At 71.0% G+C, this 56,457-nt stretch carries 54 protein-coding genes (1 of these 54 cut by a window edge); 43 read left to right on the plus strand and 11 right to left on the minus strand.

Features of this window, described 5'->3' with window-relative positions; all coding sequences use genetic code 11:
- The 6 genes from FHP29_RS06275 to FHP29_RS06300 form a co-directional block, all read left to right on the plus strand.
- Positions 1–1,487: 1-deoxy-D-xylulose-5-phosphate synthase N-terminal domain-containing protein (locus tag FHP29_RS06275; RefSeq protein WP_240044344.1), on the plus strand; the 1,487-nt coding region annotated here is incomplete at its 5' end.
- Entirely contained in the window at positions 1,468–2,733 is a 1,266-nt protein-coding gene (locus FHP29_RS06280; protein ID WP_139622003.1) for a hypothetical protein, read from the plus strand. The genes FHP29_RS06275 and FHP29_RS06280, both read left to right, overlap by 20 nt.
- The gene (locus FHP29_RS06285; protein ID WP_139622004.1) at positions 2,730–4,223 is read left to right on the plus strand and encodes an amino acid permease; all 1,494 of its coding nucleotides are present in this window, start codon (positions 2,730–2,732) and stop codon (positions 4,221–4,223) included. Before FHP29_RS06280 ends, FHP29_RS06285 begins: the two co-directional genes overlap by 4 nt.
- Before the next feature lie 9 nt (positions 4,224–4,232).
- On the plus strand, positions 4,233–5,183 hold the full coding sequence (locus tag FHP29_RS06290; protein WP_240044345.1) for a PAC2 family protein: 951 nt from the start codon (positions 4,233–4,235) through the stop codon (positions 5,181–5,183).
- The gene (locus FHP29_RS06295) at positions 5,180–6,043 is read left to right on the plus strand and encodes an acyl-CoA thioesterase (protein ID WP_240044346.1); all 864 of its coding nucleotides are present in this window, start codon (positions 5,180–5,182) and stop codon (positions 6,041–6,043) included. The genes FHP29_RS06290 and FHP29_RS06295 overlap by 4 nt, the downstream gene beginning before the upstream one ends.
- 54 nt (positions 6,044–6,097) lie before the next feature.
- Positions 6,098–8,194, plus strand: a complete 2,097-nt coding sequence (locus FHP29_RS06300; protein ID WP_139622005.1) for an elongation factor G-like protein EF-G2 — start codon at positions 6,098–6,100, stop codon at positions 8,192–8,194.
- An 8-nt stretch (positions 8,195–8,202) separates the two neighbouring features.
- Here FHP29_RS06300 and FHP29_RS06305 read toward each other — a convergent pair whose 3' ends face one another.
- A complete protein-coding gene (locus FHP29_RS06305) occupies positions 8,203–9,069 on the minus strand; it encodes a MaoC family dehydratase (protein WP_240044347.1) in 867 nt (288 codons plus the stop codon).
- Positions 9,070–9,071: 2 nt separating this feature from the next.
- On the minus strand, positions 9,072–10,406 hold the full coding sequence (locus FHP29_RS06310; protein ID WP_139622006.1) for a 3-oxoacyl-ACP reductase: 1,335 nt from the start codon (positions 10,404–10,406) through the stop codon (positions 9,072–9,074).
- A gap of 97 nt (positions 10,407–10,503) precedes the next feature.
- On the opposite strand from FHP29_RS06310, the gene FHP29_RS06315 reads away from it, so the two are divergent.
- Complete coding sequence (locus FHP29_RS06315; protein ID WP_139622008.1) at positions 10,504–11,784, plus strand: acetyl-CoA C-acetyltransferase; 1,281 nt, start codon at positions 10,504–10,506, stop codon at positions 11,782–11,784.
- 73 nt (positions 11,785–11,857) lie between these two features.
- On the opposite strand, the gene FHP29_RS06320 is transcribed toward FHP29_RS06315, so the two are convergent.
- Genes FHP29_RS06320 through FHP29_RS06330 form a run of 3 tightly spaced genes read right to left on the minus strand, consistent with a single transcriptional unit; the run spans position 11,858 to position 14,751 of the window.
- A complete protein-coding gene (locus FHP29_RS06320; protein ID WP_139622009.1) occupies positions 11,858–12,544 on the minus strand; it encodes a TetR/AcrR family transcriptional regulator in 687 nt (228 codons plus the stop codon).
- A gap of 57 nt (positions 12,545–12,601) precedes the next feature.
- A complete protein-coding gene (locus FHP29_RS06325; protein ID WP_139622010.1) occupies positions 12,602–14,128 on the minus strand; it encodes an ATP-dependent DNA ligase in 1,527 nt (508 codons plus the stop codon).
- A gap of 14 nt (positions 14,129–14,142) precedes the next feature.
- Positions 14,143–14,751: a TetR/AcrR family transcriptional regulator gene (locus tag FHP29_RS06330; RefSeq protein ID WP_205013919.1), complete on the minus strand. Its 609-nt coding sequence runs from the start codon at positions 14,749–14,751 to the stop codon at positions 14,143–14,145.
- A 121-nt stretch (positions 14,752–14,872) separates the two neighbouring features.
- Between FHP29_RS06330 and FHP29_RS21595 the strand changes: the two genes are divergently transcribed.
- The 15 genes from FHP29_RS21595 to FHP29_RS06400 all read left to right on the plus strand — a co-directional run bounded on the left by FHP29_RS21595 (position 14,873) and on the right by FHP29_RS06400 (position 30,883).
- Positions 14,873–15,862 carry a DNA-3-methyladenine glycosylase family protein gene (locus tag FHP29_RS21595; RefSeq protein WP_240044360.1) on the plus strand — a complete coding sequence of 330 codons (990 nt, stop codon included), beginning with the start codon at positions 14,873–14,875 and terminating at the stop codon, positions 15,860–15,862.
- Positions 15,863–15,975: 113 nt separating this feature from the next.
- Positions 15,976–16,800, plus strand: a complete 825-nt coding sequence (locus tag FHP29_RS06335) for an MlaE family ABC transporter permease (RefSeq protein WP_139622012.1) — start codon at positions 15,976–15,978, stop codon at positions 16,798–16,800.
- Positions 16,800–17,669: an MlaE family ABC transporter permease gene (locus FHP29_RS06340; RefSeq protein WP_240044348.1), complete on the plus strand. Its 870-nt coding sequence runs from the start codon at positions 16,800–16,802 to the stop codon at positions 17,667–17,669. The genes FHP29_RS06335 and FHP29_RS06340 overlap by 1 nt, the downstream gene beginning before the upstream one ends.
- A 9-nt stretch (positions 17,670–17,678) precedes the next feature.
- Positions 17,679–18,737, plus strand: a complete 1,059-nt coding sequence (locus FHP29_RS06345) for an MCE family protein (protein ID WP_139622014.1) — start codon at positions 17,679–17,681, stop codon at positions 18,735–18,737.
- On the plus strand, positions 18,734–19,750 hold the full coding sequence (locus FHP29_RS06350) for an MCE family protein (RefSeq protein WP_139622016.1): 1,017 nt from the start codon (positions 18,734–18,736) through the stop codon (positions 19,748–19,750). Before FHP29_RS06345 ends, FHP29_RS06350 begins: the two co-directional genes overlap by 4 nt.
- 5 nt (positions 19,751–19,755) lie before the next feature.
- On the plus strand, positions 19,756–20,730 hold the full coding sequence (locus FHP29_RS06355) for an MCE family protein (protein ID WP_158296496.1): 975 nt from the start codon (positions 19,756–19,758) through the stop codon (positions 20,728–20,730).
- Entirely contained in the window at positions 20,727–21,791 is a 1,065-nt protein-coding gene (locus FHP29_RS06360; protein ID WP_139622018.1) for an MCE family protein, read from the plus strand. Before FHP29_RS06355 ends, FHP29_RS06360 begins: the two co-directional genes overlap by 4 nt.
- Before the next feature lie 8 nt (positions 21,792–21,799).
- On the plus strand, positions 21,800–23,017 hold the full coding sequence (locus FHP29_RS06365; RefSeq protein WP_139622019.1) for an MCE family protein: 1,218 nt from the start codon (positions 21,800–21,802) through the stop codon (positions 23,015–23,017).
- Between the two features lies 1 nt (position 23,018).
- Positions 23,019–24,104, plus strand: a complete 1,086-nt coding sequence (locus tag FHP29_RS06370) for an MlaD family protein (RefSeq protein ID WP_139622020.1) — start codon at positions 23,019–23,021, stop codon at positions 24,102–24,104.
- A gap of 5 nt (positions 24,105–24,109) precedes the next feature.
- Positions 24,110–24,664 carry a hypothetical protein gene (locus FHP29_RS06375; protein WP_139622021.1) on the plus strand — a complete coding sequence of 185 codons (555 nt, stop codon included), beginning with the start codon at positions 24,110–24,112 and terminating at the stop codon, positions 24,662–24,664.
- Between the two features lie 31 nt (positions 24,665–24,695).
- Entirely contained in the window at positions 24,696–25,958 is a 1,263-nt protein-coding gene (locus tag FHP29_RS06380; protein WP_240044349.1) for a phospholipase D-like domain-containing protein, read from the plus strand.
- Positions 25,959–25,970: 12 nt separating this feature from the next.
- Positions 25,971–26,858, plus strand: coding sequence for an SDR family oxidoreductase (locus FHP29_RS06385; RefSeq protein ID WP_139622022.1), 888 nt, complete (start codon positions 25,971–25,973; stop codon positions 26,856–26,858).
- On the plus strand, positions 26,855–27,409 hold the full coding sequence (locus FHP29_RS06390) for a carboxymuconolactone decarboxylase family protein (protein WP_139622023.1): 555 nt from the start codon (positions 26,855–26,857) through the stop codon (positions 27,407–27,409). Before FHP29_RS06385 ends, FHP29_RS06390 begins: the two co-directional genes overlap by 4 nt.
- Before the next feature lie 34 nt (positions 27,410–27,443).
- Complete coding sequence (gene uvrB / locus FHP29_RS06395) at positions 27,444–29,582, plus strand: excinuclease ABC subunit UvrB (protein ID WP_139622024.1); 2,139 nt, start codon at positions 27,444–27,446, stop codon at positions 29,580–29,582.
- Positions 29,579–30,883 carry an MFS transporter gene (locus FHP29_RS06400; protein WP_139622025.1) on the plus strand — a complete coding sequence of 435 codons (1,305 nt, stop codon included), beginning with the start codon at positions 29,579–29,581 and terminating at the stop codon, positions 30,881–30,883. The genes uvrB and FHP29_RS06400 overlap by 4 nt, the downstream gene beginning before the upstream one ends.
- Here FHP29_RS06400 and FHP29_RS06405 read toward each other — a convergent pair.
- Entirely contained in the window at positions 30,864–31,550 is a 687-nt protein-coding gene (locus tag FHP29_RS06405; protein ID WP_240044350.1) for an ion channel, read from the minus strand. The two genes, FHP29_RS06400 and FHP29_RS06405, sit on opposite strands and share 20 nt — an antisense overlap.
- Positions 31,551–31,743: 193 nt before the next feature.
- Between FHP29_RS06405 and FHP29_RS06410 the strand changes: the two genes are divergently transcribed.
- The 15 genes from FHP29_RS06410 to FHP29_RS06480 all read left to right on the plus strand — a co-directional run bounded on the left by FHP29_RS06410 (position 31,744) and on the right by FHP29_RS06480 (position 45,573).
- On the plus strand, positions 31,744–32,517 hold the full coding sequence (locus tag FHP29_RS06410; protein ID WP_275669419.1) for an MlaE family ABC transporter permease: 774 nt from the start codon (positions 31,744–31,746) through the stop codon (positions 32,515–32,517).
- A complete protein-coding gene (locus FHP29_RS06415; RefSeq protein ID WP_139622026.1) occupies positions 32,517–33,353 on the plus strand; it encodes an MlaE family ABC transporter permease in 837 nt (278 codons plus the stop codon). The genes FHP29_RS06410 and FHP29_RS06415 overlap by 1 nt, the downstream gene beginning before the upstream one ends.
- Positions 33,354–33,355: 2 nt before the next feature.
- Positions 33,356–34,669, plus strand: coding sequence for an MCE family protein (locus FHP29_RS06420; protein WP_139622027.1), 1,314 nt, complete (start codon positions 33,356–33,358; stop codon positions 34,667–34,669).
- Entirely contained in the window at positions 34,666–35,757 is a 1,092-nt protein-coding gene (locus tag FHP29_RS06425; protein ID WP_139622028.1) for an MCE family protein, read from the plus strand. The genes FHP29_RS06420 and FHP29_RS06425 overlap by 4 nt, the downstream gene beginning before the upstream one ends.
- Positions 35,754–36,755, plus strand: a complete 1,002-nt coding sequence (locus FHP29_RS06430) for an MCE family protein (RefSeq protein ID WP_139622029.1) — start codon at positions 35,754–35,756, stop codon at positions 36,753–36,755. The genes FHP29_RS06425 and FHP29_RS06430 overlap by 4 nt, the downstream gene beginning before the upstream one ends.
- Positions 36,756–36,760: 5 nt before the next feature.
- Complete coding sequence (locus tag FHP29_RS06435; RefSeq protein ID WP_139622030.1) at positions 36,761–37,990, plus strand: MCE family protein; 1,230 nt, start codon at positions 36,761–36,763, stop codon at positions 37,988–37,990.
- Positions 37,987–39,348, plus strand: coding sequence for an MCE family protein (locus FHP29_RS06440; protein WP_240044351.1), 1,362 nt, complete (start codon positions 37,987–37,989; stop codon positions 39,346–39,348). The genes FHP29_RS06435 and FHP29_RS06440 overlap by 4 nt, the downstream gene beginning before the upstream one ends.
- 67 nt (positions 39,349–39,415) lie before the next feature.
- Complete coding sequence (locus FHP29_RS06445; RefSeq protein WP_139622031.1) at positions 39,416–40,687, plus strand: MCE family protein; 1,272 nt, start codon at positions 39,416–39,418, stop codon at positions 40,685–40,687.
- A gap of 29 nt (positions 40,688–40,716) precedes the next feature.
- Positions 40,717–41,286, plus strand: coding sequence for a hypothetical protein (locus FHP29_RS06450; RefSeq protein ID WP_139622032.1), 570 nt, complete (start codon positions 40,717–40,719; stop codon positions 41,284–41,286).
- Positions 41,287–41,308: 22 nt separating this feature from the next.
- Positions 41,309–42,178 carry a hypothetical protein gene (locus FHP29_RS06455; RefSeq protein WP_139622033.1) on the plus strand — a complete coding sequence of 290 codons (870 nt, stop codon included), beginning with the start codon at positions 41,309–41,311 and terminating at the stop codon, positions 42,176–42,178.
- Between the two features lie 19 nt (positions 42,179–42,197).
- Positions 42,198–43,196: an NAD(P)/FAD-dependent oxidoreductase gene (locus FHP29_RS06460; RefSeq protein WP_139622034.1), complete on the plus strand. Its 999-nt coding sequence runs from the start codon at positions 42,198–42,200 to the stop codon at positions 43,194–43,196.
- Position 43,197: 1 nt separating this feature from the next.
- Positions 43,198–43,665 carry a pyridoxamine 5'-phosphate oxidase family protein gene (locus FHP29_RS06465; protein WP_139622035.1) on the plus strand — a complete coding sequence of 156 codons (468 nt, stop codon included), beginning with the start codon at positions 43,198–43,200 and terminating at the stop codon, positions 43,663–43,665.
- Positions 43,666–43,679: 14 nt separating this feature from the next.
- Entirely contained in the window at positions 43,680–43,880 is a 201-nt protein-coding gene (locus tag FHP29_RS06470) for a ferredoxin (protein WP_139622036.1), read from the plus strand.
- Positions 43,877–44,818 carry a 3-oxoacyl-ACP reductase gene (locus FHP29_RS06475; RefSeq protein ID WP_139622037.1) on the plus strand — a complete coding sequence of 314 codons (942 nt, stop codon included), beginning with the start codon at positions 43,877–43,879 and terminating at the stop codon, positions 44,816–44,818. Before FHP29_RS06470 ends, FHP29_RS06475 begins: the two co-directional genes overlap by 4 nt.
- Positions 44,818–45,573: a glucose 1-dehydrogenase gene (locus FHP29_RS06480; protein WP_139622038.1), complete on the plus strand. Its 756-nt coding sequence runs from the start codon at positions 44,818–44,820 to the stop codon at positions 45,571–45,573. The genes FHP29_RS06475 and FHP29_RS06480 overlap by 1 nt, the downstream gene beginning before the upstream one ends.
- 92 nt (positions 45,574–45,665) lie before the next feature.
- On the opposite strand, the gene FHP29_RS06485 is transcribed toward FHP29_RS06480, so the two are convergent.
- Positions 45,666–46,277 (minus strand): TetR family transcriptional regulator, encoded by a 612-nt coding sequence (locus tag FHP29_RS06485; RefSeq protein ID WP_139622039.1) that lies wholly within the window; start codon positions 46,275–46,277, stop codon positions 45,666–45,668.
- A gap of 150 nt (positions 46,278–46,427) precedes the next feature.
- Here FHP29_RS06485 and FHP29_RS06490 point away from each other — a divergent pair, with 150 nt between their 5' ends.
- The 3 genes from FHP29_RS06490 to FHP29_RS06500 are packed head-to-tail and all read left to right on the plus strand — an operon-like array spanning position 46,428 to position 49,670.
- Positions 46,428–47,765, plus strand: coding sequence for a glycosyltransferase family 4 protein (locus FHP29_RS06490; protein ID WP_139622040.1), 1,338 nt, complete (start codon positions 46,428–46,430; stop codon positions 47,763–47,765).
- 4 nt (positions 47,766–47,769) lie between these two features.
- Positions 47,770–48,519 (plus strand): class I SAM-dependent methyltransferase, encoded by a 750-nt coding sequence (locus FHP29_RS06495; protein ID WP_139622041.1) that lies wholly within the window; start codon positions 47,770–47,772, stop codon positions 48,517–48,519.
- Entirely contained in the window at positions 48,516–49,670 is a 1,155-nt protein-coding gene (locus tag FHP29_RS06500) for a prenyltransferase (protein WP_139622042.1), read from the plus strand. Before FHP29_RS06495 ends, FHP29_RS06500 begins: the two co-directional genes overlap by 4 nt.
- On the opposite strand, the gene FHP29_RS06505 is transcribed toward FHP29_RS06500, so the two are convergent.
- Positions 49,641–50,318 carry a class I SAM-dependent methyltransferase gene (locus FHP29_RS06505; protein WP_240044352.1) on the minus strand — a complete coding sequence of 226 codons (678 nt, stop codon included), beginning with the start codon at positions 50,316–50,318 and terminating at the stop codon, positions 49,641–49,643. The two genes, FHP29_RS06500 and FHP29_RS06505, sit on opposite strands and share 30 nt — an antisense overlap.
- Positions 50,319–50,367: 49 nt before the next feature.
- Here FHP29_RS06505 and FHP29_RS06510 point away from each other — a divergent pair, with 49 nt between their 5' ends.
- Positions 50,368–52,374, plus strand: a complete 2,007-nt coding sequence (locus FHP29_RS06510; RefSeq protein ID WP_139622043.1) for an acyl-CoA dehydrogenase family protein — start codon at positions 50,368–50,370, stop codon at positions 52,372–52,374.
- Between the two features lie 6 nt (positions 52,375–52,380).
- On the opposite strand, the gene FHP29_RS23100 is transcribed toward FHP29_RS06510, so the two are convergent.
- Both FHP29_RS23100 and FHP29_RS06515 read right to left on the minus strand, forming a co-directional pair.
- Positions 52,381–52,506, minus strand: a complete 126-nt coding sequence (locus FHP29_RS23100; RefSeq protein WP_275669421.1) for a hypothetical protein — start codon at positions 52,504–52,506, stop codon at positions 52,381–52,383.
- Positions 52,507–52,511: 5 nt separating this feature from the next.
- On the minus strand, positions 52,512–53,795 hold the full coding sequence (locus FHP29_RS06515) for an alpha/beta hydrolase (protein WP_139622044.1): 1,284 nt from the start codon (positions 53,793–53,795) through the stop codon (positions 52,512–52,514).
- Between the two features lie 62 nt (positions 53,796–53,857).
- Here FHP29_RS06515 and FHP29_RS06520 point away from each other — a divergent pair, with 62 nt between their 5' ends.
- Positions 53,858–55,282 (plus strand): WS/DGAT/MGAT family O-acyltransferase, encoded by a 1,425-nt coding sequence (locus tag FHP29_RS06520; RefSeq protein WP_139622045.1) that lies wholly within the window; start codon positions 53,858–53,860, stop codon positions 55,280–55,282.
- Here FHP29_RS06520 and FHP29_RS06525 read toward each other — a convergent pair.
- On the minus strand, positions 55,239–56,159 hold the full coding sequence (locus FHP29_RS06525; RefSeq protein WP_139622046.1) for an alpha/beta fold hydrolase: 921 nt from the start codon (positions 56,157–56,159) through the stop codon (positions 55,239–55,241). The genes FHP29_RS06520 and FHP29_RS06525 overlap by 44 nt on opposite strands.
- A 33-nt stretch (positions 56,160–56,192) precedes the next feature.
- On the opposite strand from FHP29_RS06525, the gene FHP29_RS06530 reads away from it, so the two are divergent.
- On the plus strand, positions 56,193–56,457 hold the 5' portion of the coding sequence (locus FHP29_RS06530; RefSeq protein ID WP_139622047.1) for an acyl-CoA dehydrogenase family protein. Its footprint extends 1,916 nt past the window's final position; 265 of the gene's 2,181 nt are visible here — the first part of the coding sequence; its start codon is at positions 56,193–56,195; its stop codon lies off the right edge, out of view.

Consider the following 56,457-nt stretch of genomic DNA (forward strand, 5'->3'; position numbering starts at 1 on the left):
GGGAGGCGCTCAACAACATCGCGATCCAGCACGACTCCAAGCTCGTGATCGTGGTCAACGACAACGGCCGCTCCTACACGCCCACGATCGGCGGTCTCGCGACGGCGCTCACCACTCTGCGCACCAACCCGCGCTACGAGCACGTCCTCGACATCGTGAAGCGGCGCCTGACCGCCGTCCCCGGAGTCGGCGCGGCGGCCTACGACGCGCTGCACGCGATGAAGAAGGGCATCAAGGACGCGCTGGCCCCGCAGGGCCTGTTCGAGGACCTCGGGCTCAAGTACGTCGGCCCGGTGGACGGCCACGACCGGTCGGCCATGGAGCACGCGCTCGCGCAGGCCAAGCGGTTCGGTGGGCCCGTCATCGTGCACGCGATCACCCGCAAGGGCTTCGGCTACGACCCGGCCGAGCGGCACGAGGCCGACCAGTTCCACGCTCCGGGACCCTTCGACGTGCAGACCGGGGCGGAGAAGCCCAAGGGCAAGATCTGGACCGACCACTTCGCCGACCACGTCGTCGAGATCGGCGAGCGTCGCCCCGACGTCGTGGCGATCACGGCCGCGATGATGCACCCGGTCGGGCTCGACAAGTTCCAGGCCAGGTTCCCCGAGCGGACCTTCGACGTCGGCATCGCCGAGCAGCACGCCGCGACCTCCGCGGCCGGCCTCGCGATGGGGGGCATGCACCCCGTGTTCGCCGTCTACGCCACCTTCCTCAACCGCGCCTTCGACCAGGTGCTGATGGACGTCGCGCTCCACAAGTGCGGCGTCACCTTCGTGCTCGACCGCTCCGGCGTCACCGGCGACGACGGCGCCAGCCACAACGGCATGTGGGACATGTCCCTCCTGCAGGTCGTCCCCGGGCTGCGCCTCGCCGCGCCCCGCGACGTCACCCGGATGCGCGAGCTGCTCGACGAGGCGGTCGAGGTCGCCGACGCGCCGACCGTCGTCCGGTTCCCGAAGGGACCGCCGCCGGAGGACGTTCCGGCGATCGACACGGTCGGCGGCTGCGACGTCCTCGTGCGCAACGGCGCCCGCGACGTCCTCGTCGTGTCCGTCGGCTCGATGGCGACCGTCGCGGTCGACGTCGCCCAGCGCCTGATCGACCAGGGCATCGGCGTCACCGTCGTCGACCCCCGCTGGGTCAAGCCGGTCGACCCCGCGCTGGTCGAGCTCGCCCGCACCCACCGCCGCGTCGTCACGATCGAGGACAACGGCGTCGTCGGAGGCGTCGGTGCGGTGCTGCTGCAGACCCTCGCCGCCGCGGACGTCCGCACGCCGGTCCGGGTCCACGGGATCCCGCAGGAGTTCCTCGACCACGCCAAGCGAGCCGCGATCCTCGAGCGGATCGGGCTCACCCCTTCGGCCATCGCCCTCGAGGTGCTCGACGACATCGCCCGGGACAGTGCTGGGGACAGTGCTGGGGATGGTGCGGCCGAGCCCGCTCCGGAAGGACGGACGCTCCTCGATGTCGACGGCTCGCGCTAGGGCCGTTCTCCCGGCCCTGGCCCTGCTCCTGCTGCCGCTCACCGCCTGCTCCGACGACCCGCCGCCGCCGACCTACTCCGGCACCGGGTACGACGACGTCGCGACCCTGATGCAGAGGACGCTCCACAAGCGGGCCCGCGGCCTGCGCACCCACGACGTCGCCCGCTTCCGCCGCGCGCTCGACCGCTCCGACGCGGGCCTGGCCGAGGAGCAGCAGACCTACTTCGACAACCTGGCGCAGCTCCCCGTCGGCGAGCTCAGCTACGAGGTCGCCGCCGACACGATCACGCCGGTCGAGGGCGGCCAGGACTACTGGGCGGAGGTGGTGCTCAGCCTCGGACTCGACGGGTACGACGCCGCGCCGGCCCGCACCCGCGACCGGTTCCTGTTCACGCCCTCGCCCGACGGCCGCCGGCTCGTCATCACCTCGACCACCGACCACGCCTGGGAGAGCACCCACCCGGGCAACGTCCAGCCCTGGGACCTGGGCCCGGTCCACGTCGAGCAGGCCTTCGGCGTGCTCGGCATCTTCGACGACACCACCGTCGCGCGGGCCGACGCGGTCCTCGACGCCGCCGGCAGCGGCCGGTCCGACGTGCGCAGCGTGATCGGGGCGGCCGCGGACGGCTCCTCCCGGGGAGTCGTCGTCTACTCGCTGCGCGATCCGGCCTTCCTGCGCGGCCTCGCCGACCAGACGGTGGGCGACCCGGACCGCGCGGACGGGCTCACCATCGCCGTGCCCGTCGACGCGACGGACGCCGAGCAGGGCGTCGCGTCGTACCGGGTCTTCCTCAGCCCGCGGGTGCTCGACCAGCCTGCCGGCGTCCTGGGTCGCCTGGTGCGCCACGAGCTGACCCACGCCACCCTCGGCGCGCGCGGGCAGGGTGCGCCGCTGTGGCTGAGCGAGGGCTTCGCCGAGTACGTGTCGGTCCAGGCCATGGCGCCGACCCGGCGTCGGCTTCCGGCCCGTGCGCTCGATCTCGCCGCGAGCGTGACCCGGCTGCCCGGTCCGGCCGAGTTCGCCGGTCCCGACGCGGAGGCGTGGTACGCCGTCTCGTGGTGGGTGTGCGAGTACGTCGCGAACGTCTACGGCACCCCGATGCTCCTGCTGCTGCTCGACCGGCTCGCCGCGGGCGCGGACCAGCAGCAGGTTCTCCCCGATGTCCTCGGTGTCACTCCCGCACAGTTGGCGCAACGGGGTGTAGGACTGATGCAACGCACCTACTCGGGCCAGGAGACCTCATGAGCCTCTTCCGCACGAAGTCCGTCGAGCAGTCGATCGCCGACACGGACGAGCCGGACCACCGGTTGCGCAAGGACCTATCCGCCTTGGACCTCACGGTCTTCGGCGTCGGTGTCATCATCGGCGCCGGCATCTTCGTGCTGACCGGCACGGTCGCGGCCAGCAACGCGGGTCCCGCCCTCGCGCTCAGCTTCATCATCGCGGCGGTCGCCTGTGGGCTCGCGGCGCTCTGCTACGCGGAGCTCGCCTCGACGGTCCCGGTCGCCGGCAGTGCCTACACGTTCAGCTACGCGACCCTCGGCGAGCTGGTGGCGTGGATCATCGGCTGGGACCTGGTGCTCGAGTTCACGGTCGGCGCGGCCGCGCTCTCCACCGGGTTCTCCGCCTACCTGCAGGAGGTCCTCGACATCGGCGGCGTCACGCTGCCCGCGCAGATCAGCTCCGCCGCGACCGGCGTGGTCGACCTCCCGGCTGTGGTGATCGCCCTTCTCGTCACCTTCCTGCTCATCCGAGGCACGAAGTTCTCCAGCCGCTTCAACCAGTTCGTCGTCGCCCTCAAGCTGGTCGTGGTCGCCGCGGTCATCGTGGTCGGCATCGGCCACATCGACGTCAGCAACTGGACGCCGTTCATCCCCGACGCCCAGCCCGCGCCGGAGGCCAGCGGCGGCTTCGCCGACGTTCCGCTGATCACCAGCCTGCTCGGCCTCGAGCCCGCCGTGTTCGGCCTCGCCGGCGTCATCTCGGGCGCCGCGATCGTCTTCTTCGCCTTCATCGGCTTCGACATCGTCGCCACCACCGCCGAGGAGACCAAGAACCCGCAGCGCGACGTGCCGATCGGCATCCTCGGCTCGCTGGCCATCGTCACGGTCCTGTACGCCGCGGTCAGCCTGATCGTCACCGGCCTGCGCAGCTACAAGGACATCGACCCCGACAGCGCCGCGCCGCTGGCCGACGCGTTCGAGGCCTCCGGCGTCGACTGGATGCCGAACCTCATTTCGATCGGCGCCTGCATCGGCCTCGTCGTGGTGGCCATGATCCTCATGCTCGGGCAGTCCCGCGTGGGCTTCGCCATGGCCCGTGACGGGCTGCTGCCGCGCGGGCTGGCGAAGGTGCACCCGACCTGGGGGACGCCGTACCGGATCACCATCCTGACCGGCATCGCCGTCGCCACCATGGCCGGGCTCGTCGACCTCAGCACGCTCGCGCACCTGGTCAACATCGGCACGCTGTTCGCCTTCATGCTCGTGAGCGTCGGTGTCGTCGTGCTGCGGCGGAGCCGGCCCGACCTGCCGCGCGGCTTCCGCACGCCGCTCGCCCCGGTCGTCGCGGCCGTGTCGACGCTGATGTGCTTCTACCTCATGCTCAACCTGACCGGCGACACCTGGATCCGGTTCGGGGTGTGGATGGCGATCGGGTTCGTCGTCTACTTCGTCTACGGGCGCAGTCACAGCCGCCTGCAGCCCGCGCCCGTCAGGACGACGACGGGGGAATAGGCTCTGCGCGTGACCCCATCGCCCCGGCTCGTCCACATCGTCGACGAGGTTCCCGAGCTGGAGGAGGTCGACGGTCTCGCGATGGTGCTCGCGCTCGACGGCTTCCTCGACGCCGGCAACGCGGGCGCGCTCGCCTGCCGGCACCTGGTCCGCACCGGCGCGTTCTCGACGGACGGCGGGGGAGTCGTGGTGGCGACCTTCGATGTCGACCAGCTCCACGACTACCGCGCACGGCGGCCCCCGATGACCTTCGCCCGCGACCACTACGAGGGCTACGAGCCGCCGCGGCTCGTCGTGCGGCTGCTGCGCGACGCCGGCGGCACGCCGTACCTCCTGCTGCACGGGAGCGAGCCCGACATCCGGTGGGAGGCGTTCAGCCGCGGCGTCCGGGAGGTCGTCGAGCGCTTCGGCGTCGCCCTGGTCGTGTCGATGGGCTCGGTGCCGATGGCGGTGCCGCACACCCGGCCGATCGCGATCACCCACCACGCCAACAACCCCGAGCTGCTGACCGGCTCCAGCCCGTGGCGCGGCGAGCTCCGGGTGCCCAGCAGCGCGCAGGCGCTGCTCGAGGTGCGCCTGGGCGACTGGGGCCACGACGCGCAGGGGTTCGTCGCCCATGTGCCGCACTACCTCGCGCAGCTCGACTACCCGCGCGCCTCGGTCTCCCTGCTCGAGCACGTCGAGCTGGCCGCGCGGCTCACGATCGACCTCACCGACCTCCGCTCCGAGGCCGACGAGCGCGAGGAGGAGATCGACCGCTACCTCTCCGCCAACGACGAGGTCCGTGATGTCGTGACCGCGCTCGAGCAGCAGTACGACACCTTCGCCCGGGCCGAGCAGGAGGGCAGCAGCCTGCTCGCCGAGGACGAGCCCCTCCCGACCGGCGAGGAGATCGGCCGTCAGTTCGAGCAGTTCCTGGCCGGCCTCGAGGGCCCCGACGAGACCGGAGGACCGGCATGAGCGACCGGGTGATGGGCGAGGCGACCCGCCGGCTCGTCGCCCTGCTGGACCTCGAGCGGCTCGACACCGACCTGTTCCGCGGCCAGCAGCCCGAGACCGTCCGCCAGCGCGTGTACGGCGGCCAGGTGGCCGCGCAGGCGCTGATCGCCGCGTCGCGCACCGTCGAGGAGGGGATGCACGTGCACTCCCTGCACTCGTACTTCCTGCTGCCCGGCGACTACCAGGTGCCGATCATCTACGACGTCGAGCGGATCCGCGACGGCCGCTCCTTCGCCACGCGCCGGGTGCTCGCCCGCCAGCACGGCCGGCCGATCTACTACCAGTCCCTCAGCTTCCAGCGCGCCGAGGAGGGTCTCGAGCACCAGGACGTGATGCCCGAGGTCCGGCCGCCCGAGCAGGGGGTGGACCTGATGACGCGGATGGCCGAGCGCGGCACCGACGACGGGCTGAGCAAGGAGTGGGCCGCGCTCGACGTGCGCTGGCTCGGCAACTCGTCCCACGGCCTGGAGCCGGACCCGATGCACCCCGCCCAGACCCAGGTGTGGATCCGGGTCGACGGCCGGCTCAGCGACGACCCGATCGAGCACCTCGCGACCTTCACCTACGCCAGTGACGTCTCGCTGCTCGGCGCGACCCTCGCCGCGCATCCCGACACCAGCCCGCGCAACATCCAGATGGCCTCGCTCGACCACACGATCTGGTTCCACCGGCCCTTCCGCGCCGACGAGTGGTGGCTCTACGACCAGTGGTCCCCGTCGGCCAGCGGCGGACGCGGCCTCGCCCTGGGCCGGATCTTCACCCAGGACGGCACCCTCGTCGCGACCGTCGCGCAGGAGGGCCTGATCCGTCCGTCCCGCTGACCTCTCCCGCACTCGGGGCTTGTCTCCGGCGTCCAGCAGGAGTTACGTGAACCCATGGCGGACAAGCGCGCGGAGAGGCGGGGCGAGCACGACCTCGCGGTAGCCGGGCCCGAACAGGTGCGCAACGTGGCCCTGGTCGGGCCCTCCCACTCGGGCAAGACCTCCCTCGTGGAGGCCCTGCTCCTGCACGCCGGGGCGATCAACCGGGCAGGCAGCACAGCCGAGGGCACCACGGTGTGCGACACCGAGGACGCGGAGCGCAGCCACGGACGCTCCATCTCGCTCGCCGTCGCGCCGCTGATGCACCGGCGCGCGAAGGTGAACCTGATCGACACCCCCGGGTACGCCGACTTCGTCGGTGACGTGCGCGCGGGCCTCCGGGCCGCCGACTGCGCCCTCTTCGTGGTCGCGGCCAACGAGGAGGTCGACGAGAGCACCCGGCAACTGTGGCGCGAGTGCGACCAGGTCGCGATGCCCCGCGCGGTCGTGGTCACCAAGCTCGACCACCCCCGCGCGGACGTCGACGCCATCGTCGCCCAGGCCCGGGAGGCGTTCGGCGGCAAGGTGCTGCCGGTCTACCTCGCCGCCGACGACGGGCGCGGGCTGACCGGGCTGTTGAGCGGGGGCGGCGACATCGACGACCCGCGCCGCGGCGAGCTGATCGAGGCGATCATCGAGGAGTCCGAGGACGAGGACCTGATGGACCGCTACGTCGGCGGCGAGGAGGTCGGCCTCGACGTGCTGGTCGCGGATCTGGAGACCGCGGTCGCCCGGGCCAGCCTCCACCCGGTCGTTCCGGTCTGCGCCACCACGGGGGTCGGGCTCGGCGAGCTGTTGGACCTGTGCGTCGACGGCTTCCCGTCCCCGCTGGAGCACACGTCGCCGGAGGTCTTCACCCCCGCCGGCGCGGCCGTCGGCCGGGTGTCCTGCGACTCCACGGGTCCGCTGGTCGCCGAGGTGGTGAGGACCGCGAGCGACCCCTACGTCGGCCGGATCAGCCTGGTCCGGGTGTTCTCCGGGACCCTCGAGCCGGACACCGCGGTCCACGTGTCGGGCCACTTCTCCTCCTTCTTCACCGCCGCCGCCGGCCACGAGGACCACGACGAGGACGAGCGGATCGGCGCGGTCGGACACCCGTTCGGCGCCGCGCAGGTGCCGGCCGCCCGGGTGCTGGCGGGCGACCTCGGCACCGTGGCGCGGCTCTCCCGCGCGGAGACCGGCGACACCCTGTCGGCGGTCGACCAGCCCCTCGTCCTGCGCCCTTGGTCGATGCCCGACCCGCTGCTGCCCGTCGCGATCGAGGCGGCCACCCGCTCCGACGAGGACAAGCTCTCCCAGGCGCTGGCCCGGCTGGCCGCCGAGGACCCGAGCCTGCGCGTCGAGCACAACGCCGAGACCGGCCAGCTCGTGCTGTGGGCGATGGGGGAGTCCCACGCCGACGTCCTGCTCGAGCGTCTCGCCGACCGGCACGGGGTCGCCGTCGAGCAGCGGGAGCTGCTGGTGCCCCTGCGTGAGTGCGTCACCGCGCCGGCGAAGGGGCACGGCCGGCACGTCAAGCAGTCCGGCGGGCACGGCCAGTACGCCATCTGCGACATCGAGATCGAGCCACTCCCCGAGGGCAGCGGCTTCGAGTTCGTCGACAAGGTGGTCGGAGGCTCCGTGCCGCGCAACTACATCCCCAGTGTCGAGAAGGGCGTGCGCGCGCAGATGGAGCGCGGGTTGCGGGCCGGCTACCCGGTCGTCGACCTGCGGGTCACCCTGACCGACGGCAAGGCGCACAGCGTGGACTCGTCCGACATGGCCTTCCAGAGCGCCGGCGCGCTGGCGCTGCGCGACGCGGCCGAGGCGGCGGGCGTCTCGATGCTGGAGCCGTACGACGAGGTCGGCGTCCTGGTGCCCGACGACCTGGTCGGCCCGGTGATGAGCGACCTGAGCGCGCGACGGGCCCGGCTGCTCGGCAACGAGAACGTCGACGGCGGCCGGACCCTGGTGCGGGCGCACGTCCCGCAGCGCGAGCTGGTCCGCTACGCCGTCGACCTCCGGGCGGCGACGCGAGGCGCGGGCACCTTCACCCGCGCCTTCGCGCACTACGAGCCGATGCCGGAGGAGCAGGCGCGGCAGGTCGTGCCGCGCCTGCACCACCAGGGCTGACCAGGTGGCTAGAGGGCGGTGGTGCGACCCAGCAGGTGGGGCGCGCCGCTCTTCGGGTTCACGAGCGTGAAGTCGTAGCCGGCCGCGTTGGCCTGGGCGCCGAACTGCGCCCTGCCCGGCAGGAAGATCGGCTTCTTGAACGCGACCTCGACCCTGACGGCGTCGGGCAGCCGGTTCTCCAGGGCCGCGATGCAGCGCGCCTTGCTCCACATGCCGTGGGCGATGTGGCGCGGGAAGCCCAGCGCCTTCGCGGTCAGCGGGTAGAGGTGGATCGGGTTCCGGTCGCCCGACACGGCGCCGTACCTGCGCCCGATGTTCTCCGGGACGCTCCAGACCGGGCCCTTGGCGTCGATCGGGGTGAGCGACATGCCGGGGTCGCCCTGCTCCTTGTCGCCCTTCCCGACCCGCAGGTAGGTCGACACCGACTCCCACACGACCTCGTCCGGGCCGCCCGATGTCCCGGCGACGGTTGCCTGGACTCGCATGTCCCAGGCGCGGCCCTTGGTGCTGGCCCGGAGGTTGTCGGCCTTCAGCGACAGCGACACGGTCTCGCCGATCGCGACCGGCCGATGCTGGACGATCGTGTTCTCCAGATGGACCGAGCCGATGGCCGGGAAGGGGAACTTCGCATCGGTCATCAGCTGCATGTGCAGCGGGAACGCCAGCATGTGCAGATAGGGCACCGGCGCGACGTCGCGGTTCGGGAAGCCGCAGACCTCGGCGTACCGCTCCACGGCCGATCGCTCCACCACCACGTCGTTGCGCGACAGGGTGAGGTCCGGCAGCGCGCCACCGGTCTTCTTGATGCCGGGGAGCTGGTTCACGCCGGGGACCGCGGGCAGCGCGGCCTTGAGCATCACCGGGAGGCCGGCCACGGTCAGGCCCCCAGCATCATCTGGCCGCAGACCCGAACGACGTTGCCGTTGACGGCGGTCGATGCGGGGGAGGCGTACCAGGCGATGGTCTCGGCGACGTCGACCGGAAGCCCGCCCTGGGACATCGCGTTGAGGCGCTGGCCGACCTCGCGGGTCGCGAACGGCACGGCCGCGGTCATCTGGGTGATGATGAAGCCCGGCGCGACGGCGTTGACGGTGATGCCGTCCTTCAGCTTGTCGGCGAGCGAGTCGACGAAGCCGATCACGCCGGCCTTCGACGCGGCGTAGCTGGTCTGGCCGAGGTTGCCGGCGATGCCCGCGATCGAGGCGACGCCGATGATCCGGCCGTTGGCGTTGATCACGCCCTGCTCGAGGAGCTCGGCGGTGATCCGCTCGGGGGCCTCGAGGTTGATCTGAAGCACCTTGCCGAAGCGCTCGGGGGTCTGGTTGGCCAGCTTCTTGTCCATGGTGACGCCGGCGTTGTGCACGACGATGTCGACGCCGCCGTGCTTCTCCTTGAGGTGGTGCGCGATCCGCTGCGGCGCGTCGGGTGCGGTGATGTCGAGGGTGAGCCAGTCGCCGTCGAGCTCGTTCATGACCTTGACCAGCTCGTCGGCGGCCTGCGGCACGTCGAGGCCGACGACCTTCGCGCCGTCGCGGTGCAGCACCCGGGCGATCTCCTCGCCGATGCCGCGGCTGGCGCCGGTGACGAAGGCGATCTTGCCGGCCAGCGGCGCCGTCCAGTCGGCGAGCGCCGAGCCGTGGGTCTCGTCGTGGGCGCCGATCCGGACGACCTGGCCCGAGACGTACGCCGACTTGGGGCTGAGCAGGAAGCCGAGCGTGGAGAGCACGGAGTCCTCGTAGCCGTCCGCGACGTAGACCAGCTGGACGGTGCCGCCCTTGCCGATCTCCTTGCCGAGGCTGCGGGTGAAGCCCTCGAGCGCGCGCTGGGCGATCTGCTCGCTGCCCTCGACCAGGCCCGGCGGGGTGCCCAGGACCACGACGCGCGCGCAGCTCTCGAGGCTGCGCATCAGGGGGGTGAAGAACCCCTGCAGCTCCACGAGCTGCTCGACGGTGGTGATGCCGGTGGCGTCGAAGACCAGGCCCTTGTACTTCTCGCCCTCGGCCTGCTCGCCCACCGACGCGATGCCGAGGACGTCGAGCAGACCGGGCAGGGACTCGGCCAGCCGGCCGCGGCCACCGACCAGGACGGTGCCCTGCACCAGCGGGTCGCCGGCGGTGTAGCGGTCCAGCTTGGTGGGGTTGGGCAGTCCGAGGTTCTTGACGAGGAGCTTGCCGATCGGGGAGCTCACGAAGCCCTGGTACTTGTCAGTCATGTGCACCATGTAACTAGATGTGTAACTCTGAGTCCACATTTCGTGATCTCGCCCTCAAACGGTTCTCCGGAGGGCACCGCTGCGTGAGGATGGAACCATGACCGAGACTGTTCGCCGGGCCGCCGTACTGGGCGGTAACCGCATTCCGTTCGCCCGCTCCAACGGCGCCTACGCCACCGCCTCCAACCAGGAGATGCTGACCGCCGCGCTCGACGGCCTCGTGGCTCGCTTCGGCCTGGAGGGCGAGCGCCTGGGCGAGGTCGCCGGAGGTGCGGTCCTCAAGCACAGCCGCGACTTCAACCTGGTCCGGGAGTCGGTGCTCAGCACCCGGCTCGCCCCCGAGACCCCGGCCGTCGACCTGCAGCAGGCCTGCGGCACCGGCCTCCAGGCGATCAACTACATCGCCAACAAGATCAAGCTCGGCCAGATCGACTCCGGCATCGGCGGCGGCGTGGACACCACCTCCGACGCGCCCATCGCGATCTCCGAGAAGCTGCGCAAGAAGCTGATCCAGCTCAACAACGCGCGCTCCGCCAAGGACCGCCTCGCGATCCTCGCGACCATCCGCCCCGGCGACATCGGTCTCGCCGTCCCGTCCAACGGCGAGCCGCGCACCAAGCTCTCCATGGGCGAGCACCAGGCGCTGACGGCACTGGAGTGGCAGATCACCCGCGAGGCCCAGGACGAGCTGGCCGTCACCTCGCACCACAACCTCGCGGCGTCGTACGACGAGGGCTGGCAGGACGACCTGATCACGCCGTTCCGCGGCCTCGAGCGCGACAACAACCTGCGCGCCGACTCCTCGCTGGAGAAGCTCGCCACGCTCAAGCCGGTCTTCGGCAAGGGCGAGGCGGCCACGATGACCGCCGCCAACTCGACCCCGCTGACCGACGGCGCGTCCGCCGTCCTGCTCGGCTCCGACGAGTGGGCCGCCGCCCACGGCCTCGAGGTCCTCGCCTACTTCGTGGACTCCGAGGTCGCCGCCGTCGACTTCGTCAACGGTGCCGAGGGCCTGCTGATGGCGCCGGCGTACGCCGTGCCGCGGATGCTCGAGCGCAACGGCCTGAGCCTGCAGGACTTCGACTTCTACGAGATCCACGAGGCCTTCGCCTCGCAGGTCCTCTCGACGCTGGCCGCGTGGGAGAGCCCGGTGTTCTGCAAGGAGCGCCTCGGCCTGGACGCGCCGCTCGGCTCGATCGACCGGGCCAAGCTCAACGTCAAGGGCTCCTCGCTCGCCGCCGGCCACCCGTTCTCGGCGACCGGCGGGCGGATCGTCGCCAACACGGCCAAGCTGCTCAAGGCCAACGGCGGCGGCCGGGCGCTGATCTCGGTCTGTGCGGCGGGCGGCCAGGGCGTCGTCGCGATCATGGAGCGCTGACCGTCCCCGAGACGCAGCGAACGGCCCGTCCCCCTCGGCTGATTCCAGGGGACGGGCCGTTCGTCGTACCAGGTCAGACGGTGACCAGCGCGAGCGCGGAGCGCACCAGGTAGGAGCGCACCTGCTGCGCGGAGATCTGCCCCACCGTCGGGATGCCGGGCGCGGCCTCGCTGACGAGGATGCCGAGCCGGGCCAGCTGCAGAGCGCCCAGGCCGCTGGCGTAGAGCGCGTTCGCGAGCAGGACGGGGTCGTCGCTGAGTGTGAAGGCGCCCTCGTCGACCCCCTGGGCGAGGGTGTCCGACAGCACGGTCAGGCAGGAGGTGATGCCGCGGCCGAGGCGGAACAGCGGGCCCTCCGCGATCTCGTCGAGCAGCTCCTCGCCGGGGCGCACCATGAGCGCCTGGGCACAGTCGACGAACGCCGGATGCGCGACGCCGTAGTCGACGAAGGCGCCGACGATCCGCTCCAGCCGGTCAGCCGGACTGCTCCCACTCGCGGCCGCGTCCGCCATGGCGTCGTGCAACTCGTCGAGGTAGCCGACGAGGGTGAGCGCGAAGAGCTCCTCCTTGCCGGTGAAGTGCCGGTAGACGATGGCCCGGTTGATCCCGACCGCGCTCGCGATCTCCTCGATCTGGACGTCGCGGACGCCCCGGGAGTCGAAGATCTCGCGGGTCGCCGCGATGATCGCCGCCTGGCGTGCCCTCCGGCGGGCAGCCGCGGCCTTGCGGCGGCCGTCGGTGGCCGGTGCGTTGGTCGCCATGAGGCGAGTGTACGAGACGTGCAACTCGGTGTTGCAACATCTCCGACCGAGTGCTGGTCAGCCGTCGGCGAGCGCGCGGACGGTCTCGATGGTGTCCGCCTCCTCGGCGCTCTTGTCGTCGCGGTAGCGCACGACGCGGGCGAACCTCAGCGCCAGGCCGCCGGGGTAGCGGGTGGAGCGCTGGAGACCGTCGAAGGCGATCTCGACGACCTGCTCGGGACGCACGGTCACGACCCACCCGTCGTCTGCGACCTCCAGTTCGCGGAACCGTTCGGTCTGCCAGGCCAGCATCGCGTCGGTCATCCCCTTGAACGTCTTGCCCAGCATCACGAAGCCGGTGGGCGAGGAGGGGTCCCGAGCGCCCAGATGGATGTTGGAGAGCCAGCCACGGCGGCGTCCGGAGCCGTGCTCGACGGCGAGGACGACGAGGTCGAGGGTGTGGACGGGCTTGACCTTGACCCACGCCGAGCCGCGGCGTCCGGCGTCGTACGGCGCGTCGACGGACTTCACGACGACTCCCTCGTGACCGGAGGCGAGCACGTCCTCGGCGAAGGAGGTGGCCTCGGCGACGTCGGTGCCGACCCAGCGGCGCACCCGGTGCGCGGCGGGGACGAGGTCCTCCAGGACCTGCCAGCGCTCGCGGGCCGGGCGGTCGATCAGGTCGGTGCCGTCGAGGTGGAGCACGTCGAAGAAGTACGGCGACACGACCGCCTCGCTCGCGGCCGGGCCGGCGGTGCGCGAGGCGGTCTCCTGGAAGGGCCGGGGTCGCCCGTCCGCGGCGAGCCACAGGGCCTCGCCGTCCAGGACCACGTCGGTCGCGGGCAGGGCGCGGACGATCGCGACCACCTCGGGGAGGCGGTGGGTGATGTCGTCGAGGCTGCGGGTCGCGACCACGACCTCCTCGCCCGAGCGGTGCACCTGGATCCGGATGCCGTCCAGCTTGGCGTCCACGCCGACCTCGGGAAGCGCGCGGCCGCCGGCGGCCTTGGCCACGGCGGCGGCGACGTCCGGGGCTGAGGAGGCCAGCATCGGCAGGATCGGGCGTCCGACACTCAGGCCGACCCCGCCGAGCGCCTCGACGCCGGCGAACGCCTCGTCGACGACGTACGTCGCACCGCCGGCCAGCATCGCCGCCCGGCGCACCGCGGCCAGCGGCACCTGTGCCGCGGCAGCGAGGGCCTCCGTGACGACTGCCTCGAGCGCGCCCTGGCGCACCTCGCCGACCGCGACCGCTCGCAGCCACGCCTGCTCGGGCGCGGTGGCCCGGCCGAACAGGTCGACGACCGCCGCGGATCGCAGCGCCGCGGAGCCGGATCCGGCCAGTCGCGACATGGCCTCGAACGAGGCGTCGACCTCGGCGACGTCGAGGGTGGGGGCGGGCGCTGGGGGAGGGAGGGCCTGGAGGCTGCGCCAGCCCAGGCCCGTGCGCCGCTGACGGAGCCGGCCGCCGAGGTAGTGGGCGACGAGCGCTCGCTCACCCGGCGCGGCCGCGAGCAGGAGGCCGCTGATCAGCCGGGTCTTCTCCTTGCGCGAGCGGGTCGCCGCCACCCGGCCGGAGACGTCGACGAGGTCGCGCAGCAGCATGGTGGGCCCGGCGATCAGCGGGTGGCTTCCACGGACGCGGCGGTCACCGCGCCGTCGATGACCTGCTCGTAGACCCGGTCGAGGTCGAGCACCTCCGCGCTGGTGCCGGACAGGTCGCCGAAGTAGCCGGCGACCTCCAAGGACACGAACCCGTGCAGCGAGGCGAAGAGCGCCATCGCGCTCTGCAGGAGGCGGTCGTCGGGCAGGCCCGCGGAGCGGACCATCACGGCCAGCGCCTCGATCGCGTCGAGCGCCGCGGCGTAGAAGGCCTCTCGGTCGATCGGCGGTCGGGTCAGGGCGGCGTAGCGCTGGGGATGACTGCGGGCGAAGGCGCGCAGGGCGTGGCTGAGGGCGCGCAGCCCGGCGGTGCCGGCGTGCCCCATGGCGGCGCTGCGGACGTGCTCGCCGAGCAGTCGCATCGCCCGCACCTGGATGAGGGCACGAAGGTCCTCGAGGTTCGCGACGTGGTTGTAGAGGGAGGACACCCGGGCCTCGAGCTCGGCGGCGAGCGAGGTCATGGTGAGGGCGTCGTACCCGTCGCGGTCGACGAGCGCCTCCGCCGCCCGGAGCACCGCCTCCTGGTCGAGACGGGCCCGGCGGGTGCGGGTCGTGTCGATGCTCAACTGCCCTCCGGAGCCTGAGGAAGATCAGGGACCAACGAAAGATGTTCGTGGTTGTGTGACAGAGCCTAGTGTCTTCGGAGTCCTCATGCGGAGAGCGGTCTCGCCGTAGGGTGCTGGCGTGATGTCACCGGACGGCTCCCTCGCGGGCGGCTCCGACGCGGGCGGCTCCGACGCGGGCGACGCCCCGCAGGTCCGCTCCTGGTCGCCCGGACGCCCCGTCCCGGTCGGGGCGCTGCTGGGTCAGCAGCGCCACGGTGGCGGTGACCCGACCCACCGCCTGGCCGTGGCCGGGCGGCACTGGCGTGCCTGCCGCACGCCGGACGGCGTCGCGACGCTGGCCGTCTCCGAGCAGGACGCCGACGGCGCTGTCACCGCCCACGCCTGGGGTCCCGGCGCCGCGTGGGCGCTGGCCCAGCTGCCGGCCCTGCTCGGCGAGCTCGACGACTGGACCGGCTTCGAGCCCCGCCATCCGGTGCTCGTCGAGGCGCGACGGCAGCATCCCCACCTGCGCCGCGGGCGCACCGGCCTGGTCCTCGAGGCCCTGGTGCCCGCGATCATCGAGCAGAAGGTCACCGGCCAGGAGGCGTTCGCCGGCTTCCGCGCGCTCGTCCGCCGCTACGGCAGGCCCGCGCCCGGGCCGGGGGCGGCCCTGGGCCTGATGGTCCCGCCCGACCCGGACACCCTGCGCGGGATCCCGTCGTGGGAGTGGCTGCGGCTGCACATCGACCCGGCTCGCAGCCGGGCCGTCGTCACCGCCGCGCGCCACGCGGAGTCCCTCGAGCGGGCCGCCGAGCTGCCGGGCGAGGAGGCCGAGCGACGCCTCCGCGCGCTGCCGGGGGTCGGGGTGTGGACCGCCGCCGAGGTGCGCCAGCGTGCGCTCGGCGACCCGGACGCGGTGTCCTTCGGTGACTACCACGTCGCCAAGGACGTCGGGTGGGCGTTGGAGGGACGGCTGTTCGACGACGCCGAGCTGGCCCGCTACCTGCGCCCCTGGCAGGGGCACCGGGGCCGGGTGCCGCTCCTCCTCGGCGCGGCGGGGCTGCGGCGTCCGCGCCGCGGACCCAGGATGGCGCCCCGGGGGCATCTCGGCACTCGGGCCCGAAATGCGTGACCTCTGCGCGTGATTACTGTTACACCTCGCAACAGGCAGTCCCGGGGGTCTGTCCGAGCCCGGTTCACCGGTGAAGAAGGCAGGGGTGGAATGGACGAGAGGCGGGTGCCCGGATGAGCGCCGTGGTCGCTGGCGGACGCTCCGTCCTCGACAGCTTGACGGGCCGGTTCAAGGCCGGTGTCGTCACCACCGGTGAGCTGGTGAAGCTGGCGGTGGAGTCCATCCAGTGGGGCTTCTCCGACATCGTCGCTCGCAGGTTCTCGTGGTCGGAGTTCCTGCTGCAGTGCTGGTTCATGACCCGGGTCTCGCTGCTGCCGACGATCCTGGTCGCCATCCCGTTCGGCGTCATCACCTCGGTCCAGATCGGCGCGGCGGCCAACCAGATCGGCGCCCAGTCGTTCATCGGCGCGGTCAACGGCATCGGCGTCCTCCGCCAGGGTGCGCCGCTCGTGACCTCGCTGATGATCGCGGGCGCCGTGGGGTCGGCCGTCTGCGCCGACCTGGGCGCGCGCACCGTGCGCGAGGAGATCGACGCGCTCAAGGTCATGGGCATCTCGCCCATCCAGCGCCTGGTCGCACCGCGCATCCTCGCCGCGCTCCTGGTCTCGGTCCTGCTGACGATCATCGTCGCGATGACCGCCATGACCACCGCCTTCGTCATCGTGGTCGGCGGCGGCCAGATCTCCTCGGGCACCTATCTCGACTCGTTCGTCGGCCTCGCCCAGCCCGGCGACCTCGCGCTCGCGGAGTTCAAGGGCCTGCTGTTCGGGTTCGTGGCGATCATCGTGTGCGCCCACAAGGGCCTCAGCGCCCACGGCGGCCCCAAGGCCGTCGCGGACGCCGTCAACCAGGCCGTCGTCCTGAGCGTCATCCTGCTCGCCGTGATCAACGTCGGCCTGACCCAGGCCTACGTGATGCTCTTCCCCGGAGGTGCCTGATGTCCGAGGTCCAACTCGGTCGCGGAGTCGGCGCCCGGTTCTCCGACGCCCTCGTCGGCGTCGCCGACTCGCTGATGAGCACGCTTGCGCTGCTCGGCTCCTTCGTCAGCTTCTCGGGCAAGGTCTTCCGCGAGGTCCCGGCCACGGTGGCCCTCTACCCCAAGGAGGTGCTGCGCCAGATCAAGGACATCGCCTGGGGCAGCGGCGCCCTCCTCGTGGGCGGCGGCACCGTCGGCGTCATGGTGCTGCTGTCCGTCGCCGCGGGTACGTCGATCGGCATCGAGGGCTTCAACGGGCTCGAGATCGTCGGCCTGGCCCCCCTGACCGGCTTCATCTCCGCGAGCGTCAACACCCGTGAGCTCGCTCCGCTGATCGCCGCGCTCGCCCTCGGCGCCCAGGTCGGCTGCCGGTTCACCGCGCAGATCGGCTCGATGAAGATCCACGAGGAGATCGACGCGCTCGAGGTGATGGCGGTCAGCGCCGTGCGCTACGTCTGCACCACCCGCGTCATCGCCTGCATGGTCGCGATCCTGCCGCTCTACCTCATCGGCCTGATCGGCAGCTACATCGCCTCGCAGGCCTCGGTCGTCATCCTGTTCGGCCAGTCACCGGGCCAGTACGACCACTACTTCTCGACCTTCATCCAAGGCAGGGACATCGTCTTCTCGATCGTCAAGATCCTGATCTTCGCGCTGACCGTGGCCCTGATCCACTGCTGGTACGGCATGCGGGTCGGGGGCGGCCCGCAGGCGGTGGGCGAGGCGACCGGAACCGGCATCCGGGCCAGCATCGTGTCCATCGTCCTTCTCGACATGGTCCTCACCCTCGTGTTCTGGGGCGGCGACCCGGGCTTCCGGATCTCGGGGTGAGGTGAGGACATGGCACGCGAGATCTCCCGCAACCAGTTGGCCCGGCGAGGCCTGATCGCGCTCGTCGCGCTCGCCGTCATCGGCACCTTCATCACCCTGCGCAGCAACGGCACCTTCGGCTCGAAGCCGCACGTGACCGCCGAGGTCGCCAACGCCGGCGGCGCGCTGCGCGCCGGCTCCGACGTCAAGATGAACGGCGTCATCGTCGGCAAGGTCTCCGAGATCAGCCGCGCCGCCTCGGGCGGCGTCACGGTCGACATGGAGATGTCCCGCAAGGACATGGACGTCGTCCCCGGCAACGTCGTGGCCCGGATCCTGCCGGCCACCGTGTTCGGCACGACGTTCGTCGACCTGGTGGTCCACGGCGCTCCGTCCGGCGAGCTCAAGGCCGGCGCCAAGGTCCCGGCCGACAGCAGCCAGGAGACGCTCGAGCTCCAGCAGGCGCTCGACGACATCGACCGGCTCGTGAAGGCGCTCGGCCCGGCCGAGCTGGCCTCGGCCATCGGCTCGGCGGCCGAGGCGCTCGACGGGCGAGGCGGCCAGATCGGTGCCACGGTCCGCACCCTGAACAGCTACCTCGACCGGATCAACCCGCGGATGCCGCAGGTGCGCGCCGATCTTAAGGCGCTCGCCTCGACGACCCAGCTCGTCAACGAGATCGCCCCCGACCTGCTCGACGCGACCGACGACGTCCTCGTCACACTGCACACGATCGTCACCCAGGAGGCCGCGATCACCGCGCTGATCAGCGGCGGCACCAACCTGGCCAGGACGTCGCGTGCGTTCCTGAGGAAGAACGAGAAGAACCTGGTGGACTTCATCAACGGCTCGACCGTGCTCCTCGACGCGGTCTACGACAACCGCAAGGCGGGCATCACCGACGCGTTCGCCGTCAACATCCTGCTCGGCGCCAACCTGCCGGCGGCCGTCCGGGGCGGATTCGTGAAGACCGACGGCACACTGCGGCTCTCGCCGCCGCCCTACTACAGCAGCGGCCAGCAGCCGGTGTACCGCACGGGCAGCGTCGACCCCGCCGGCTCCGGACGCCTGTGGGGGGACGGCCGATGACCGGGCTGCGCTCCATCGCGATCAAGTTCGCCGCGTTCGCCGCGGTGAGCGGCCTGATGCTGCTCCTGCTGGTCAACACCATGCAGAACGGCGTCAGCGGCGGCACGCACGAGTTCAAGGCGCAGTTCGCCGACGTCAGCGGCCTGCGCGTCGGCGACGACGTGAAGGCGGCCGGTGTCCGGGTCGGCCAGGTCAAGGACATCAAGGCGACCGCCGACGGTGCCGAGATCCAGGTGGAACTGGTCAAGGACCAGCCGCTGCTCGACACCACGAGGCTCGTCATGCGCTACCAGAACCTGCTCGGGCAGCGCTACATCTCGCTGGTCCAGGGCGCGCAGCGCGGGCCGGCCCTCAAGGACGGCGCCACCGTCCCCGTCACCCGCACCGACCCCGGCTTCGACCTCACCGGGCTGCTGAACGGGTTCCGCCCGCTGTTCAAGGTCCTCCAGCCCGGTGACGTCAACAAGCTGGCCACCTCGCTGGTCAAGGTCCTGCAGGGCGAGGGCGGGACGGTCGAGCAGCTGCTCGCCCAGACCGGTCAGCTCAGCAACTTCCTCGCCGACCGCGACGCCGTGATCGGCGAGGTGATGACCAACCTCAAGCCGGTGCTCGACAACATGGCCGGCCAGGGCGACGAGCTCTCCCAGACGGTCGTCGAGCTGCGCAAGCTGATGACCGGGCTGGCCGAGGACCGCAAGTCGATCGGCGCGTCCATCGACGGCGTCAGCCGGCTCGTCGGAGCGACCAGCTCGCTGCTCAAGGAGGTCAAGGTGCCCCTGACGAAGACCACGGACCGACTGGTCACCGTCGCGGACATGTTCGAGAGGTCCCGGTCGAGCCTGGTGGAGGCGATCCCCGCCTTCACGACCGTGTTCGAGTCACTCGGCCGCGCGACGTCGTACGAGAACGCGCTCAACGTGTACGTCTGCTCGCTGTCGATCGCTCTGACGCCCAACGGCGCCGGCATCAACCCGGTCGGCAACAACGGTCCCTGGTCGGCGGCATGCCGATGAAGCCCATGAACGAGCGCAACCCGCTGCGCGTCGGCATCGTGACCCTGGTGATCCTCGGCCTGATCGGGGCGGGCGTCGTGTACCTGTCCGTCGCCAACTTCGGCACGAAGAACTACACCGCGCTGCTCGAGCACACCGGTGGCCTGCGCAACGGAGAGGACGTCCAGGTCCACGGCGTCATCTCCGGCAAGGTCACCGGCATCGAGATCCAGGACGACCACGTGCAGGTGTCCTTCGCCCTCGACTCCGACATCTCCCTGGGCGACCGCTCCTCGGCGACCGTGAAGGTGGCCACGCTGCTGGGCACCCACTACCTCGAGGTCGACCCGCACGGCACGGGCAGCCTGGCCAGCGGCCAGATCCCGCTCGAGCGGACGTCGGTGCCCTACAACCTGCAGGACGTCATCGAGAAGGGCTCGGAGGCCCTCGACGAGCTCGACCCCGAGCTGCTCGCCAAGGCGCTGACCGCGATGGCCGGCACCCTCGGCGCGAGCCAGGACGAGATCGGGCCGGCGCTCGAGGGCGTCGCCCGCCTCTCCGAGGTCGTCTCGAAGCGCTCGGACCAGGTCGGCGGCCTGCTCGAGTCCACCCGCAAGGTCACCGACCAGCTCTCCGCCAGCAGCCAGGACATCGTCGGGCTGATGAAGCAGACCAACCTGGTCGTCAGCGAGATCACCGCCCGACGCGAGGCGATCCACCGGCTCCTGGTCGAGACCACCGACCTGTCCAAGGCGCTCACCGCGATCGTGAAGTCCACCGACGGCAAGCTCAAGCCCGCGCTCAAGGACGTCAAGGCCGTGCTCGACACCCTCAACCGCCAGGACAAGCAGCTGACCAGGCTCCTGGAGAACATGGCGCCCGCGGTCCGCTACGTCGCCAACGCGACCGGCAGCGGGCCCTACCTCCCGCTCTACCTCAAGCCGCCGGCGATCCCGGCCGACGACACCACCTGCAAGCTCGAAGGGACGTGCCAGCGATGAGCGCGGCATCCACGAAGCGGACCACCGGCGCCCGGTACGCCGTCCGCGCCGCCGCGGCGGTCGTCGCCACCCTCGCCGTCCTGACCACCTCGGGGTGCGGCCTGGTCGGCGGGGGATCGGACCCGATCACCGTGAAGGCCTACTTCGCCGACTCCGCCGGCCTGTTCGTCGGCAACGACGTCGGCGTCCTGGGCGTGACGGTCGGGGAGATCACCGCGATCGAGCCGGCCGGGGACAAGGTGCTCGTGACCATGGAGATCGACTCCGACCAGCCCGTCCCGGCCGACGCCGGCGCGGTGGTCGTGGCCCGGTCGGTCGCCACCGACCGGTACGTCGAGCTCACGCCCGTCTTCCACGAGGGGGACGAGAAGATCGCCGACAACGCCACGATCGCGCTCGACAGGACGCAGACGCCGGTGGACTTCGACCAGGTGCTCGAGTCCCTCAACGACTTCGCCACCGGCATCGGCGGCAACGCGGAGACCACCAAGGCGGTCCAGCGGTTCATCGACGCCGGCACCCAGGCCCTGCAGGGTCGCGGGCCGCTGCTCAACCAGACCATCCACTCGCTGGCGGACGGCGTCGACGGGATCGCCGCGCATCGCGAGGACATCGCGGCGACGCTGAAGTCCCTCGACGTGCTGCTCACGACCATAGCGGCCAACGAGGACACCGCGCGCACCTTCATCCAGCAGGTCTCCAGCGCCTCCCAGCTGCTCGCCGACGAGCGCGGCAACTTCCAGCAGGCGCTCCGCTCGCTCGACGAGGCGGTGACGACGGTCGCGAAGTTCGCCGTCGACAACCGGCAGTCGATCGTCGACAGCCTCGACGGGTCGACCACCCTGATGAAGACCCTGCTGAGCAAGCAGGACCAGCTCGCCGAGATCCTGCGCGTGATGCCGCTGGCCCTGCAGAACCTGCAGCTGATCCAGGGCGACCGCCTCCCGGTCCGGATCGACCCGCTGATCCTCGACCCGCTCGGCGGTCTCCTGCAGCAGCTGTGCCAGGGCCTGCTCGGACCGCTGTGCAACACCATCAACGGCGTGCAGCCGGGATCGTGAGGGAAGCGATGACACTGACCCCTGCGAAAAGGACAGGCACGACCGCCGTACGCGCTGCGCTGGTCGCGCTGCTGGCCATCGTCCTCGGCGTGCTCTCGGCCTGCAGCACCACGATGCGCGACCTCCCCATCCCGGGCACGGGCGTCTCCGGCGACACCATCGAGATCAAGGCGGAGTTCGACGACGCGCTCAACCTGGCCGTCGGCGCGCCCGTCAAGGTCAACGGCGTCGACATGGGCAAGGTCAAGTCGATCGAGGCCGACGACTTCACCGCCCGGGCCACCTTGACGGTGAAGAAGGACGCCGCGGTCCGCGAGGGAGCCCAGGCACGACTGCGCTACACCACGCCCCTCGGTGAGCTGTTCGTCGACGTGACCAACCCGGCCGCGGGCTCCGTGCTCGCCGACAAGGCGGTCCTGACCCGCGAGAGCACCCGCACGGCCCCGTCCGTCGAGGACGCCCTGTCGCAGGCGTCGCTGCTGATCAACGGCGGCGGGCTCGACCAGCTGCAGACGGTCACCGAGGAGCTCAACACGGCCCTCAACGGCAACGAGTCCGACTACCGGGCACTGCTCGACAAGGCCTCGGTCTTCCTGACCCAGGCCAACTCGACCACCCAGGCGATCGACGGGGTGCTCACCTCGCTGAGCTCGCTGTCGACCACGCTCAACGGACGCAAGAAGACCATCAACCGGGCGCTGAGGGAGATCCGTCCCGCAGCGAAGGTGCTGCGGGAGAAGACGCCCGCCTTCACCGAGCTGCTCGCCGAGGTCGAGAAGTTCACGGGCGCGGCCAACGACACGGTCACCAAGACCCGCTCCCAGCTCCTCACCATGCTCAGCGAGCTCGAGCCCGTCCTCGCGGAGTTCGCGGCCAACAACGGGGTCTTCGAGAAGTCCCTGCAGGCCGTGATCAAGGCGGCCGGCGCCGCCGACGAGGTGATCGGCACCGACTACCTCAACATCGCCCTCGAGCTGCACCTCGACAACCTCAACGTCGCGGGCGCCCTCACCGGCGGCGTCACCGGGCTGGTCACCGACCTGCTCGACCTGATCGGGCTGGACAAGCTGATCCCGGGCGTCCCGCTCCTCGGCGGCGGCAAGACCGGCGCCAAGGCGGGCGCGAAGAGCGGGCCCGCGCCGGTGCCCGGCACCACGACCGGGACCACGTCGGACCCGCTGGGACTCAACGGCCTCCTGGGGGCCCTGTTCGGACGGGGGGCCTGAGATGAAGCTCCTGGGCAATCGGCTCTACCTGAGCCTGGCCGGCATCATCGTCGTGCTCATCGTGACGACCGCCTACATCTTCGCCGCCGTCCTCGACCAGCCCCTGACCTCGCGTCCGGTGGAGGTCAAGGTGGAGCTCGCGCAGACCGGTGGCCTGTTCGAGGGCTCCGTGGTCACCTACCGCGGCATCAAGGTCGGCAAGGTCCGCTCGATCGTCCCCACCGCCGAGGGCGTCGAGGCGACCATCAGGATCACCTCCGGGACCGAGGTCCCGAAGGACTCGGTCGCGCGGGTGCGCAGCCTCTCGCCCGTCGGTGAGCAGTACCTCGACTTCCAGCCCAAGCAGACCAAGGGGCCCTTCCTGGCCACCGGCGACGTCGTGCCCGCCGAGTCCACCGACCTGCCCAAGAGCCTGAGCTCGACGGTCGTGGCGGTCAACAACGTGCTGCGCCAGATCGACGACAAGAAGCTGCGGATCGTCCTGAGCGAGCTGAGCACCGGACTCAAGGGCACCGGTGACGACCTCGGTCAGATCCTGGACCAGGGCACCGCGATCCTGCAGACCCTGGACGAGGTGTGGCCCGAGACCGACCGGATCATCAGCAACTCCGGCAGCGTGCTGTCCATCGCCACCGACAACGCCGACTCCCTGCGCCGGCTCGCCCGGTCCGCCAAGCAGTTCGCGGCCTTCCTGCGCGACTACGACCCCGAGCTGCGCGATCTCCTCAAGCGGGGCCCGGGGCAGCTCGACGAGCTCGTCAAGCTGATCGAGGACGCCAACCAGGTGCTGCCCGGCTTCTTGTCGACCGGGGTCAGCTTCACCGACGTGTTCCGCTCCTACGAGCCGCACCTGCGCGCCCTGCTGCAGAACTACTCGCCCGGTCTGCGGTCGCTGCTCTCGAAGGTCGTCGGCGGTGAGCTGCGCATCGAGCTCATCCCCGACATGGACCCGCGGTGCAGCTACGGCACGACCCGCCTCGACCCGAAGCGCACCGAGCGACGCGCGCTCCAGAAGGACGGACGCTGCGCCGCGTCGTTCGCCACGCTCCAGCGCGGGGCCGCCCACGCGCCCGGGCCGGTACGGTGAACCGGGTGACACCACTCCTGCGCTCGCGCGGGCCCTGGGCGCTGCTGTGTGCCCTGCTGCTCGCGGTCGGTCTGCTCGCCACGGGCTGCGGCTCGGCCTCCGACGACAAGGCACTCGAGGACGCGCTCGCGAAGGTCGACGAGCTGTCCGCGCGCGACGACGCCGAGAAGGCGGCGGTCGCGGCCGCGAAGGAGGTGCTCGTCCAGGTCACGTCGTACTCGTGGAAGGACGGCGAGCACGACTTCGCCTGGCTCGACCGGCTGTCCAACGCGGAGCTCAAGGAGAAGCTGGCAGCCAACGTCGCCAAGCTCCAGGAGGCCATCGTCGACGGCAAGGTCACCGCGAAGGGACAGGTCGTGGACGCGGCGGGCCGCGTCGTCGACGAGACCCAGGTCGAGGTGCTGGCCTTCGTCGACCAGGTCATCACCGACGACCACAACCCCGACGTCAAGGTCGACCAGCAGCGGGTCAGCATGACCATGAAGCTCGTCAAGGGCGAGTGGCTCGTCGATCGCCTCGACGTGCTGACCGGGGACAACAGCACCGAGGGCACGCAGTAGCGGACTCTGCGCAACCATTACTGTGACGCGCGTGGGACTCGACGACGGCGACGCTCTGGACGGCCTGCGGACCGTGCTGAGGCGTGTCCTGCTGGCCCTGGTCGGCATCCCGTTCGTGGTCGCCATCGCGATGTCCCTCGTCGACTCCTACCGGCGCCGCGGCAAGCGGCCCAAGCCCTTCCCGACGACGCCGCCCAGCACGGTGTCCGTCGGCGACGGTGCCGTGACGACGTACACCTACGGCCGTGACCTGTACGACGACATGCTGGCGGCGATCGAGGGCGCGCAGCGGCAGATCCTCTTCGAGACCTACATCTGGAAGGGCGACGCCACGGGGGAGCGGTTCAAGAGCGCGCTCATCGCCGCCGCCGAGCGCGGTGTCGACGTCTACTGCATCTACGACGGGTTCGCGAACCTCGTGGTCTCGCCGGCCTTCCAGCACTTCCCGACGAGCGTCAAGGTGCTGCGCTATCCCGTCTACTCCGCCGGGTGGAGGTTCTTCGACCTGCGACGCTACGGGCGCGACCACCGCAAGATCCTCGTCGTCGACGACAACGTCGGGTTCGTGGGCGGCTACAACATCGGCTCCGCCTACGAGTCGGAGTGGCGCGACACCCATGTCCGCATCACCGGCCCCGCGGTGTGGGACCTCAAGCGGGCCTTCGCCGACTTCTGGAACCTCAACCGGCGCCGGCGGCTGCGCCACTCCGAGCGGCCCCTGCTGCTGGAGACGGCCTCCACCTGGGAGCCGCGTGTGCGGGTGCAGCGCAACGTGCCGCGGCAGTGGATGTTCCCGATCCGCGCGATGTACATCGAGGCCATCAACCGCGCCAGCCGCAACGTCTGGATGACCCAGGCCTACTTCCTGCCCGACGAGGACTTCATCGACGCGATGAAGGCCGCGGCACGCCGCGGCGTCGACGTACGTCTCCTGCTCCCGCTGAAGTCCAACCACATCGTCGCCGACTGGATCTCCCGGGGCTACTTCGCCCAGCTGCTCGACGCGGGGGTGCGGATCCTGCGCTACCGCGACGCGATGGTCCACGCGAAGACCGCGACCGTCGACGGCACCTGGGCGACCGTGGGGACGGCCAACATCGACCGGCTGAGCCTGTCGGGCAACTTCGAGATCAACGTGGAGATCATCGACGAGGGGTTCGCCCGCGAGCTCGAGGAGATCTTCGAGGTCGACCAGTCCAACTGCCTGGAGCTGACCAGCGGCGAGTGGGAGGCGCGCGACGTGCACCGCAAGTTCACCGAGGCGGTCCTGGCCCCGTTGCGTCCGCTGCTGTGAGGAGAGCACCCGATGTGGCTGAGCGCTCCGGTCCGTGACCTCGCCGGGAGGAACGTCCTCGTCACCGGTGCCGCCAGCGGCATCGGCCGCGCGGTGGCAGAGCAGGCGGCCCAGCAGGGAGCCGTCCTGCACCTGACCGACGTGCGGGCCGACGCCCTGGCAGCGGTCGCCGACGGGATCCGCGCTCGTGGTGGGCGGGTCGGGACGGCTCGGGCTGCTGACGTCGCCGACCACGACCAGGTACGCCGCCTCGCCGCGCACGTCACCGAGCAGGCCGGGGCGATGGACGTCGTGCTCAACGTCGCCGGGATCGCGATCTGGGGCACGGTCCGCAGCCTCGAGCCCGAGCACTGGCAGCGTCTGGTCGACGTCAACCTGATGGGCCCGATCCACGTGATCGAGGAGTTCCTGCCGCCGATGATCGACGCGGGGCGTGGAGGCCAGCTGGTCAACGTCTCCTCGGCGGCCGGCATCATCGCGATGCCCTGGCACGCGGCCTACAGCGCCAGCAAGTTCGGGCTGCGCGGCGTCTCCGAGGTGCTGCGCTACGACCTGCGCAAGCACCGGATCGGGGTCAGCCTGGTCTGCCCCGGCGGCGTCGACACCGGCCTGGTGGAGACGATCCGGATCGCGGGGATCGACCAGCAGAGCAGGGCCTTCGTCCGTGCGCGACGGCACTTCCAGAAGCGCGCGGTCTCGCCCGAGCAGGCCGCCGAGGCCATCTGGCGGGGCGCGCTGCGCAACCGGTACTGGGTCTACACCTCGCCCGACATCCGTCTCGCGCACTGGCTGCAGCGCTACTTCCCGCCCGGGTACGCCCTTGCGATGCGCGCGTTCAACTACGGCGCCAACCGCGTGCTGCCGGCCGTCGAGCAGGCCCGACGCCCGGACCTCGGATGAGCCGGCCGGCGGGACAGCCGCGGATCGCGCCCGGCGGCTGGCGCGAGGTCGGACCCCTCGTCGCCGTCTTCGCGAGAGCCGCAGGCCGGGTGCAGGGCACCGAGCCCCCGGCGGTGTTCCTCACCCTGGGCCGGCATCGCCGACTGTTCTGGGGATGGCTGCACTTCGCCGGCCGGCTGATGCCCGGCGGCCGACTGTCCCGCCGGGAGTCGGAACTGGTCATCCTGCGCGTCGCGAGCCGTCGCCGGTCGGCGTACGAGCTCGCCCAGCACCGCCGCCTGGCCCGCCGTGCGGGCCTGACCGGCGAGGAGATCGACGGCATCGAGACCGGGGGCGTCACGGGGGAGTCGCTCACCGCGCGGGAGCGGCTGCTCCTGCGCGCCGCCGACGAGCTCCTCGGGACCCACGACCTCTCCGATCCGCTGTGGGCCGAGCTGGGAGAGCGGTTCGACGACCGCGAGCGGATCGAGATCGTGATGCTCGTCGAGCACTACGCGATGCTCGCCACGACGCTGCAGGTGCTGCGGGTCCAGCCCGACAAGCCGCGATAGCCGGGCTGTCGGCGCCCCCTCGTACGCTGGAGCCATGCGTCCGGTCACCGATCTCGAGCGTCGTGTCGCGCCGTTCCACGTGCAGTCCGACTACCAGCCCTCCGGTGACCAGCCGGCGGCGATCGCGGAGATCACCCGGCGCCTGAACGACGGTGTCCAGGACGTCGTCCTGCTCGGCGCGACCGGCACCGGCAAGACCGCGACGGTGGCCTGGGTGGCCGAGCAGGTGCAGCGCCCGCTGCTGGTGCTGCAGCCCAACAAGACGCTGGCGGCCCAGTTCGCCAACGAGCTGCGCCAGCTGTTCCCCGACAACGCGATCGAGTACTTCGTCTCCTACTACGACTACTACCAGCCCGAGGCCTACGTCCCCCAGACCGACACCTACATCGAGAAGGACTCCTCGATCAACGAGGAGGTGGAGCGGCTGCGCCACTCGGCCACCAACAGCCTGCTCACGCGGCGCGACGTGATCGTGGTCTCGACGGTGTCGTGCATCTACGGCCTCGGCACCCCGCAGGAGTACGTCGACCGCATGGTCCGGCTGCGCGTGGGCGAGGAGCACGACCGCGACTCCGTCCTGCGCCGTCTCGTCGAGATCCAGTACACCCGCAACGACCTCGCCTTCACCCGCGGCACCTTCCGGGTCCGGGGAGACACCCTCGAGATCTTCCCGGTCTACGAGGAGATGGCGGTCCGCATCGAGTTCTTCGGCGACGAGATCGAGCGGTTGATGACCCTGCACCCGGTCACCGGGGAGGTCCTCACCGAGGACCAGGAGCTCTACGTCTTCCCCGCGAGCCACTACATCGCCGGCCCGGAGCGGATGGAGCGCGCGATCCGGGGGATCGAGGCCGAGCTCGCCGAGCAGCTCACGACCTTCGAGCGGCAGGGCAAGATGCTCGAGGCCCAGCGGCTGCGGATGCGCACCACCTACGACATCGAGATGATGCGGCAGGTCGGCTCCTGCTCGGGCATCGAGAACTACTCGATGCACATGGACGGCCGCAGCCGCGGCAGCGCCCCCAACACGCTGCTCGACTACTTCCCCGAGGACTTCGTGCTCGTCGTCGACGAGTCGCACGTCGCGGTCCCGCAGATCGGTGGCATGTACGAGGGCGACATGTCCCGCAAGCGCAACCTGGTCGAGCACGGCTTCCGCCTGCCGAGCGCCATGGACAACCGACCGCTGCGCTGGGAGGAGTTCCTCGAGCGGATCGGGCAGACCGTCTACCTCTCGGCGACGCCGGGCGACTACGAGCTCGACAAGGTGCAGGGCGACGTCGTCGAGCAGATCATCCGCCCGACCGGCCTGGTCGACCCCGAGGTCGTGGTGAAGCCGACGAAGGGCCAGATCGACGACCTGATCCACGAGATCCGCCTCCGCACGGAGAAGGAGGAGCGGGTCCTGGTCACGACGCTGACCAAGAAGATGTCCGAGGACCTCACCGACTACCTCCTCGACGCCGGCATCCGCACCCGCTACCTCCACTCGGAGGTCGACACCCTCAAGCGGATCGAGCTGCTGCGCGACCTGCGCCTGGGCCTCTACGACGTGCTCGTCGGCATCAACCTGCTCCGCGAGGGGCTCGACCTGCCCGAGGTGTCGCTGGTCGCGATCCTCGACGCCGACAAGGAGGGCTTCCTGCGCTCCGACAAGTCGCTCATCCAGACCATCGGCCGCGCCGCCCGCAACGTGTCGGGCGAGGTGCACATGTACGCCGACCGGATCACCCCGTCGATGGCGTCGGCCATCGACGAGACCAACCGGCGCCGGGCCAAGCAGGTCGCCTACAACGAGGCGCACGGGATCGACCCGCAGCCGCTGCGCAAGAAGATCGCCGACATCACCGAGATGCTGGCCCGCGAGGACGAGACCACCCAGGAGCTGCTCCAGACCTGGGCCGACGTCGGCCAGAAGGGCCGTGCCGGCGGCGTGAAGCCTGCGCGGTCGGGGAAGTCGCCGACGCCGCACCTGCGCAGCACCGACATCGGCGGGCACGCGGCCGAGCTGGCCGGCATGCCCAGCTCCGACCTGGCCCAGCTGATCCAGGACCTCACCGACCAGATGAAGGCGGCCGCCGCGGAGCTGCAGTTCGAGCTCGCGGCCCGCCTGCGCGACGAGATCGGCGAGCTGAAGAAGGAGTTGCGCCAGATGCTCGAAGCGACCAAGTGAGCGTCTCGCGTCGCTACGTCGTCTGGACCGTCGGCCTCCTCGTCTACGCGCTCGCGGTCTTCCACCGCAGCAGCCTCGCCGTCGCGGGCCTGGCCGCGACGGAGCGCTTCGACATCTCGGCGAGCCAGCTGGCGTCGTTCACGGTCCTGCAGCTGCTGGTCTACGCCTCGATGCAGATCCCGGTCGGCCTGATGGTCGACCGGTTCGGCTCCCGGACGGTGCTGACGGTCGCCGTGATGGTGGTCAGCATCGGGCAGGCCGCCTTCGCGTTCGCCGACAGCTACGCCCTGGCCCTCGGCGCCCGGGTGCTCGTCGGCGCCGGGGACGCGATGACCTTCATCTGCGTGCTGCGCCTGGTCACCTCGTGGTTCCCGCGCGGGCAGGTGCCGCTGATCAGCCAGCTCACCGGCAACCTCGGCCAGATCGGTGCGCTCGCGGCCGCCGCACCCATGACCTGGGCGCTGGGCCAGGTCGGCTGGACCCGGGCCTACCTCGCCGGTGCCGTCGCGGGCCTCGGCGCTCTGGTCGTGCTCCGCCTCCCGCTCCACGACTCGCCGGAGCACCCCCACCTGCGCGGCGTCCCGATGAGCGCCCGCGACCTCGTCGCCAGCCTCGGCGCCTCCTGGGCCCAACCCGGCACCCGGCTCGGGCTGTGGGTCCACTTCTCGACGCCGTTCGCCACCACGATGATGTCCCTGCTGTGGGGCTATCCGTTCCTGGTCACCGCCGAGCACCTCTCGCCGGGCGCGGCGAGCGCGCTGCTGTCACTGCTCGTCGCGACCTCCGTCGCCTACGGCCCGCTGCTCGGCTGGCTGGTGGGCCGGCACCCGTGGCACCGGTCCACCACGGCGCTGGTGATCGTGGCTGCGCTCGCGACGGTGTGGGGGCTGGTGCTGCTCTGGCCGGGCGACGCTCCGATGCCGCTGCTGGTCCTGCTGATCGTGGTGGTCGGCGCCGGCGGCCCGGGGTCGATGATCGGCTTCGACGTGGCCCGCACGAGCAACCCGGACCATCGGACGGCGAGCGCGAGCGGGATCATCAACGTCGGCGGGTTCACCTCGGCCCTCCTGGCGGTCCTCGCCGTCGGTGCCGTGCTCGACCTGCTGACACCGGGGGAGGGCGGCTACACCGCCGAGGCCTTCCGGTGGGCGATGGCGACCCAGTACGTGCTCTGGGCGCTCGGCGTGATCCAGATCGTGCGCTACCGGCGCCGGATCCGCTCCCTGACGACCCGGGAGCAGGTGGCCTCGGGCTCGTCGATGATCGAGGGCGACGGCCTGCTCACCCGCGGCGTGCGCTGAGACCGATGAGGCGGGCGACGACCAGCGCGACGTAGAAGACGCCCGCGACCTGCTCCACCATCACGAACGAGCGCGCCTGGTCGACGACCGGGTAGACGTCGGAGAGACCGACGCTGGTCAGCGTGGTGAAGGAGAGGAAGAGCAGCTCGAACCAGCTCAGCGGAGTCTCGCCCTGAGGGCTGTTGAAGCCGACGAACGAGCCGGGCCACAGGAACTGGGTGGCGGCGTACAGGTAGGCGAACGCCCAGGCCACGACGGTGAACGCCGCTCCGGTCGCGTACAGCTCGTCCAGGGTGACCTTGTCGTCGTGGAAGAGGTACCTGATCATCGAGTACGACACGAACAGGTAGAACGGCACGTGGAAGGCCGCCGACGCCAGCACGACGGCCGCTACGTCGGGCTCGACCGCCTCGAGCACGGCCAGGACGACGGCCGGGCCGCCCAGCAGAAGTCCCACCCAGGTCAGTGTCGGCGTGCGCCGTACCGCCCATACCGCGCTCAACACGACCGCCACCTGGAACACGCCGACCACCGCACGCCCGGCGGCCGTCCCGCCGAGTGCGGGGTAGGCGAGGACGACGACGAGCTGTGCGGCCAGGAGCACGGCCGAGGGGTGGCGCGCCACGGTCACCAGGAACCGGGGCAGCCGGGCGGCGTTGGTCTGCACCCGGCCGATCCTAGGGAAGACCGGGCCGCGAGCCCGGACGTGACCCCGCGCCCGGTGCTGCCGTTAGGGAGCAGGGGGGCCAACTCGGCCACGTGACGGTCATGTTGTGTCGCTCACAACGAGAACGTGTTCTAATATCGCGGTGCCCGCAGTGCGGGCCGACGGGACAGACGGGCGCGAGAGGAGTCGGGGCGTGGCCTTCAATGCCATGGCGGTCGTACGCGGCCCCGGCGAGATCGCCCTGATGGTCGTCGAGGTGACCAAGCGCATCCTCACCCGGCCCTTCCAGACGAGGGAGTTCCTCGAGCAGGCCTGGTTCGTCACGAGCGTCACGCTCATGCCGACCATCATGGTCTCGATCCCGTTCGGCGCGGTGATCTCGCTGCAGGTCGGCAACCTGACCGGTCAGCTCGGCGCCCAGTCGTTCGCCGGCGGCGCGGCGGTCCTCGCGACCGTGCGCGAGGCCGCGCCGATGGCGGCCGCGATGATCATCGCCGGCGCCGCCGGGTCCGCGATCTGCTCGGACCTGGGCGCGCGCAAGATCCGCGAGGAGATCGACGCGATGGAGGTGCTCGGCATCGACCCGCTCGAGCGTCTCGTCGCGCCCCGCGTGGTGGCCACCATGTTCGTGGCCTTCATGATCAACGGCATCGTGATCGGCACCGGGATCGGCGGCGGCTACTTCTTCACCGTCATCGTGCAGGGCGGCTCCGCCGGCGCCTTCCTGTCGTCCTTCACCGCCCTCGCGTCCCTGCCCGACCTCTACATCGCCATGATCAAGGCGATCATCTTCGGCTGGCTCGCGGCCATCATCGGCGCCTACAAGGGTCTCAACGCGGGCGGCGGCCCGAGCGGCGTGGGCCGGGCGGTCAACGAGTCGGTGATCATCGCCTTCATGGCGCTGTTCTTCCTCAACGCCGTGATCACCGCCATCTACTTCCAGATCGCTCCTCCGGTGGGGTTGTGATGGCGGGCGTGAAGATGGTCCAGGACACGGTGCAGTCCGGCCGCTCCGGACTCGAGGCGTACGGCGACCAGCTGCTCTTCTACGTCAAGGCGCTCGTCTGGGTGCCCCGTGCGATCAAGCGCTACCCCCGCGAGATCACCAAGACCCTGGCCGAGGTGGCGTTCGGAGCAGGCGGCCTCAGTGTGATCGCCGGCTCGGTCGGCGTGATCGCGTTCATGGCGTTCTTCGCCGGCACCGAGGTCGGGATCCAGGGCTACGCCCAGCTGAGCCAGCTCGGCGTCGCGAAGTTCAGCGCCTTCATCTCGGCGTACTTCAACACCCGCGAGGTCGCGCCGCTCGTCTCGTCGATCGCCCTCGCCGCGACGGTGGGCTGCGGATACACCGCCCGGCTCGGCGCCATGCGCATCTCGGAGGAGATCGACGCACTCGAGGTGATGGGCATCCCGTCGCTGCCGTTCCTCGTCACGACCCGGATGGTCGCCGCCTTCATCGCGGTCATCCCGCTCTACATCGTGGCCCTGTGCGCGTCCTTCCTCTCCCCGCGCCTGATCGTGGTCTACATCTACGGGCAGTCGCCGGGAACCTACGACCACGCCTTCTTCCAGTTCCTGCCCCCCATCGACATCCTGTGGTCGTTCGCCAAGCTGCTCTTCCTGGCGGTCGCGGTCATCCTCATCCACTGCTACTACGGCTACACCGCCTCGGGCGGGCCCGCCGGCGTCGGCCGGGCCGTCGGCAAGGCGATCCGGACCAGCATCGTGACGATCGTGGCGGCGGACTTCTTCCTGAGCTTCGCGATCTGGGGCTCGACGACCACCGTGCGGATCACGGGGTAGCCATGCTGGTCAACATCCACCACGACAGCGCCCGCGAGCACAACCGGCTCCTCGTCGCCGGCGTCGCCTTCCTGAGCGTGATCGCGCTGCTGGTCTGGCTCTCGATCGCGATCTACGACAAGACCTTCGACAACTCCACGATCGTCACGGTGAAGGCCGACCGGGCCGGCCTCCAGCTGGCCAAGTTCGGCGACGTGCGGATGCACGGCGCCCTCGTGGGCCGCGTCGACAGGATCGATCAGGACGGCGAGCAGGCCGAGATCACCCTCGCGCTCGAGCCGGACGCCGCCAAGCGGATCCCCGCCAACGTGAGCGTCCGGATCCTGCCGACGACCCTCTTCGGCCAGAAGTTCGTCGCGCTGGTCCGTCCCGAGAGCGCCAGCGGCCACCTGAGCGACGGCGACGTGATCCCCTCGGATCGGGTCGAGACCAACGTCGAGCTCAGCCAGGTGCTCGCCGACCTCTTCCCGCTGCTGCGCGCCGTGCGGCCCGCGGACCTCAACGCGACCCTGCACGCCCTCGCCACCGCGCTCGAGGGCCGCGGTGAGCAGCTCGGCGCGACCATGGACCAGCTCGGCGACTACATCGGCGCCATCGACGACCACCTGCCGACCCTGCGCAAGGACCTCGTCGCCCTCGCCGACGTCGCCGACGCCTACGACGTCGCCGCCCCCGACCTGCTCGACGTCCTCGACAACGTCACCGTCACCAGCAAGACGGTCACCGAGAAGGCCGCCGAGCTCGACGTCTTCTTCTCCGATCTCACCGGGCTCGCCGACACCGCGACCCGCTTCCTCGCCGACAACGAGCAGAACCTCATCCGGATGGGCGAGGTCACCGCGCCGATCCTCGACCTCCTCGCGGAGTACTCCCCGGAGTTCCCCTGCCTGATCCGGGGCGCCGCCAACTACGCGCCGATCCTGTCCAAGACCTTCGAAGGCAACGTGGTCAAGCAGTACATCGAGTTCTTCCAGCCGCAGTTCCGCCCCTACGACGAGCGCGACACCCCCACCTACGGCGAGGTCGGCCACGGACCGTGGTGTCTCGGCCTGCCCGACTTCACGGTGCCGGCGCCGGCCCACCCGCTGGACCAGGGCTCCGACATCGACGAGTTGGGCGGCTTCTCGCCACTGCCCCTCCAGGGCCTGCTGGGCCGGCCGGCCGCCATCGACAGCGGGTACGCCGGCAGCACGGCCGAGCAGAAGGTCGTCAACGCGATGCTCGCCGGTGAGAGCGGGCGCGACCCCTCGTCGTACGGCTCCCTCGGGTCGCTGCTCTACGGGCCGGTGGTCCGCGAGGGGAGGGCGGCCGGATGAGCCCCGGGGGCAACCAGCGCAACGCCGTGACCAGGGCGGCCGCGATCAAGCTCGGCGTGTTCACGATCGTGTCGGTGTTCGTGACCGGCCTGCTGGCCGTGATCATGGGCAATGTCGGCTTCGGCGACCGCCACGAGTACCACGCGATCTTCACCAACGCCACGATGCTGGAGAAGGGCGACGACGTCCGGGTCGCCGGCGTCAACGTCGGCGAGGTCAAGAAGGTCGAGCACCACAAGCGCTCGATGGCCGAGGTGACCTTCAAGGTCGACGCCGGCGTCAGGCTGACCACGGCGTCGAGGGCCAACATCCGCTTCCTCAACCTCGTCGGCGACCGCTACATGAGTCTGCAGCAGGGCACCGGCGCCGCCGATGCCGCGCCGCTCGCCGACGGAGCCACCATCCCGGTGCGCAACACCGAGCCGGCGCTCGACCTGACCGTGCTCTTCGACGGGTTCAAGCCGCTGTTCGCCGCGCTCACGCCCGACCAGGTCAACGAGCTCAGCCTGAACCTGGTCCAGGTGCTCCAGGGGGAGGGCGGCACCGTCAAGAGCCTGTTGGACCACACCGCGTCGCTGACCTCGGCTCTCGCCGACCGCGACCAGCTCATCGGCGACGTGATCACCAACCTCACCCAGACGCTGAACACCGTCGACGAGCGCCACCAGCAGCTCAGCTCGCTCATCGTCGAGCTCAAGGACTGGATGAGCGATCTCGCCAAGGACCGCGACACGATCGGCTCCTCGCTCGACAACATCTCCGAGCTGACCGTGGCCGTCGCCGACCTCCTGCGCCGCGGCCGTCCGCTGCTCAAGGAGGACATCGCCGCGTTGCGCTCGCTGTCCAAGCTGCTCAACAAGAAGGAGAACCGGGACAACCTGGCCAGCCTCCTCGACCGGATGCCGGAGATGATGACCGACCAGACCCGGACCGGGACCTACGGGTCCTGGTACCAGTACTACGTCTGCGGCTTCTCCGGCCGGATCCGGCTCCCGGTCATCAAGGACCTGCCGATCCTCAAGGAGATCCAGGACTACCTGACCAATTTCTCCTTCAAGTCCAAGGCGCCGAGGTGTCAGGACCGATGAGACAGCCCGTCAACAAGCATCAGCGCGCCCGGGACGCGCGCGTCCTGCGCCTGGGCGTCATCACCCTCGTGGTCATGGCCGTGGTGTCCGCCGCGACCTTCAACCTCGGCAAGTTCCCCGGCTTCCGGGGCACGACCTACTACGCCGAGTTCAGCGACGCCAGCGGCATCCACAAGGGCAACATCGTCCAGGTCGGCGGCATCCGCGTCGGCCGGGTCAGCGCCGTCACGCTCGACCGCGACCGGGTCAAGGTGAAGTTCGAGATCGACGGCGACGTCGAGTTCGGCAGGACCAGCAGCGCCTCCATCGAGGTGCTCAACCTGCTGGGCGAGAAGTTCCTCGACGTCCAGCCCGGCGGGAACGGCCAGCTCGCCGAGGGCGGCACGATCCCGATGGAGCGCACCCAGGCGGCCTACGACATCGTCGGTGTCTTCGGCGACCTGACCACCACGACGGAGGAGATCGACACCGACCAGCTGGCCCAGGCGCTGGAGACCGTGGCCGACACCCTGGACCAGTCGGCGCCCGAGATCCAGGCGTCCTTCGACGGCATCTCCCGGCTGTCGCAGACCATCGCCTCGCGCGACGCCGAGATCAAGTCGCTCTTCGACTCCTCCCAGCAGGTCACCAAGGTCCTCGCCGACCGCAGCGACGACATCGTGGAGCTGATGAAGAACAGCGACCTGGTGTTCCAGGAGCTGACCAAGCGCAAGGACGCGGTGCACGCGCTGCTCGTCAACGCCCGCACCCTCGCCCGCGAGCTGCGCGGCGTGGTGAAGGACAACGAGAAGCAGATCGGTCCCGCTCTGAAGGAGGTCGACGGGCTGGTGTCCTTCCTGGTCTCGAAGAAGGACAAGCTCAAGGCGACCCTCGCCGCCCTCGGGCCCTATGTGTCCATCCTCAGCAACATCATCGGGACCGGCCCGTGGTTCGACGCCTACGCCGCCAACATGCTCGCCATCCCCACCGGCGAGTTCGTCCCGGGAACGGGGCTCTGAGCGCCATGGTGTCCACCGTCCTCAAGCGCATCGACCGGCGCGTCATCGCCGTCGTCGCGGTCGCGCTGCTGCTGGCCGTGACGATCAACCTGGTCCGCTCACCCGCCGAGACGAAGACCGTCACCGCCCACTTCCCCCGCGCCGTCAGTGTCTACGAGGGAACCGACGTCCGGATCCTCGGCGTCAACGTCGGCAACGTGACCGCCGTGATCCCCGAGGGCAACTCGGTGCGGGTCGAGATGGAGTACGACGCGTCGTACAAGATCCCGGCGAAGGCCCAGGCGGTCATCGTCACTCCCACGCTCGTCGCTGACCGCTTCGTCCAGCTGACCCCCGTCTTCCAGGGCGGCGACGTGATGGCCGACGGCGCGGACATCGCCCTGCCCGAGACGGCGGTGCCCGTCGAGCTCGACCGCATCTACGGCAGCCTCCAGGCGCTGACCCGGGCGCTGGGGCCCAACGGCGTCAATGCCGACGGCACCCTCGACCACCTGCTCCAGGCCGGAACCAAGGCGTTCGGGGGCCAGGGTGCCCAGGGCAACCAGATGATCCAGGACCTCGCCGACGCCGCGCAGACCTTCGGCGACGGGGCCGGACCGCTCTTCGAGACGGTCACCCAGCTCGCGAAGTTCACCACCACGCTCGCCCAGAACGACACGCTCGTCCGAGCCTTCATGCAGGACCTCACCGGTGTCTCCTCGATGCTCGCCGAGGAGAGTGACGAGCTGCAGAAGGCCGTGGCGGCCGTCGCGAAGGCGGTCGGCAGTGTCAAGGGCTTCGTGAAGGACAACCGGGACGCCTTCGTCGCCGACATCCGCAAGCTCACCGAGGTGATGACGACCATCGCCTCCGAGCGCGACAACATCAAGACCGCCATCGAGGTGGCGCCGGTCGCGATGGGCAATCTCGCCATGGGCTTCGACCACGTCAGCGACAGCCAGAACTCCCGCTTCGCGATCGGCGGCAACGTCTGGGACGTCGACGGACTGATCTGCTCGTTCATCCAGCAGCACCCCTCGATGCCGCCGGCGCTCAAGGACACCGCGTGCGAGCTCGTCGAGAAGCTGATCGAGCCGATCGCGACGAAGCTGCCGTGGCTGCCGCCCGAGTACAAGTCCTCCCTGCCGAAGCAGACGGCCTCGAAGAACGACGTCATCGTGCCCCGGGTCTCCGAGGTGTCCTACTCGACCGGCGACGACACCTCCGTCCAGACCCTGCTGGGAGGTGCGTCGTGAGCCGAGGCCTCCGCCACCTCTCCGGCCGCTGGCGCGCTCTGGTCGCGCTGCTGCTCGGAACCGCCCTGCTCACCGGCTGCAGCAGCTTCGACGGCGCCTACGACCTGCCCCTGCCCGGACATCCGGTCGACGCGGACGAGGCCTACGAGGTCACGGCGTACTTCCGCGACGTCCTCAACGTCGTGCCGCGCTCGCCCGTGATGGTCGACGACGTCGTCGTGGGGGAGGTCGTCGACGTCGAGCGCGCCGGCTGGAACGCCAAGGTCACCCTGCGGCTGCGCGACGAGGTCGAGCTGCCCGACAACTCGATCGCCGACATCCGGCAGGTCTCCCTGCTCGGCGAGAAGTACGTCTCGCTCCAGGCCCCCGAGCGGGAGGCGCCCACCGGACGCCTGGGCCAGGGCGACGAGATCGAGCTCGCCAGCACCGGCCGCAATCCCGAGGTGGAGGAGGTCCTCGGCGCGCTCTCGTTCCTGCTCAGCGGGGGCGGCGTCGCCCAGCTGGGGACCATCACCCGGGAGGCGAACCTCGTCATGTCCGGGCGCGAGGACCGGCTGCGCGGCCTGCTGTCCTCGCTGGACTCGGTGGTGGGGACCATCGACCAGCAGAAGCTCGACATCATCCAGGCCCTCGAGTCCCTCAACAACCTCACCTCGACGCTCAACGCCGAGAAGAAGACGATCGGCGACGCGCTCGACGCCGTCGGCCCGGCCGTCGAGGTCCTGTCGGCCCAGCACGACGAGCTGATCGCGATGCTCGGCTCGCTCGACAGGCTCGGCAAGGTCGGCACCCGGGTGATCAACGCCAGCAAGGAGGACGTCCTCAAGATCCTCGAGGACCTCAGCCCGATCCTGCGTCGCCTGACCGAGGCCGACGAGCAGTTGGCCCCCGGCCTCAACCTGCTGGTGAGCTTCCCGTTCCCGCAGGCGGCCGCCAACATCATCCAGGGCGACTACGCCGACACGATCATCCGGGCCGACCTCAACATCGAGAACCTCTACAAGACCCTCGGCCTGCCCGAGATCGACCTGCCCGACCTGGGCCAGGTGCTGGATTCGGTGACCAAGTGCCTCAAGAGCGGCAGCCTCACCAGCGTGTCCTGCCTGAAGGTGCTCAGCGACGTCAACCTGCTCCAGGACCTGCAGACCAAGTGCAAGGACCCCAAGATCAGCACGAGCCCGGTCTGCAAGCTGCTCACGTCCCTGCCCGACCTCGACCTCGGCGGACTGCTCGGCGGCGCCAACGGGCTGCTCGGCCCGGGCGGCGCGCTCGGGGGGCTGCTCAACGGCCTCACCGGGGCGAGTCCGTCGTCGTACCGAACCTCCACCGAGGGCCTCCTGGGCGGTGGTGTCGCATGAATCACCGCACGAGGTTCTTCGCTTCCCCCGCTTCGCTCCTCCGACTGACAACCTCGCGGGGACCCCGATGACCCGGGGCGTGCGGATCCGACTGATGGCCTTCGTCGTGCTCAGCGCCGTCGGCATCACCTACATCGCGGCGAGCTATCTCGGCATCGTCGACCGGGTCACCGGCCGGGGGATCACCGTCACCGCCAGCCTGCCCGGCTCCGGCGGCCTCTACGAGGGCAGCGAGGTGACCTATCGCGGGGTGAAGATCGGCCGGGTCTCGCGGATGGAGACGACCGAGGAGGGCGTCGACCTGACCCTCGACCTCGAGGAGGACACCCGCCTCCCGATCGAGTCGCGGCTGTTCGTGCACAACCTCTCGGCCGTGGGCGAGCAGTACCTCGACTTCCAGCCGGACGACGAGTCGGGCCCGTACGCCGAGGACGGCTCGAGGTTCACCGGTGACGAGAAGTCCCTGCCGGTCGACGAGGGCGACCTCCTCGTCGACCTCAACCGCTTCGTGGGCTCGGTCGACAAGGACAGCCTCGCGAAGGTGGTCGAGGAGCTCGGCACGATGTTCACCGACACCGGCGACGACCTCCAGAGGCTGCTCGACGGCGGCTCGGCCTTCATCGCCGAGGCCAGCGCCCACACCGACGAGACGATCCAGCTGCTCGACAGCGGCCTCGCGGTGCTCAAGACCCAGCAGGGCCAGAAGGAGAACATCCGGCGCTTCGCCGCGGACCTCGACACCCTCACCTCCGCGCTGCGGGCCAGCGACGGCGACCTGCGCACCGTGTTGAGCGCCACCCCCGGCGCCGCGAGGGCACTCACCCGCCTCCTCAAGGAGCTCGAGCCCACGATCCCGGTGCTCCTCGGCGACCTGGTGACCGTCGGCCAGGTGCTCGTCACCGAGCTCGACGGCCTCGAGCAGCTCCTCGTCACCTACCCGGTGCTGATCTCCGGCGGACCGACCGGCAGCACGGCCGACGGCTGGGGCCACGTCAACCTGCAGTTCGACTACAGCATCCCGCCCTGCACGCAGGGCTACGTGCCCCCCTCGCAGTGGCGCTCGACGCAGGACCTGACCGACAAGAAGCCGGCCCAGGTCAGCTGCACGGCGGGGCCGCCGTACAACATGCGGGGCAGCAGGTACGCGCCGTCGAACCGCAAGAACCGCGCCTCGCCCGGTCGCGTCTACAGTGGCACCTACGACCCGTCCACCGGCCAGGTGCCCGGACTGGTCGATTCCGAGGGGAACCCGGTCGAGCTGCGGCAGCCGGAGGACCTTTCCGTCCTGGGAGGGGATGCGTGGAAGTGGCTGTTGGTCGGCCCGGTGGCGAGCAAGTGACGGGGGAGTCGGATCAGGACTCGACCCGCGTGCGCCTCAACATCGCGCTGTACGCCGCGACGGTGATCTGTGGCTGTGTGGCACTCCTGCTGCTCTACCTGCACGTCAGCACCTCGGACAACGAGGTCAACGGCACCGACCTCGTTCCGGGCGCGGGCCAGGACGTCGGTCGCGGCCTCGTCGAGGCGGTCCCGCTGGCCGACGAGACCGAGCAGAAGCGCACCGCCGAGCAGCTGGAGGCGGCGTCGAAGATGGTCACCGCGTTCGTGAACTTCGACTACGAAGACCCCGCGCGCACGATCGAGGCGGTCAAGTCGATGGCGACCGGGACCTTCCTCTCGCAGTACAGCAAGGGTGCGAAGGACCTGGAGAAGCTGGCGACCGAGGCGCAGTCGAGCATGGTCGCCGAGGTCGTCTGGGCCGGCCTGGTCGCCGGGGACGAGGACTCGGCGACGGCCATCGTCGCCACCAGCGGCACGGTCAAGAACAAGACGACGCAGTTCCAGCCGGAGGCCCGCAACTACCGCATCCAGCTCGAGCTCGTGCGGGAGGACGGTCGCTGGCTGACCAAGGACCTCCAGTACGTCGCGCTGGGCTGATGCAACGCAGGACGAGGAAGACATGACCCGCCCCACCCCCCGCAAGCCCGCCAGCTCCCGCGGCCAGACCCCGCGCCCCCGCCGGCTCGCCGGTCAGAGCTCCGCGGCGCGGAGCACGACCGACGAGACCCCGAGCCACGAGACCCCGACCGGGCCGGACGACGACACCGTGCTCGCGTCGCTGCCCGAGGAGCGGGAGGTCGACCGCGCGGGCGGGCCCGGCCTCCTGGCCCGTCCACGCACGACCCGGATCCTGATCGCCGTGCTCGCCCTGGTCACCCTCGCCCTCGTCGCCGAGTTCGGCCTGCTCGCCGCCGACCGCTTCGGCGACGAGGACGACGGCCCGGTCCGCGCCAGCGACGACAACGGCAGCCTGAGCGTCCCGAGGGGGCGCCCGGTCGTGGCCTCGGCGCTGCAGTGGCGCGACGGGGTCGAGGCCGCGGCCAAGGCGGCCCAGGAGCTGGTGTCGGTCGACTACAGCAAGTACGACGACGAGGTGGCCGCCGCGGTCGAGCTGACCACGGCGCGCTACGAGAAGGAATACCTCGAGGTCATCGGCGACGTGAAGGAGCAGGGGATCGCCCTGCAGCTCAAGGTGCAGGCCTCGGTCGTCGCCCAGGGCGTGGTGCGCGCCAACCGCACCCGGCTCGAGGCGCTGGTCTTCCTCAACCAGGTCGTCGAGCGGGTCCGCGAGGGCAAGAAGGAGACCGTGGTCACGCCCTACCGCGCGCTGCTGACGATGGTCCACACCGACCACGGCTGGCTGGTGGACCGCCTCGACACCGACAACCCGGCGACGGGGGCCTCGACGGACTCGCCGAGCGACTCGCCGAGCGACTTGGCGAGCGATACGCCGACGGACGACGGCCCGACGCAAGACAAAGCCAACTAGAACACGTTACAGTTCTGTCGTGGCCACCGAAGAGCGTGTCGTCGAGTGCGACCTGGCCGTGGTCGGCGCCGGACCGAGCGGCCTGTTCGCCACCTACTACGCGGGCTTCCGCGGGCTGAGCGTCGCGCTCGTCGACTCGCTGCCCGAGCTGGGCGGTCAGGTCACGGCCATGTATCCGGAGAAGGCGATCCTCGACGTCGCGGGCTTCCCCGACGTCAAGGGCCGCGACCTGGTCGAGGGCCTGGTCGCCCAGGCCCTGAGCGCGAAGCCCGAGCTGCTCCTCGGCCGGACCGCCGCCGGCCTGGAGTGCGACGACGACGGACTCACGCTCACGCTCGACGACGGGACCGCCGTGCGCGCGAAGGCGATGGTGATCACCGCCGGGATCGGCAAGTTCAGCCCCCGCCCGCTTCCCGCCGCCGACGGCTGGATCGGGCGCGGCGTCGAGTTCTTCGTGCCCGCGTTCGAGCCCTACCGCGACCAGGACGTCGTCATCGTCGGTGGCGGTGACAGCGCCTTCGACTGGGCGATCCACCTCGAGCCGATCGCCCGCTCGGTCACCCTGGTCCACCGCCGCGACGCCTTCCGCGCCCACCAGCGCACCGTCGAGGAGGTCCTGGCCTCCTCGGTCCAGGTCGTCACCAGGGCCGAGGTCGCCGCGCTCCGCGATGCCGACGGGGGGACGACCGGCCCGCTCGCCGAGCTCGAGCTGGTCGTCGACGGCGAGCCCCGGGTGGTGCCGGCCCAGGCGGTCGTGGCGGCGCTCGGATTCGTCGCCGACCTCGGCCCGCTCCAGCAGTGGGGCCTCGAGACGCACCGGCGCCACGTGGTCGTCGACTCCTCGATGCGCACCTCGCTGCCCCGCGTCTTCGCGGCCGGGGACATCACCGAGTACCCCGGCAAGGTCCGGCTGATCGCGGTCGGCTTCGGCGAGGCCGCGACCGCCGTCAACAACGCCGCGGTCGTGATCGACCCGACCGCGCACGTGTTCCCCGGCCACTCCTCGGAAGGGAGCTGAGATGAGCTCGGGGCGCGACCAGGTCAAGCTGAGCGACGAGGAGGTCCAGACGCTGCTGGGGGAGAACCTCAAGGTGCAGGTCGCGGCCAACGGCCGCGACGGCTTCCCGCACCTCACCACGCTGTTCTACGTCGTGCGCGACCAGCGGATCGCGTTCTGGACGTACGGCCGCAGCCAGAAGATCCTCAACCTCGACCGCGACCCGCGGGTGACCGCGCTCGTCGAGGACGGCACCGACTACTTCGAGCTGCGCGGCGTCTCGATCGAGGGACGCGCCGAGATCGTCCGGGACCCCGACACGATCTTCGAGATCGGCTCGGCCGTCGCGACCCGCATGGTCGGCGCCGACTCGTTCGAGTCGCTCGGGGAGATCGGCATGCAGGCGGTGCGGAAGCAGGCGACCAAGCGGGTGGGCGTGATCGTCCACCCCGAGCGGGTCGCGTCCTGGGACCACCGGAAGATGACCTGACGAGAGGGCAACCGATGAAGATCAAGGTCGACTTCGACCTGTGCGAGTCCAACGGCCTGTGCGAGGCGATGGCTCCCGAGGTGTTCGAGCTGGACGACGACGACTTCCTCCAGCTGCACACCGAGCACACCACCGACGAGAGCATCGACAACGTCAAGCGCGCCGTCGCGGCCTGCCCGCGCGCCGCCATCACCCTCGTGGAGGACGACGCGTGACCAGCAGCACCACCAGCAGCACCACCAGCAGCACCACCGGTAGCACCAGCCTCGACGGCAAGGTGGCCGTCGTCACCGGCGCCGGCGCCGGTCTCGGCCGGGCCGAGGCGATCGCCCTGGCCCGGGCCGGTGCCCGGGTCGTCGTCAACGACCTGCCGGGAGCCGGCGACGAGGCCGCGGAGGAGATCCGCGGGTTCGGTGGCGAGGCGGTCGTCGTACCCGGTGACGTGAGCCGGCGCGAGACGGCCGACGCCATGGTCGCCGCCGCGGTCGAGCAGCTCGGTGGCCTCGACATCGTCGTCAACAACGCGGGGATGACGCGCGACAAGATGCTCTTCAACCTCGGCGACGACGAGTGGGACGCGGTCATCGCGGTCCACCTGCGCGGCCACTTCCTGCTCTCGCGCAACGCCGCGGCGTACTGGCGCGGCAAGGCCAAGGAGAGCGAGTCCGGGACGGTCTACGGCAGCATCGTCAACACGGCCTCCGAGGCCTTCCTCGGCGGCTCGCCGGGCCAGGCCAACTACGCCGCCGCCAAGGCCGGCATCGCGGCCCTGACCCTCTCGACCGCCCGCGGGCTCTCGCGCATCGGGGTGCGCGCCAACGCGATCTGCCCGCGCGCCCGCACCGCGATGACGGCGGCCGTCTTCGGCGAGGACGAGTCCGGGAAGGCCGTCGACCCCTACTCGCCGGAGCACGTCGCGCCGGTCGTGGCCTATCTCGCCTCGCCGGCCGCCGAGCGGATCACCGGCCAGGTCATGGTCGTCTACGGCGGCATGGTGGCCGTCGTCGCCGCGCCGGTCGTCGAGGAGCGCTTCGACGCCTCCGGCGACCTGTGGACCGCCGAGGACCTCGACAAGCAGCTCGGCGGCTTCTTCGCCGACCGCGACCCCCACGTCGGCTTCGCCGCCGACTCGATCATGAGGCTGAGTGTGTGATGGGACGTCTGGACGACAAGGTCGCGATCGTGACCGGCGCCGCGATGGGCCAGGGCGCCGAGATCGCGCGCGCCTACGTCGCCGAGGGGGCGAGCGTCGTCATCGCCGACGTCGCCAAGGAGCAGGGCCAGGCGCTGGCCGACGAGCTCGGTGCGGCCGCTCACTTCGTGCACCACGACGTCAGCGACGCCGGGTCCTGGGCCAGCCTCGTCGAGGACGCCAACGGCCGCTTCGGCACGGTGAGCGTGCTCGCCAACAACGCCGGCATCCTGCGCTTCGGCGACATCGAGCGGATGCCCGCGGACGAGGTCGAGCTGCTCTGGCGGGTCAACCAGCTCGGCTGCTTCCTCGGCATGCAGGCGGTGACCCGCACGATGCGCAAGGCAGGCGGCGGCTCGATCATCAACGCCTCGTCGGTCGAGGGCCTGGCCGGCATGGCGTCGTGCACGGCGTACGCCGCCACCAAGTGGGCGATCCGCGGCATGACCAAGTGCGCGGCGATGGAGCTCGGGCCCAAGGGCATCCGGGTCAACTCCGTGCACCCCGGCATGATCGACACCCCGATGACGCGCGTCCACGGCGGCGACGCCGCGATGGAGTACGGCGCGAGCAAGGTGCCGCTGCGGCGCGTCGGCACGCCCGCGGACATCGCGCCGGTCTACGTGTTCCTGGCCAGCGACGAGTCGTCGTACGTCAACGGCGCCGAGATCGCCGTCGACGGTGGTGTCACCTCGACCCACGCGTTCGGGGCGTGACCAGCGCGAAGAGGCCGGCGGCGTCCGCGGCAAGGGCGGTCCGAGCGCAGCGAGCGACCGTCCGCAGCCGTCGATGGAACGACGCGCTCGGCCTAGTCACGCAGAATGAGGTGCACGGCCTTCTCCATGTGGGCCGCCGTCTCCTCGGCGGTGGAGCGGCCGGTCACCCACGCCACCAGGGCGGAGAGCCACACGTCGCCGATGACGCGCGCGATGGCGACGTCGTCCTCGGTGATCGCGCCCTCGTCGGGCGTGCCCCCGTGCATCGCGTGGGTCACGATCGTGGTCATCGCCATCCCCACCACGTGGATCTCGTTGCTCACGCTGCTGTCGGCGAACATGAAGGCGCGGGTGAGCGCCTCGGTGAGCTTGGGGTCGCCCTGCATGCCGCGGGCCATCCGCTTGAGGACGTAGAGCACGCGCTCGGCCTGCGTGTCGCCGGGGATCTCGCGCTCGTTCAGGCGCGCCGAGGCGTCCTCGAACTGGCGGCCCAGCGCGGAGACGAGCAGGTGGATCTTCGAGGGGAAGTAGCGGTAGAGCGTGCCGAGGGCCACGTCGGCACGCTCGGCGACCGCACGCATCTGGACGGCGTCGAACCCGCCGGACGTGGCCAGGTCGTAGGTCGCGTCGAGGATCCTCTTGCGACGCTCGCGCTGGGCGGCCGATCCGAGGTCCTCGGACGTGGACGGGTTCGCGATGCTCACGAAGGGTCCCCCTGGAGTGGTGTGACGAGGCGGGTCGTTATGGACCCAGTCGATAGGCTACCGGGAAGTAGCGCATAATTTGGAACACGTTCCACTACGTTCTCGTTTCGGCCTTGCTCCCCGGGAGCTCGACAAGGGGAGAAGCACCTGATGCGAATCGCGATGCTGTCCTACCGCAGCAAGCCGCACGTCGGCGGGCAGGGGATCTACATCCGGCGGCTCACGCGCGAGCTCGCCGCACTCGGCCACACCGTCGAGGTGTTCTCCGGGCAGCCCTACCCGGACCTCGACGAGGGAGTGACCCTCACGAAGGTGCCGAGTCTCGACCTCTACCGGCCCGGCGACGAGTTCCGCAACCCGAGCCCGGGGGAGTTCCGCGACCTCGTGGACGTCGAGGAGTGGCTGACCATGCGCAGCGGCGCCTTCCCCGAGCCCGTCACCTTCAGCAAGCGCGTGGTGAGGCTGCTGCGCGAGCGCCGTGACGACTTCGACGTCGTCTTCGACAACCAGACCCTGGCGACGCCGCTGCTCGCGATCGAGGATCCCGCGACGGTCGGTCTCCCGCTCGCGACGACGATCCACCACCCGATCACGATGGACCGCCGCATCGAGCTCGCCTCCGCTGCCTGGGCCAAGCTCAAGGACGGGTCCCGGTGGCGCCTCGAGCTGCCCAAGATCGGCGTGTGGCGCTGGTACTCCTTCCTGAGCCAGCAGAAGCGCACCGCTCCCCGCCTGCGCCGCGTCATCGTGCCGTCAGAGTCGTCCAAGCGCGACGTCGTCCGCGAGTTCAAGGTCGACCCGGCGCGGATCGAGACGATCCTGCTCGGTGTCGACGACCGGTTCACCCCGCCCGCCGCGCCCCGCGTGCCCGGGCGGATCCTCGCGATGGCCAGCGCCGACGCGCCCCTCAAGGGCATCTCCGTCCTCCTCGAGGCCTTCGCCAAGCTGGTCGTCGAGCGCGACCTCGAGCTGGTGCTCGTCACCAAGCCCAAGGAGGGCGGGGTGACCGAGAAGCTGATCGACAAGCTCGGCATCGCCGAGCGCGTGTCCTTCGCCAACGGTCTCACCGACGACGAGCTGGTCGCCCTCATGGGCTCGGCCGAGCTGGCCTGCGTGCCCTCGCTCTACGAGGGCTTCTCGCTCCCGACCGCGGAGCTGATGGCGTGCGAGACCCCGCTCGTCGTCTCGCGGGCCGGAGCCATCCCGGAGGTCGTCGGTCCCGACGGCCTGTGCGCCGACGTCGTGGAGCCCGGTGACGTCGGTGCGCTCACCACGGCGCTGGCCGCCCTGCTCGACGACCCCGCCCGCCGTGCCGAGATGGGTGCTGCGGGCCGGCGCCGGGTCAAGGAGCTGTTCAGCTGGACCGCGGTCGCGGCGAGCACCGCGGCCGTGCTGGAGGACGTGATCGCGGAGTACCGGGCCGAGAACGCCGAGCAGAAGGTTTCGAGGCTCGCTGGCGCTCGCACCTCAACCACCGAGAAGGACTGACGACATGCTGACCGTTGACTTCGACCGCCTCGGCCTGCGCGCCGGCGACCGCGTCCTCGACATGGGCGCCGGAGCCGGCCGGCACAGCTTCGAGATGTACCGCCGCGGCGCCGACGTGATCGCCTTCGACCTCGACGCCGAGGAGCTCGAGAACGTCCGCAACCTGTTCGTGGCGATGAAGGAGGCCGGCGAGGTGCCCGAGGGCGCCGAGGCCGACGTCAAGCAGGGCGACGCCCTCGCGCTGCCCTTCGCCGACGGCGAGTTCGACCGGATCGTCTGCTCGGAGGTCCTCGAGCACATCCACGACGACGTCGCCGCGATCCGCGAGCTGATCCGCGTGCTGCGGCCGGGCGGGACCCTCGCCGTCACCGTGCCCCGCTGGCTGCCCGAGGTGATCAACTGGCGCCTCTCCGCCGACTACCACAACGCGGAGGGCGGTCACATCCGGATCTACACCGACCACGAGCTCGTCGACAAGGTCACCAAGGGTGGCCGCCTCAACGACGGCACCCCCGGCGAGGCCATGGTGTTCGAGGGCAAGAGCTACACCCACGGCCTGCACGCGCCGTACTGGTGGATCAAGTGCGCGGTCGGCGTCGACAACGACACCCACCCGCTCGCCAAGGCGTACCACAAGCTGCTGGTCTGGGAGATCATGAAGCAGCCCACGGCGCTCCGGCTCGCCGGCAAGGTGCTCGACCCGGTGATCGGCAAGAGCATGGTGCTGTACTTCCGGAAGCCGGAGGCGGCGTGAGCGGGGCCGCCACGCCCGAGGTGCCGCTGAGCCGCCTGCCGTACGTCGACGGCGTGCTGTCCGCGCAGGAGGTGGCCGACACCGCGGCGGCCATCGCCGCCATGCAGGAGCCGTGCGGGGCGGTGCCGTGGACCACGGGCGAGCACGTCGACATCTGGAACCACGTCGAGGCCGCCATGGCGATGCTGGTCGGCGGGCAGGTCGACGCGGCGGAGCGCGCCTATGCCTGGATCCCCACCCTGCAGCGCGCCGACGGCTCCTGGCCGATGAAGATCGTCGGCGGGGCGGCCGAGGACGAGCGGGGCGAGGTCAACATGTCGGCGTACTTCGCCGTCGGCCTGTGGCACCACTGGCTGGTGCGTCGCGACATCCGCTTCGTCGAGCGCTACTGGCCCTCCGTGCGCGCCGGGCTCGACTTCGTCGTGTCCCTGCAGGAGCCCTTCGGCGGCATCCGCTGGACGCCGGTCGACGACTTCTGCCTGCTCACGGGCAACTCCAGCATCTACCACTCCCTGCGTGCCGGCGTGGCGCTTGCCGACCTGATGGACGACCCCCAGCCCGAGTGGGAGCTCGCCGGCGGCCGCCTCGGACACGCGGTGCGCAGCCACGCCGACCGGTTCGCGGACAAGTCGACCTACTCGATGGACTGGTACTACCCGGTCCTCGGAGGGCCGGTCCGCGGCGACGCGGCCCGCGACCTGATCGCGCGCCGGTGGGACGACTTCGTCGTCCCGGGCCTCGGGATCCACTGCGTCGACACCAATCCCTGGGTCACCGGCGCGGAGACCTGCGAGCTCGCCATGGCGCTCGACGTCCTCGGCGACCCGGCTTCGAGCAGGCGGGCGCGGACACTGCTGGCCGACGTCCAGCACCTGCGCGAGGAGGACGGCCGGTACTGGACCGGATGGGTCTACGCCGACCCGACGCGTCCTGCGCCGGAAGGCGAGCCGCGTGACGTGCACTGGCCGCACGAGCACACGACCTACACGGCCGCGGCGGTGATCCTGGCGGTCGACGCGCTCGGGGAGACCTACGGCCACGCCACGCCCGGCTCCGGGATCATGCGCGGGACCTCGCTGGCGCCGCACTTCGCCGAGATCGCCCTCGAGTGCGAATGCCCCTCAGTCGAGCGGGTCTCCGGCCGCGCCTGAGTCGCGCCGCAGCACGCGGAGCGAGCCCTGGTGGGCCACCTCCGTGAACGCGCCGCTCGCCAGTGCCGGCAGGTAGATCTGCTCGTACGGCGGCCGCCCGCCGTCGGCAGGGTCGGGGAAGACGTCGTGGATGGCGAGGAAGCCGCCCGACCCGACCCAGTGCGCCCAGCCGCGGTAGTCGTCGCGGGCCGGCTCCTCGCCGTGCCCGCCGTCGATGAACAGCAGCGAGAGCGGCGTGCGCCAATGGGCGGCGACGGTCGTGGAGCGGCCCACGACGGCGATGACGTGGTCCTCGAGGCCGGCCCGCGCGATGTTCTTGCGGAACTGGCCCAGGGTGTCCATCAGTCCGAACTCCGGGTCGACGACGCTGGCGTCGTGGTGCTCCCAGCCGGCCTGGTTCTCCTCGGAGCCGCGGTGGTGGTCGACGGTGAACACGACCGCTGTCGTGCCCGTGTCGCGGGTGACCTGCTGCGCGGCGGCGCCGAGGTAGATCCCGGACTTGCCGCAGTAGGTGCCGACCTCGAGCACCGGCCCGTGGGGCAGTCGCTCGAGCGCGACCCGGTGGAGCAGGGCGCCCTCGTCCTCGGGCATGAAGCCCTTCGCGCGGCGGGCGTGGTCCAGGAGGTCGGACGGCATGGTGTCGGTCACTCCCGCACTCTAGTAGAGTTAGAACGCGTTCTAGTTCTTGAGGAGCATCATGTCGATCGGCATCACCGACGAGCAGGTCGAGCTCGCCGACAGCCTGCGCAAGTGGGCGTCGAGCCTGTCCCCGATCGAGGCGGTCCGCGCCGCGGAGGGCGACGTGGCGGCGGACTTCGCACCGATCTGGGCTGCGATCGAGGAGATGGGGGTCCACGCGATCGCCGTACCCGAGGGCGACGGTGGTGGCGGCGGGACCGTGCTCGACCAAGCGGTCGCGCTGGAGGCCTGCGCCCACGAGCTGCTGCCGGGCGGACTGCTCGGCGCCGCGATCGGCAGCACACTGAGCCGGGAGCCCGGACGGCACGGCGTCCAGCTCGACGACGACGGCGTGATCTGGGACGGCGGTACGGCGGGCCGCGGCACCCCTGCGCCCGGCATCGACCTCTCGGCGCGCCACGCCCGCGGCACCGGTCCGGGACTCGCCGACCCCGCCGCGCGGCGCACCGCGATCACCTTCGCGGCCGCCGAGGCGGCGGGCGTGACCCGCTGGTGCCTGGAGACGGCGGTCGACTACGCAGGAGTCCGCGAGCAGTTCGGGCAGAGGATCGGCTCCTTCCAGGCGATCAAGCACCTGTGTGCCCAGATGCTCGAGACCGCCGAGGCCGTCACCGCGGCGGCCTGGGACGCGGCCGCGGCGGCGACGGCACGGGATTCGGGGCGGGCCGGCGAGGAGCAGTGGGCCTTCGCGGTCGACGTCGCCCTCGTCACCTGCTTCGACGGCGCCGTCGAGGTCGCCAAGTCCTGCATCCAGGTGCTCGGCGGCATCGGCTTCACCTACGAGCACGACGCCCACCTCTACCTGCGTCGCGCTCTGACCCTGCGTGCTCTCGTCGGCTCCGCCGACGATGCTGCCGAGCGGGTGACCGCCGCCGCCGTCGCCGGCGTACGACGCCGGGTCGACGTCGACCTCGAGGGCCGCGACGCGGCGGTCCGTCCGCAGGCTCGCGCCACCGCCGAGCGGATCGCGGCGCTGCCGGCGGGGGAGCAGCGGAGCGCACTCGTCGACGCGGGCTACCTGACGCCGCACTGGCCGCCGCCCTACGGCCTCGGCGCCGATCCCGCCACGCAGATCGTCATCGATCAGGAGCTCGGCCGCGCGGGCGTCGTACGACCGGACCTGGTGATCGCCGGGTGGGCCCTCCCGACGATCCTCGCCCACGGCACCGACGCGCAGCGCGAGCGGTTCGTGCGGCCCTCGCTGCTCGGCGAGCTCACCTGGTGCCAGCTGTTCTCCGAGCCCGGCTCCGGCTCCGACCTCGCCTCCCTGCGCACCCGCGCGGTGAGGGTCGAGGGCGGTTGGTCGCTGACGGGGCAGAAGGTGTGGACGTCGGTCGCCGAGCGGGCCGACTGGGGCATCTGCCTGGCGCGGACCGATCCCGACGTCCCGCAGCACAAGGGCATCACCTACTTCCTCGTCGACATGCGCGCCGCCGGCATCGAGGTGCGCCCGCTGCGCGAGATCACCGGCGAGGCGCTGTTCAACGAGGTCTTCCTCGACGACGTCCTCGTCCCGGACGAGTGCGTCGTCGCGGAGCCCGGCGACGGCTGGAGACTGGCGCGCACGACGCTGGCCAACGAGCGCGTCGCGATGGCCGGCACCCGGCTGACCAAGAGCGTCGAGCGCGCCGTCGAGCTCGCCGCCTCCCGCGACCTCGGCCCCGTCGAGCGCGTCGAGATCGGCCGCCAGGTGGCGCTCGCCACCGTGTGTGCCCTGCTCGGCGTCCGCACCACCCTGCGCGCGCTCGGTGGCCACGGCCCCGGCGCGGAGTCGAGCGTCGCCAAGCTGCTCGGCGTCCGCAGCCGCCAGGACTCCTCCGAGCTCGTGGTCCGGCTCCAGGGCGACGCCCTCGCCCTGCTCGGTCCGCTCGGCAAGGAGTCCGACGACCCCCTCGCCGCCGACGTGTGGGAGCAGCTCAACACCCGCTGCCTGTCCATCGCCGGCGGCACCACGCAGATCCTGCGCAACGTCGCCGCCGAGCGGATCCTCGGCCTGCCTCGCTAGGTTCCTTCAGCTGCTCCGGGGGCCTGTCGGGGGCTCGGGCAGGCGGCGCAGGATCTCGGCCAGGGTGCTGTCGATCTGATCGAACCGGGCGTCGTGCGCGTCGAACGGCTCCTCCGGTTGGTGGTCGTGCACGGACCCTACGTCGCGTCGGCCGATGGATCCAGCGAGCCGTCCGGGCCTGTGGAGAGCTGCTCGCGGCGCCAGACGTTCCAGTGCCAGGTCAGGAACCGGTCCGTGGCCCGCACCAGGTGCTGGGAGCGGATCGAGGGGAAGATGTCGAAGGCGTGCTGGGCTCCCGGCAGCTCGGCGTACACGACCGTGCGCTTCGAGGTGGCGCGCAGCGCCTCGACGAAGGAGCGGGCCTGAGCGGGATCGACGAGGGTGTCGCGCGATCCGTGGATCACGAAGAAGTCGGGGTCGTCGGGGGAGACCCGCAGCAGGGGCGAGGCCTGCTCGAAGACCTCCGGCGCGTCGCGGAAGCGCCGCCGGACCACGCGCGGGGCGAGGAAGGTGTCGCGCATCAGCTCGGCGGATCGCAGGCCGGTCGCACCCGCCCAGTCGTAGACGCCGTAGTAGGGGACCGCCGCCTGGACACTGGTGTCGGCGGTCTCGAAGCCCGGCTGGAACTCCGGTGCGTTCGGGGTGACCGCGGCCAGTGCGGCCAGGTGACCGCCGGCGGAGCCACCCGTGATCGCGACGTACGACGGATCGCCCCCGAAGTCCGCGATGTGCTCCTTGATCCACGCGATCGCCGCCTTGACGTCGACGATCTGCGCGGGCCACGGATCGCGGGGCGCGAGACGGTAGTTGATCGCGACGCAGACCCAGCCCTTCGCGGCGAGGTGCTGCATGAGGGGCAGACCCTGCTGCTCCTTGTCGCCGATCGTCCAAGCGCCGCCGTGCACCTGCAGCAGGACGGGTGCGCCCGCGGCCGGCGTGACCTCCGAGGTGTAGACGTCGAGCAGGCCCCGACGGCCGTACGGCGCGTACGGGATGTCGCGGTGCACCTCGATCCCCGCGCGGCGGGCCGCCCGGCGGAACGCGAACGGATTGGCGATCCGCCGCCAGGGCGTCGCCAGCTCCGCCGGCGTGGGCTTCGCGTCGAGCTGCTCGACGTAGTCGACGCCGAGCCCCTCGACCAGCGCGTCCTCCGCGTCGTCGACGGCCCGCCGGCTCTGACGGATCAGATAGGCGAGCCCCGCGGCCGACAGGCCGGCCAGGGCCAGCCCGCGCCGGTCCCGCCGGGATCCGCGCGCGTGGGCTGCGGCGTCGGCGACGGTCAGGCCGAGCACCTGGGGCGCGAGCTCGCCGGTCAGCCAGCCGGCGAAGAACGCCGGGATCCCCGCCCGGGAGCCGGGGAGGGGGCGGATGGCGTTGGCGGTCAGCGCCGCGGTCACCAACTGGCGCCGTACGAATCCCATGACCCGAGGATATCCGGATCGTTGTGAGAAACTGATACAGGTTCTACTTCCAGGGGGTTTCCATGGATCGGCTGTCCGGGCTCGATGCGAGCTTTCTCTATCTGGAGACGCCCGCGCAACTGATGCACGTCTGCGCCGTCATGGTGCTCGACCCCGCGACCATGACGACGCCGTACGCCTTCGCCGCGATGCAGGACGAGATCGCGGCCCGCGTGCGCGACGTGCCGGGCTTCACCCGCAAGGTCCGTGGTGTCCCGCTCGGCCTCGACCACCCGGTGTGGGTGCGCGACAGGAGCTTCGACATCGAGCGGCACGTGCACCGCCTCGCGCTGCCCACGCCGGGCGGCTATGCCGAGCTGATGGACCTGTGCGCTCACCTGGCCTCCCTTCCGCTCGACCGCTCCCGCCCGCTGTGGGAGATGTGGGTGATCGAGGGCTACCGGCCCGAGGAGGGGGCGGGGGAGAAGGTCGTCGTGTTCGCGAAGATGCACCATGCGACCGTCGACGGCGTCTCCGGCGCGAACCTGATCTCCCACCTGTGCTCGCTGGAGCCGGACGCGCCGCCCCTCGTGCCGGAGAACGTCCCCCACCCCCGCGACCCCGGTCGCGGCGAACTGCTCGGCCGCGCCGTCATCGGCACGGCCACCCGGCCCGTCACCCTGGTCAAGGTGCTCAAGCCCTCGGCCGAGCTGATCACCAAGAGCATCGGCCGCGCCCGGCAGGGGACCGCCATGGCCGCGCCGTTCTCCGCCCCGCGCACGTCGTTCAACGGCACCATCACGTCCCACCGCTCCATCGCCATGGCCGACCTCGATCTCGAGGAGATCCGCCGGGTCAAGAAGGTGACCGGTACGACGGTCAACGACGTCGTGCTCGCGATCTGCGGTGGCGCGCTGCGCGCCTACCTCGCCGAGCGCGACGAGCTGCCGGAGTCCTCGCTGCTGGCCACGGTGCCTGTCAGCGTGCGCGACAGCTCGCGCCGCTCGACCGGCGCCAACAAGGTGTCCGCGCTGTTCACCAAGCTCGGCACCGACATCGACGACCCGCTGGAGCGCCTGCGGATGCTCGCCGAGCGCAACCGGCACGCCAAGGAGCACCACAACGCGATCAGCGCCGACGCCCTCCAGGACTGGGCGGAGTTCGCCGCGCCCCGCACCTTCGGCCTCGCCGTGCGCGCCTACGCGAACCTGCGCCTCGCCGAGCGGCACCCGGTGGTGCACAACCTGGTCATCTCGAACGTGCCCGGCCCGCCGATCCCGCTCTACTTCATGGGTGCCCGGATCGACGCGCTCTGCCCCCTCGGGCCGGTCTTCCACGGCGCCGGACTCAACATCACCGTGATGTCGAACGCCGGGCAGATGCACGTCGGCGCGATCGCCTGCCGCGAGTCCATGCCCGACACCGACGCGCTGGTGCGCCACTTCCCGGCCGAGCTCGATCGCCTCAGCGCGGCGGTGGACGCCGGAAGTCCCGACGGCGCGCGTTGACGGTCGCGGCCGCCTCCACGAAGCGCGGCACGAATCTCTCGGCCCCGAGCACGCAGCCGGCGTGCCCGTCGTCGACCTCGTGCACGGTCGCGCCGGGGATCGCGCGGGCCAGTGCCAGCTGGCGGTCCGTGGGGATGACGCGGTCGCGCATCATGGCCACGACCGCGGTCGGCACGTCGATGCGCGCGAGCCACGGGCGCGAGTGGTGCCGGCCGAGCGCGGCGAGCGCCTGTCCGACCGCCCAGGGGCTGGTCGAGCGGAACTCGCGCAGCGCCCACTCGTGCAGGTCCGCGGGCTGGAGGTCGGCGGCTCCGGCGGCCGCCCGGGCTGCGCGCCGTGCGGTCCGCGAGCGGGAGATGCCCCGCAGCGCGAGCATCGTGCTGCCCATCCCGAGGAAGAAGGCACGCTCGGCCGGCGTCAGCTGGAAGCGGTCCGTCGTGGCGCCGAGCACCAGGCCCTGCACCAGCGACGGGTGCTGGCGCCACACCCGTTGCGCCACCACCGATCCCATCGAGTAGCCGCCGACGACCACGTCGCGCAGGTCCAGCACGTCGATCAGCGCGGCGACGTCGTCGGCGCAGTCGACGAGGCTGAACTCGTCGCTCCTGATGCCGCGTCCGTGCCAGCGCTGGTCGAGGGTGACCACGCGGAACCGTCGCGAGAGCGGCTCGATCGAGGGGAACCACGTGAGCAGGCCGGTCGTGCCCAGCGCGTGCAGCAGCACGAGCGTGGGAGACTCCGGGTGGGGCCCCGGGGTGTCGGTCACGTACGTCGCACCGCCGCGGCCCGGCAGCTCCACCATCCGCCCCGGGGGGATCCGGGTCGGTGGCAGCTCGACGCGACGGCGCGCGACGTCGATCAGTGAGACGGCACCCATGCGGACCAGATTAGAACACGTTACAGTTTCCCTGTGGATGCAGAGGCGATCAACGCGGTCCGTGCCGTCGTCGGCGAGGTGCTCGAGCGGGACTCCGACGCCCGCGACTGGGCGGCGTGGGCCGCGGCCGGACTGACCTCCCTGCCCGTGCCCGAGGAGCATGGTGGCGAAGGACTGGGCCTCACCGAGGTCGCCGTCCTACTCCGCGAGACGGGCCGGGCCGGCATCCAGGTCCCGGTGTGGGAAACGCTGTGCTGCGGGGCCCTCGCCCTCGCCGAGCACGGCACCGACGCCCAGC

Origin of the sequence: Nocardioides albidus, from assembly GCF_006335005.1 — a bacterium.
GTDB classification, from domain to species: Bacteria; Actinomycetota; Actinomycetes; order Propionibacteriales; family Nocardioidaceae; genus Nocardioides; species Nocardioides albidus.

Excerpts from the sequence above, each read along its gene's own strand:
- FHP29_RS06280 (WP_139622003.1), top strand. The coding sequence starts at position 1,468 with ATGTCGACGGCTCGCGCTAGGGCCGTTCTCCCGGCCCTGGCCCTGCTC.
- FHP29_RS06285 (WP_139622004.1), top strand. The coding sequence starts at position 2,730 with ATGAGCCTCTTCCGCACGAAGTCCGTCGAGCAGTCGATCGCCGACACG.
- FHP29_RS06295 (WP_240044346.1), top strand. The coding sequence starts at position 5,180 with ATGAGCGACCGGGTGATGGGCGAGGCGACCCGCCGGCTCGTCGCCCTG.
- FHP29_RS06300 (WP_139622005.1), top strand. The coding sequence starts at position 6,098 with ATGGCGGACAAGCGCGCGGAGAGGCGGGGCGAGCACGACCTCGCGGTA.
- FHP29_RS06310 (WP_139622006.1), bottom strand. The coding sequence starts at position 10,406 with ATGACTGACAAGTACCAGGGCTTCGTGAGCTCCCCGATCGGCAAGCTC.
- FHP29_RS06315 (WP_139622008.1), top strand. The coding sequence starts at position 10,504 with ATGACCGAGACTGTTCGCCGGGCCGCCGTACTGGGCGGTAACCGCATT.
- FHP29_RS06320 (WP_139622009.1), bottom strand. The coding sequence starts at position 12,544 with ATGGCGACCAACGCACCGGCCACCGACGGCCGCCGCAAGGCCGCGGCT.
- FHP29_RS06325 (WP_139622010.1), bottom strand. The coding sequence starts at position 14,128 with ATGCTGCTGCGCGACCTCGTCGACGTCTCCGGCCGGGTGGCGGCGACC.
- FHP29_RS21595 (WP_240044360.1), top strand. The coding sequence starts at position 14,873 with ATGTCACCGGACGGCTCCCTCGCGGGCGGCTCCGACGCGGGCGGCTCC.
- FHP29_RS06335 (WP_139622012.1), top strand. The coding sequence starts at position 15,976 with ATGAGCGCCGTGGTCGCTGGCGGACGCTCCGTCCTCGACAGCTTGACG.
- FHP29_RS06340 (WP_240044348.1), top strand. The coding sequence starts at position 16,800 with ATGTCCGAGGTCCAACTCGGTCGCGGAGTCGGCGCCCGGTTCTCCGAC.
- FHP29_RS06345 (WP_139622014.1), top strand. The coding sequence starts at position 17,679 with ATGGCACGCGAGATCTCCCGCAACCAGTTGGCCCGGCGAGGCCTGATC.
- FHP29_RS06350 (WP_139622016.1), top strand. The coding sequence starts at position 18,734 with ATGACCGGGCTGCGCTCCATCGCGATCAAGTTCGCCGCGTTCGCCGCG.
- FHP29_RS06355 (WP_158296496.1), top strand. The coding sequence starts at position 19,756 with ATGAACGAGCGCAACCCGCTGCGCGTCGGCATCGTGACCCTGGTGATC.
- FHP29_RS06360 (WP_139622018.1), top strand. The coding sequence starts at position 20,727 with ATGAGCGCGGCATCCACGAAGCGGACCACCGGCGCCCGGTACGCCGTC.
- FHP29_RS06365 (WP_139622019.1), top strand. The coding sequence starts at position 21,800 with ATGACACTGACCCCTGCGAAAAGGACAGGCACGACCGCCGTACGCGCT.
- FHP29_RS06370 (WP_139622020.1), top strand. The coding sequence starts at position 23,019 with ATGAAGCTCCTGGGCAATCGGCTCTACCTGAGCCTGGCCGGCATCATC.
- FHP29_RS06385 (WP_139622022.1), top strand. The coding sequence starts at position 25,971 with ATGTGGCTGAGCGCTCCGGTCCGTGACCTCGCCGGGAGGAACGTCCTC.
- FHP29_RS06390 (WP_139622023.1), top strand. The coding sequence starts at position 26,855 with ATGAGCCGGCCGGCGGGACAGCCGCGGATCGCGCCCGGCGGCTGGCGC.
- uvrB (WP_139622024.1), top strand. The coding sequence starts at position 27,444 with ATGCGTCCGGTCACCGATCTCGAGCGTCGTGTCGCGCCGTTCCACGTG.
- FHP29_RS06415 (WP_139622026.1), top strand. The coding sequence starts at position 32,517 with ATGGCGGGCGTGAAGATGGTCCAGGACACGGTGCAGTCCGGCCGCTCC.
- FHP29_RS06420 (WP_139622027.1), top strand. The coding sequence starts at position 33,356 with ATGCTGGTCAACATCCACCACGACAGCGCCCGCGAGCACAACCGGCTC.
- FHP29_RS06425 (WP_139622028.1), top strand. The coding sequence starts at position 34,666 with ATGAGCCCCGGGGGCAACCAGCGCAACGCCGTGACCAGGGCGGCCGCG.
- FHP29_RS06430 (WP_139622029.1), top strand. The coding sequence starts at position 35,754 with ATGAGACAGCCCGTCAACAAGCATCAGCGCGCCCGGGACGCGCGCGTC.
- FHP29_RS06435 (WP_139622030.1), top strand. The coding sequence starts at position 36,761 with ATGGTGTCCACCGTCCTCAAGCGCATCGACCGGCGCGTCATCGCCGTC.
- FHP29_RS06445 (WP_139622031.1), top strand. The coding sequence starts at position 39,416 with ATGACCCGGGGCGTGCGGATCCGACTGATGGCCTTCGTCGTGCTCAGC.
- FHP29_RS06455 (WP_139622033.1), top strand. The coding sequence starts at position 41,309 with ATGACCCGCCCCACCCCCCGCAAGCCCGCCAGCTCCCGCGGCCAGACC.
- FHP29_RS06465 (WP_139622035.1), top strand. The coding sequence starts at position 43,198 with ATGAGCTCGGGGCGCGACCAGGTCAAGCTGAGCGACGAGGAGGTCCAG.
- FHP29_RS06470 (WP_139622036.1), top strand. The coding sequence starts at position 43,680 with ATGAAGATCAAGGTCGACTTCGACCTGTGCGAGTCCAACGGCCTGTGC.
- FHP29_RS06480 (WP_139622038.1), top strand. The coding sequence starts at position 44,818 with ATGGGACGTCTGGACGACAAGGTCGCGATCGTGACCGGCGCCGCGATG.
- FHP29_RS06490 (WP_139622040.1), top strand. The coding sequence starts at position 46,428 with ATGCGAATCGCGATGCTGTCCTACCGCAGCAAGCCGCACGTCGGCGGG.
- FHP29_RS06495 (WP_139622041.1), top strand. The coding sequence starts at position 47,770 with ATGCTGACCGTTGACTTCGACCGCCTCGGCCTGCGCGCCGGCGACCGC.
- FHP29_RS06510 (WP_139622043.1), top strand. The coding sequence starts at position 50,368 with ATGTCGATCGGCATCACCGACGAGCAGGTCGAGCTCGCCGACAGCCTG.
- FHP29_RS06515 (WP_139622044.1), bottom strand. The coding sequence starts at position 53,795 with ATGGGATTCGTACGGCGCCAGTTGGTGACCGCGGCGCTGACCGCCAAC.
- FHP29_RS06520 (WP_139622045.1), top strand. The coding sequence starts at position 53,858 with ATGGATCGGCTGTCCGGGCTCGATGCGAGCTTTCTCTATCTGGAGACG.
- FHP29_RS06525 (WP_139622046.1), bottom strand. The coding sequence starts at position 56,159 with ATGGGTGCCGTCTCACTGATCGACGTCGCGCGCCGTCGCGTCGAGCTG.